The sequence below is a fragment of the Klebsiella sp. CB_Kp196 genome (assembly GCF_040061575.1).
Lineage (GTDB): Bacteria > Pseudomonadota > Gammaproteobacteria > Enterobacterales > Enterobacteriaceae > Klebsiella > Klebsiella michiganensis.
Genome location: NZ_JBEAFH010000053.1, coordinates 57,672 through 115,342, shown reverse-complemented (window position 1 = coordinate 115,342; position 57,671 = coordinate 57,672). Strand labels below are relative to the sequence as shown.

Genomic DNA, 57,671 nt, shown 5'->3' with positions numbered 1-57,671 from the left:
ATTACCCCCATCGTGACGCTCTACCACTTCGACCTGCCGTGGGCGCTGGAGCTAAAAGGCGGCTGGCTGAACCGCAAAACCGGGGAGGCATTCGTGCGCTATGCCAGGCTGCTGTTCAGCGAATTTGCCGCCAAAGTTCCGCTCTGGCTGACCATCAACGAACAGAACACCATGATCCTGCATCCCGGCGCGATTGGCGTGCCCGCCGATCGTGAACTGCCGGATAAGAAGGCGCTGTACCAGCAGAATCATCATATGATGCTGGCCCAGGCGCAGATCTTCGCCCTGTGCCACCGTGAGTTCCCCGGGCTGCGCATCGGCCCGGCGATAAACACCACGTCGATGTACGCCGAAAGCTGTAAACCGGAGGACGCCATCGCCGCGCATAACTGGGAGACGCTGCGCTGCTGGAGCTTTTTGGATGTTGCGGTGCATGGGCGCTACAACGCCCTGGCGTGGGCCTATATGCAGGATCGCGGCCTTGCGCCGGAGGTGCAGCCGGAAGATACGCTGATTTTGCAGCAGGGGAGGCCGGACTTTATCGCCATTAACTACTACTCGACCGCCACCATTGCCGCCAGCCGGGGCGACGGCGGAGACGTTGTGCCCCGCGCGGGCGATCAGCAAATTATGCTGGGCGAAGAGGGGGTTTATCGTCCGGCGGAAAACCCGTGGGTTGGCAAAACCCCCTACGGCTGGGTTGTTGACCCGGTGGGGCTGCGCCTGACGCTGCGTAAAGTGTGCGAGCGCTACGGTCTGCCGATTCTGATTAGCGAAAACGGGATGGGCGCGCCGGACAAGCTGGAGCATGACGGGACGGTAAATGATGACTATCGCATCGCCTTCTTACAGGCGCATATCGAGCAAATGCGGCTGGCGATAGCCGACGGCGTCGAGCTGATGGGCTACTGCCCGTGGGCGGCGATTGACGTGGTCAGCACTCACCAGGGATACGCCAAGCGCTACGGTTTTATTTATGTCGATCGCGGCGAGGATGACCTGAAGCACCTGCAAAGGATCCGCAAACGCAGCTTCTGGTGGTATAAGGATGTCATCGCGCAGAACGGCAACCACGACGAGTCGCAGAGATGATTGTTCAGAAGGTGCTCAATAATAGCCTCGTGCTCTCTACGGATGACGATAACAGGGAGGTTATCGTCATGGGGAAAGGCATTGGTTTCAATAGCAGACCCGGGGACGAGATCGCCCCGGAGAAGATAGAGAAGCTGTTCGTGACCCAGACGCTCGGCGCGCGCAGCGGCTATCTTGAGGCGCTCTCCGCCATTCCGGATGAGGTCATCGAAATGGCGGCGATGATTATTTCCCGCGCCAATCTGCAGCTCGCCGGCAAGGTTCGCGAGCAGATTTTCTTTACCCTCGCCGACCACCTGACCTTTGCCATCGAGCGCAGCCGTAAAGGGATCGCCATTCAAAATCGCCTGCTGCCGGAAGTCAGGCGTTTTTATCCGCAGCAGTTCCGCGTCGCCAGCGAGGCGGTGACGATTATTCGCCAGCAGTACGGGATTGAACTGCCGGAGGAGGAAGCCGGGAATATCGCCTTTCATCTGGTAAACGGCCAGAGCGAGGGCGACGACGTGGCGCAGACCATGCAGTCGGTGAAAATGCTGAAGGATATTTTTAATCTCGTGCAGTACCACTTTAAGCAGCAGATAGACACCGAATCGATAAACTACTCGCGCTTTCTGGTCCATATGCAGTTTTTCCTCCAGCGTTTACAGGAGGGGGAGCTGGACGGCGCGCGGGACAGTTTTCTGCTGGTACAGGTGATTAAGGCGTATCCGGACGCATACCGCTGCGCGCTGCTAATCCGCGATTACGTCAAAGCCCAGCTCGATATCACCCTCGGCGGCAACGAGCTGCTGTGGCTCATCGTTCATCTGGTGCGGATCGCGGGACTGGATGCGTGAATCACCGATGCCGAAACTGCAGCGTCGCCGGCAGGTAGCGCTGTAGCGGCTCAGGCGTATTGCCGTCAATCAGCTGGCTGATTAAATCGTAGCAGTGCCAGGCCAGCTGGCGGTTGTCCTGCTGGACGGTATCAATACGCAGCGACAGCGAATCATAGAGATAGTGATCGTCAAAACTTGCCAGGTGGATGTCTGAATCCAGCAAATGGTGCTGGCTCATATAGCGCAGCACCCCTTCCAGCAGACCACAGGCGGCGGTAAACAGCGCCTTTGGCGGCCGGCCCAGGCGCGCGCAGAGGGCGGCGAACATCTCATAGCCGGAGCTGGGGTGATAGTTGCCGTTGATCACCCACTCCGGGCGCAGCGCAATGCCCGCCTGAGTCAGACCCTGCGTAAACCCGGCCAGGCGATCGCGGGAGGGCGACAGACGCGGCTGGCCGCCTAAAAACCAGAACTCATCGTGATGCTGAGGCGCGATGCGGGAAATCAGCTCCGCCGTCGGGGTAATCGAATCGGTCATCACCAGCGGCAGCGCGCTTTCAGTAGGACAGCGGTCAAACAGCACCACCGGCAGCTGTTCGCTGAGCTTCAGGTAGTCGGCATCGCTGTGCATACAGGAGGCGACGATCAGGCCGTCAACCTGGCGGGCAATCATGTTATTGACCACCATGCTCTCCTGACCGGGGTTTTCATCGGTACAGGAGATCAGCAGCTGGACGCCCGCTTCGCGGCACAGCATCTCCAGCTCATGGGAAAAGACCGCAAAGCCGTAGTTGGTGATCTCCGGCACCACCAGGCCGATGGTGTGGCTGCGGTTATCGCGCAGCGAGCGGGCGTGAATGCTCGGCTGATAGTGCTGCTCGCGGGCAATCGCCAGCACGCGCTCGCGCGTTTCCTGCGCCACGCGCAGCTCCTTGCCACGACCGTTCAGCACCAGGCTGGCGGTCGCTTTGGAAACGCCCGCCAGTTCGGCGATATCTTTAATGGTTACGCGTTTGGTTTTCATTACGACGCCATGAGCCTGAAAGCAAAACGCTTATTCTATCATGCATGTTCGCAGCGGCCAGTAGCAGAATGCATCCGGCGCGCTGCCGGAGAAAATCAGCTGCGCCGGATAATCCGGGAAGCAGCGGCTGCTCATCACCCCCTCGCCGTCGTTGATGAAAATCTCCACGCTCGACCGATCGATGAAAATCCGCAGCGAGCGCACCTCGCCGCGCCAGTAGCGATAGTGCATTTCATCGCTGGCGAGGCTGCGTCGCGCCAGACGGATACCGCTGGCGTCGCGCTCCAGGGTTAACGCGCCGCCGAAATCAAGGCTTAGCGCGTCGTCGCCGGCGGTTTGCAGGGCGATTTCCATCGGCGACAGCGGCAGTGCGTTCCCCTGCCAGCCGTGCGCCTCCCCGCGCAGGGCGGTCAGCTCGCGCAGCGGACGCTGGTAGAGCCGGCCGTCGATAAATTCCAGCTCGCGCAGGCAGGTCATCTGGTGGATCCAGCCGCTGGCAAGCGTCGGCTGAAGCATCTCTTCACCGTCCGGGACGCCCATCCAGCCGACCAGCAGGCGGCGGCCATCGCTGGTGTGCATGGTTTGCGGGGCATAAAACTCAAACCCGGCGTCCAGCTCGTGCAGCTCGCCGTGTTTGAACGCGGCGCGGTCGTAGTCGACATCGCCGCTCATCCATACCGCCGGATAGGTATTGAGGAAGCGCTCTTCTTCGCGGGCAATCCCCTGTGGGCAGCAGATCAGAATATGCTGGTCGCCGAGCGGAAACAGATCCGGACACTCCCACATATAGCCCGCGTCGCTCAGGCCGTTAATGCCGTAGCCGGCGATTTCGCCCTCGCTGCGCCACTGATGAAGGTCCGGGGAGCTGAACAGCAGCACCTTACCGCGCTTTTGCCGATCCTGCGCTCCCAGCACCATGTACCAGCGGTCTTTATGCCGCCAGACCTTCGGGTCGCGCACGTGGCCGGTATAGCCCTCCGGCAGCGGCAGGACCGGACCGATTTTGCGGAAGGTACCGTCGGCGTTTTCCGTCGCCAGGCACTGCCACGCGGTTCGGCCGCCGTCGTCAAACTTCACGTTGCCGGTATAGCACAGGGTGAGCGTACCGTTGTTATCCACCGCGCTGCCGGAGTAGCAGCCGTTGCGGTCGTACTCTTCATCCGGCATCAGCGCAATAGGCTCATGCCGCCAGCGCAGCAGATCCTCTGAACTCCAGTGCGCCCAGCACTTGAACTTATGATCGCAGGCGAGCGGGTTCCACTGGTAGAACAGATGATAGCGCCCGGCAAACTCGACAAAGCCGTTGGGGTCGTTCATCAGCCCGGTCACCGGCGCATGGTGCCAGCGTGGATAATGGCTATCGGCCAGCGCGCGCGGCTGGCCCTGCATAACGGCCTGCAAAATCGCAGGCAGACGTGATGGTAGTGACATTATTCAGCGTCCGTTTTGTATTTCAGCAGCAGAGAGACGACGAAAGCGACGCCAAAGGCGATGACCATGCCGATAATGTAGTTCAGCAGCGAGCTGGCCTGCACGATGGCCATGCCGGGAATCGCCGTCAGGCCGACTGCGGTCATATAGACGTGCACTGACACGACCCACGCGCCGCCCGCCGCGCCGCCGATCAGCGCCGCGATAAACGGCTTCATGAAGCGTAAGTTGATACCAAAAATCGCCGCCTCGGTGATGCCCAGCATAGCGGAAAACGCCGAGGGCAGCGCAATGGCTTTGATTTTGACGTCTTTGGTTTTAAACCATACCGCCAGGCAGGCGCCGCCCTGGGCGACGTTGGCCATGGACCAGATCGGCAGCAGGAAGTTGACCCCGATGGACGGGTTGCCCAGCAGTCCGGCTTCGATGGCGTGGAAGCTGTGGTGAATACCGGTAATGACGATGACCGAATAGAGACCGCCAAACAGCAGCCCGGCGAGCCAGCCGGCGTGGCTAATCAGGGTGCTGAGGACAAACGAAATGCCGTCGCCGAGCGCGCGACCGGCCGGGCCGATAATCAGCAGGGCGATAAAACCGGAAATAATCACCGTCAGGAACGGCGTCAGGATCAGGTCCAGGGCATCGGGGATCGCGCGGCGCAGCTGCTTCTCAACGATGCTCATAAACCACACCGCCAGCAGCACCGGGAACACCGTCCCCTGATAGCCAATCATGGCGATTTCGAGGCCGAAGAAGTTCATGGTATGGAAACCGGCGGCCACGCCCCAGGCGTTAGTCAGCGCCGGGTGGGTCAGAATGCCGCCGAGCGTCGCGCCGAGATAGGGGTTACCGCCGAATTCGCGGGCCGCGGTAAAGCCAATCAGGATCGGCAGAATGATAAACGCCGCCGAACTGCACATATCCAGCATGATGTAGAGGGCGTTGCTCGGGTCAACCCAGCCGTAGGTTTTGACCATCCCCAGCAGGCCCATCAGCAGGCCGGAGGCGACGATAGCCGGGATAATCGGTACGAAGATGTTAGACAGCAGGCGCGCGATGCGCTGGAAAGGATTAAGCTTTTTCGCCGCGATGTCGGCGGCCTCCGATTTGCTGGATTCGCTTATACCTGCCGCCTGAATAAAGGCGGCGTAGACTTTATTCACCACCCCGGTGCCGAAAATAATCTGCATCTGCCCGGCATTGCGGAAACAGCCCTTAACCCCTTCAATTTTGCCGATAGCCTGCTGGTCGGCCAGCGCGTCATCGACCAGCACCAGGCGCAGGCGCGTGGCGCAGTGCGCGGCGCTGGCGATATTTTCCTTGCCTCCCAGAAGCGGAAGCAGCGAGCGGGAAATCTGTTCAAAATCCATAGTACCCTCTGAATGCGTAAAAAAATTCGTGTTGTCGTCCCGCGTTAACGGGGGCGCAGTCTCTGCGTCGTTATTGTGTCCGGGGCGATGAAAGGCGCGTCGTCGCCCCGGAGGGGCCTGTCGTCAGGCATTCACCGTCAGAACCAGGTTTCCATCTGCATACCGAACGACCATTCGCCGCCCGAGGTAAAACCATTGCTGCCCAGCGCGTCATCGCTGGCGTAATTATTCAGTTTTTTGCTCCAGTCCATCCACGAGGTGTAAAGGCGGATTTCAGGGCGGCTGAAGAAATCACCGATGCTTCCGACCTTAAATGTCGGGGCGAAGGTGAGCTTGTAGAAGCTACCGTTTACCGCATGACGATCGTTATAACCTTCGGGATTGAGATCCATATACTGGTAGCTGCCTTCGTAAGCGAGAGCGAAGTTCTGGTTGATCTCCTGGATCAGGCGCATGTTGAGCGTGGCCCACTGATAGCTGTCGCCATCGGCATAACGGCCTTTACTGCTTTGCGCCAGGATCGCCGGGGCGATAGACCAGTTTTCGTTGAGCGGGGTGGTGCCATAGCTGGCGAAGCGCCAGGTGTTGGCTCCCGGCCGTAGCGCGCCGTCAGAGCCGATACCTTTAACTTCCGCGCCCAGGCCGTGACCGTAGAGCAGGGCGGTTTTGCTGGTGCCTTCACGCAGACCGTAAAAACTGTCGTTGTGCAGGCCGAGCAGCGTATGTACCCCGGTATTTGCCGCATCGCCTTTGACCGGGTTACCGTTGGTATCCTGACGGTCGTCGTTGTCTTTTGCCCGCATCCCGCTGACCATCACCTGCACCGGACCGATGAAGTTGTTCATGCTGAGGATATAGTTCTGCACGCTGTTGCTCGAGTCAGCAATATCGCCGAAATTGCGCCCGTAAAGCGAGAGGTTGCTGCGGATGCTGTCGTTCCACCTGACGTCGTAAATACCGCCGCCGGTACCGGCGAGGAACACAACGTCAGAGTCAATCCAGTGAATATCAAAGTTGTCGCGGTCGAAGCGTTTCCCGGCCCACAGGGTGGAGCCTTTAAACGCCCCTGTGAAGGTGGGCAAGTTGCCCAGTTCGACAAAGGCCTGACGAACGTTCAAATCGCTGCTGCTTGCCGTCCAGTCGTTATAAGTGGTTTGTCCGTCGGCGACCATCACTTTGAAACGGGTCGTCGCGCCATTATCCAGAGTCTGCTTGTGTTCAAGGTTCATTTCAACATAGGTATCGGCCTGGTTTCCCAGACGACCGATAGCCCCGCCGGTTTCCCCCGCTGGCGTCATGTAGGCGCCGGATTTGGTGCTGGCGGCGGAATCATTCATTATCACGCCGGAGCGGGCGTAGCCGTGAAACTCAAATCCGCTTTTCTCATCGGCCTTCTTCTCGAGTTTGGCGGTACGTTGAACCACTTCCTGCGTCGTGTCCTGATTTTTCTGCTGCTGCGCGGTGAGCTGCTGGACCTGTTTCTCCGCCGACTCGGCGCGGTTTTCCGCAGTTTGCGCCCGGTTTTCCGCCTCCTGCAGGCGTTTTTCCAGGGCGATCAAACGGGCTTCGATCGTGCTGAGATCCGTTTGCGCGTGGGCTGAGGCGGCGCCGGTTAGCAAAGCGATAAGGACGGCGAGTGTGCTTTTTTTATACATGCTGGTTGCATCCCGAAAGGAAAATGTAAAATGTCATTTTTGCTAAACCGGTTTAGGCGCTATGTTAAGCATGACCCTTAACATTTTGAAATGGATTTTGCTAAACCGGTTTAATAAATGTGATGGATGCAACAAAGTGGGCCGCGCGCGGCGGCCTGAAGGATCAAAACTGGCGATTAAGATCGCGCTGGTATGGCAGGGCGGTCATGGCGCCTTTCGCCGTTGTCGCCAGGGCGCCGCAGGTTTGCGCCAGCGTGAGCGTCGGTTCCAGCGCAGCGATATCCGTCGGCATCCCGTTGGCAGCAAGGCTTGCGAGCAGTCCGGCGACAAATGCGTCGCCCGCGCCGGTGGTGTCCACGCTGACAACGGGCTTGGCGCTGAAATGGGTAAACTGCTGCTGAAAGGCGGCAAGTACGCCGGCTTTGCCCTGGGTCACCAGCAGCAGTTCAGGCTGATAGCGTTCGGTCACGCTGGCGATTCCGTAGGCTAAATCATCACTGCCGCTGATGAATACCAGCTCCTCTTCCGACAGCTTCACCACGTTGGCCATGCGCAGGGCGCGATCGAGGCAGGCGTGCAGCAGCTCCTGATCCTGCCAGAGGTCCGGGCGGATATTGGGGTCAAAGCTGACCCGGCCGCCGGCATGTTTGATGCTTTCCATCGCCGAGAAGGTGGTGCTGCGGCTGGGCTCGGCGCTGAGCGCGATGGAGCAGACGTGCAGCCACTGGTTGGCGGTAAACTGCGGCAGGTCTTCTTCCGCCAGAAACAGGTCCGCGCTGGGGCGCACCATAAAGGTAAAGGTACGTTCCCCCTGATCGTCCAGGTCGACCACCACGGTGGAGGTACGGTGCTGGCCGTCGAGGCGCATATGGCTGACGTCGACCTGCTCCTGTTGCAGGGTATGGCGCATAAAGCGGCCAAACGGATCGTCGCCGACGCGGCCGATAAATCCGCTGTCGCCGCCAAGGCGGGCGATACCGACCGCCACGTTAGCCGGGGCGCCGCCGGGGCAGCGCAGCAGGCGGCCTTCGCTCTCCGGCAGCAGGTCCACTACCGCGTCTCCCAGAACCCAAACTTTTGCATTCATGTTGAAAATTCTCCATAGCTAAACTTAATTAAACCGGTTTAGCACATTAAAGCATAGCGACAGAATGAGGGGAACGTCACGGGCGGAAAAGTGCCAATCAGGGCATAAAAACGTGAGCTGGTTAGCAAAAGAGTGATGATTCGGCCTGGCGGGAGGGGCTTCCGGTGGCGGCGGGCGAGATGGCGGCATAACGCGGTAGGCCGGAGAGGCGCAGCGCGCCGCCTCCGGCAAAGCCCAGGCAGAGAGGGGATCTCAGGGCTTGATGTTCAACGCCGCAGCCGCTTAAGCCCTAAGCCCCCGCCGCCAGACCGTCGATAATCACCTGCATCACCCCCTGAGAACAGGGCTCGATGCGCCCGCGCACGCCGTAAACCGCCGCCAGAGCCTGCGGGGTAATCACCTCGGCCGGCGCGCCGTCCCCCAGCAGTTGTCCCTCTTTCAACATCAGCACGTGATCCGCGTGGCGCAGGGCGATATTGATGTCGTGAACCACCACCAGCGTGATGATGTTGCGCCTCTGCGTCTCCTCACGCACCAGATCCATCACGTGGAACTGATAGTTTAAATCCAGCGCGCTAAGGGGCTCATCCAGCAGCAGCAGGGCTGGCTGACGGATAAGCGATTGCGCCAGGCCGACGAGCTGCTTCTGCCCGCCGGATAGCCGGTCGAGATAGCTCAGCGCCAGATGTTCAATGCCTAGCTGGCGCAGCAGCGACATCACCTGCACCTGATTTTCCGGGCTGTGCGCTCCTCCGGCGGCGCGTTGAGCGACAATAATCGACTCCAGCACCCGCAAGTGCACGCCGGCGGGCAGCGTCTGCGGCAGGTAGACCACTTTTTCCGCACGCCGGGCAAAGGGGAGGGCAAGCAGATTCTCACCGTCCAGCGACAGCTCGCCCGCGGACGGCCCCAGCCCGGCCATCGCCCGCATCAGGGTGGATTTTCCGCTGCCGTTGGGGCCGAGCAGCGCGGTGATTTTACCGCGCTGCAGCCGCGGTACCGTCAGGTCGCGAATCACCTGACGTCTGGGATAACCGGCGCTGAAATGGGTCAGCGCCAGTCCGGATACAACATGGCTCATACGTGCCCCCGATGGCGCAAAATAATGCTCAGGAAAAAAGGCACCCCCACCAGCGAGGTGACGATGCCCACCGGAATCACTGCGCCGGGAATCAGGTTTTTTGCCGCAACCGAAGCCAGCGACAGGACGAGGGCGCCGATTAACGCGCTGGCCGGCAGGTAAAAGCGGTGATCTTCGCCGAAAACCAGCCTGGCGATATGCGGCGCCACCAGGCCGATAAAACCGATTGGGCCAACGAACGCCACCGAAATCGCCGACAGAACGCTGATGCGCAGCAGGGTGGTCAGGCGCAGGCGGCGCACGTTGATGCCGAAGCTGACGGCCCGGTCCTCGCCGAGGCGCAGCGCGGTCAGCTTCCACGCGCTGCGCATTGATAGCGGCATGACGACCGCCAGTATCGCAAGCAGGATCCCCACCTTTTGCCATGAAGCGCGGTCAATGCTGCCCATCGTCCAGAACACCAGCCCCTGGAGGGTATCTTCGTTGGCGACAAACTGCAGCATCGATACCAGCGCATTGAAGGTAAACACCAGCGCGATCCCGAACAGAATGACGCCGGAGGTGGCGACCTGGGTCCAGCGCGTAATGCCGTCCAGAAGCAGCGCCGCCAGCAGGGCGAAGATAAAAGCGTTGGCCGAGACAAACCACTGGCCGGGAATGCCGGGAATCCCTATCCCCAGCACGATAGCCAGCGCCGCGCCGAATGCCGCCGCCGAGGAGACGCCGAGCGTAAACGGGCTCGCCAGCGGATTGTTAAGGATGGTCTGCATTTCCGCCCCGGCGAGGCCGAGAGCCAGGCCGACGACGATCGCCATCAGCGCATAGGGCATGCGGATATCCCAGACGATCGCCCGCGTCCCGGCGCTGGCGCTGGCCGGGTCGGTAAGGGTTTGCCAAAGCGCCTGCAGCGACAGGCCTGATGGCCCCATCACGAAGTCGAGCAGCAGCGAGGCGACAATCAACAGCGTCAGCAGCAGCAGCATGATGGCGCGGCGGCGCACAATGTGACGGTAGTTTGCCATTACGTCACGGCTATCGACGCCGAACGCGACGATATCGGATTCAGGAGAGAGACTCATGGCTAATTACTCACCTTGTTGCCAGGAAAAAACAAACGGCAGATCGGGAAGGGTGGTGAAATGACGGACAATGTAGTGCCAGCTATCGTCAGGGTTGAGGTCGCTGAAGGTCTGGGGATAGATATCCTTCGCCAGATACGCCATCCCGACGATATTCCACGGATGGTTGTAGAAGTGGTGGTAAATGCCGTAAGCGCGTTTTGCTTCAATCGTCGGGATGTTGCTCACGCCGGTGCGCGACAGCAGCCGCTCCGCCTGACGATTGACCTCCTGGGGATCGGCCTGTAAACCGAGCGGCAGCACCTGGCTATTCCCGCGTTTTGAACCGGTCATAATATAGGCATCCGGCTTCATGCTAATCACTTTTTCCAGCGACACAAAGCCGGAAGCGCCCGGCAGCAGCTGCGAGCCGATATTGTTCGCGCCGACGGCTTCGACCAGACCACCCCAGCCGTTGTGGCCGTGGGTAAAGCAGCAGGCATCGCTATTACCCGCCAGCGCCTCGACAAAAACGTTAGCCTTCGGCGTGATGTTCGCGGTTTTCTGGCGGATGGCGTCCAGCTGCTGACGGTAATAGTCGGTATAGGCTTTGGCGTTTTCTTCACGGTTAAGGACTTTCCCCAGCAGATCGATACTCGGGGCGGTGTCTTTGCCGGGGTTGATTTCATAATCGACGAACAGCACGGGAATATTCAGCGCGCTGAGCTTGCTGATGACACCGCTCTCCTCCAGCGCGGGCTTCGCGCGAAGCTGGGCGATCATCAGGTCCGGCTGGCGGGAAATGACGCTCTCAAGGTCAACGTTGCCCTTATCGCTAAAGCCCATATCGAGGATCTGAGCGGATTGCGGCCACTTCTCTTGCAACATTTTCCAGGTATTGATGTCCTGTTTTCTGGCCAGGTTATTCCATGCCACGACGCGCCTGAAGGGGTTGTCGCGGTCGAGCAGAGCCATGGCCATAATATCGCGACCATCCTGCAGGATAATGCGCTGTGGCTCATGCTGGAGCGTAATCGCGCGGCCGTCGAGATCGGTGACGGTGAGCGGATATTGCGCGGCAAAGCTACAGAGAGGAGTGGAAATCAGGGCAGTAAGGATGAACGAACCTACTGATTTTCTTGCCATAATATGCGTTCCGTTTGCTAATTTATAAATATAATGATTCTGAGAATTATTCTCGTGTAAACATAAACGGCAAGTATATCAACGGCAAATGACTTAAAATGTAACAAATTTGTTGGAATTTATTCGCGCAATCAGAAGCGGGACGCGGCAGACCAAAAGTCGATAGAAAAGTCCGAAATCAGTTTTAAGAACAATCCCTAAAGCCAGACGGTAAAATCTTGTGCCATGCTAAATGCGACTCATAACATTAAGTTCGTTAGCGAGAGAGGACATTATGAAAAAAGCAATGATTGCGTTATCTGCGATTCTGGTAGCAGCTCCTGTTTTTGCTGTAACAACGACACACGCAACCGACGATACCGTCGCGGCGGCCCATGAAGGGGCGAACACCGCGAAAGAAAAACTGCACGAGGCCCAGCACCAGGGTGAAGAGCAGCAGCTGAAAGCCAAACACGCGGCAGAAGGCAAAAGCGACAGCGTAGGCAGCGAAGTCAGCGAAGGCGCGCAGAAAACCTGGAATAAGACCAAAGAAGGGACTGAGAAGGGCTGGAACGCGACTAAAGAAGGCACCGAAAAAGGCTGGAATAAGACCAAAGAGGTCAGCAAAGAAGGCTGGGATAAAACCAAGCAGGGTGCCGAAGAGCTAAAAACCAAAGTCACTGAGTAATCTCTGGCTATTTTCTAAAAAAGGTCGCGAAAGCGGCCTTTTTTGTTATTTGGTGCGCTTTGTTCAGCGTCGGGATAATATTTTAAAAACGTTATCATGCTCTCTCCCTGGATTTTTAGCCGCACAGCGGCGGCGAATTTATAAGTCCCCGGGAGCACCGGTCGCCAGGTGAACGGGGGGAATGCATGCAGCCAGGACATGCGCCTTAAAAGATGAAAGGTATAAGCCAGGAATTATCCTGGTTATATTGTTACTCACTATTCCTCCACATTTTCCCGGTACAAAGGAAATATATCAGGAGGTGTATTATGAAAAAGATTCTTTCACTGGCGATTATTCTATCTTGTGCTTTGACTTCCGTCTCCTGGGCGGATGGTCCTGGCGGCAACAACCGCGGTCAGCAGCAGGTCTGGCAGCAAGACGCCGGCCGCGGTGGCCCGGACGGCAACCGTCAGCAGGGGCCGGGCAAGGGGCCGCAGGCCAACAATCATCAGGGTAACGACGATAACCGTGGCCCGTCGCGCGGTGACAAGGGGCCGCAGGGCAATCCTCATCAGGAGCGCCATGAGCGGGACCATTTCGCGTGGAACGGCCATGATTTTCGCAAAGGTCAGCCGGCTCCGGAACGTTATCGCGGCAATGATTACCGGATAAACGACTGGAACGATCGCGGATTACCGGCACCGCCGCACGGACAACACTGGTCCTATATTGACGGTAACTATGTGCTGATTGCCGCCGCGACCGGGATTATTACGTCGATCCTGATTAACGGCGCGCTGAGCCACTAACCTTTTCTGCTTTAACCTCGCAACCGCCTCCTCCGGAGGCGGTGCTGTGCACCTGTTCGCGCTACCGATTTCCGCGTCTGCGGGACGGTAGTCCGGCCAGCCTGGCGCTATCGGGCGATGCCCACCTGCCCCTGTTCTCACATCAAATCCGCTTAAAAACCGCAAAGTTGAAAATATCATCCTTGCGCCTCTTCTTTGATGTTTTATCTGCTTATTTAGGCTTTATAAATGAGTATTGTGCTTCATGATTAATAAAAGGCAGAGAATGTAAGACGTTTCCTGGTTCAGGTGATAGTAAAACTCGTACGCTTCGCCGTTAAATCGCTATGAATAAATCAGATGAAAACCCCGCGCGGAATAAGAAATCCTGCTTGCAATAAACCCTTAGCACGTTAAGTTATTAAAGCTTAGCACTTGATTCTATATCCCGGAGACCGGCATGACCGACTGTGTAATTCCTGAAATTAAAGCTACCGAAGATGAAATGATTGCGATCCGTCATTATTTGCACGCCCATCCGGAATTAAGCCTGGAAGAGTTTAATACCAGCGAGCTGGTGGCCGGAAAACTGACCGAGTGGGGCTATACGGTGACCCGCGGGCTGGCGAAAACCGGGGTGGTAGGAACGTTAAGCAAGGGCGATTCGCCGCGTACTATCGGCCTGCGCGCCGACATGGACGCGCTGCCGATTTTCGAAGCGACCGATCTCCCCTGGGCCAGCACCGTGGCCGGAAAAATGCACGCCTGCGGCCACGACGGCCACACCACCATTCTGCTGGCGGCGGCGAAATATATCGCCTCGCCGGCCTGCCAGTTCAACGGCACGGTACACCTGATTTTCCAGCCCGCGGAAGAAGCGATCGGCGGCGCGGATTTAATGATCAAAGACGGCCTGTTTGAGCGCTTTCCCTGCGAGCGCATCTTCGGCCTGCACAATATGCCGGGCCTGCCGGTGGGGAAAATCGGCTTTTACGCCGGGAATTTTATGGCCTCGGCGGATACGGTAAAAATCACCATTACCGGCTACGGCGGCCACGGCGCGCATCCCGAGCGCACCGTCGATCCCATTGTTACCGGCGCGGCGCTGGTGATGAATCTGCAAAGCATCGTTGCGCGTAACGTACCGCCGGGCGAAACCGCGGTGGTGAGCGTCGGCACCTTCCAGGCGGGTATCGCCTCCAACGTCATCCCTGAGAACGTGGTGATGGAGCTGAGCGTGCGGGCGATGAAGCCGGAAATTCGCGACCTGCTGATTAAGCGGATCAAGGAGCTCGCTGATTTTACCGCCAAAAGCTACGGCGCCAGCAGCGAGGTAGCGGTTTTTGACTCCTATCCGGTACTGACCAACAGCGTCGAAGAGACCGAATTCGCCAAAGCGCTGGCGCTGGACGTCTTTGGCGAGGAGGGCGTGCTGGAATCCATTTCGCCGATGAACGCCAGCGAAGATTTCGCCTTTATGCTCCAGCAGCGCCCCGGCTGCTACTTCCTGCTGGGCAATGGCGAGAAAGGCGGGAAGGGCAGCTGTATGGTGCACAACCCCGGCTATGACTTTAATGATGACATTATTTCTACCGGCGCGACGCTGTTCGCCCGGTTAGTTGAAACACACTGCCGTTGATCTCTGGAGTCCGTAAATAATGAAAAAATCTCTTCTGCTGTGGGTCGCGCTGATGGCCTCAACTTCAGCCCTGGCCGCAGAAAATAAGGAAATTCGCTTTGGCGTCGATCCGACTTTCGCGCCGTTTGAATGGAAAGATCCGCAGGGTAAGCTGGCGGGTTTTGATATTGACCTCGGCAACGCGATTTGCGCCCAGCTGCAGGCGAAGTGCGTGTGGGTGGAAAGCAACTTCGACGGCATTATTCCGGCGCTGAAGGCGCGTAAGTTCGACGCGATCCTCTCCGGCATGTATATGACCGAGAAGCGCAAAGAGCAGATCGGCTTTAGCGACAAGCTGTACAACGGCCCGGTGTTCCTCGTGGCGCGTAAAAACACCCTCGCCGGGAATACCGTCGAGCAACTGAAGGGCAAAACCATCGGCGTAGAGCAGGGCTCGGCGCAGGAGACTTACGTTAACCAGCACTGGCGCACGGCGGGGATCAATATCGTCGCCTATCAGGGGGCGGATCGCGTGGTTCAGGATCTGGAGTCCGGGCGTATTGACGGCGCGGTGCTTTCCGGGATGATGGCCGACTACAGCTTCCTGCAGCAGCCGCAGGGTAAAGATTTTGCCTTCGTTGGCGGCCACCTGAAGGACGACAAGCTGTTCGGCGCCGGCGCGGCGATTGGCCTGCGCAAAGAGGACGATGCTCTGCGCCAGGAGATTAACGGCGCGATTGCCACTATTCTCGCCGACGGCACCTATAAAAAGTTAGCCGGGAAATATTTTAGCTTTGACGTCTATTCCGGGACATAATGTTGTTATGCATTCAGCGGGCACGGATAGCCCGCTTCAAGCTTCCTTTTCTTACTATCCCGTAATTGTCCTTTTCTGGCCCTCACGGCGTTCCGAAGGATACTGAATATAAGCGATAAGGAGTGAACGGCATGATGACACGTCCCTTGGGCAAAACCGGATTTTCCATCGCCCCGCTGGTGTTTGGCGGTAACGTTGTTGGCTGGACCATCGATGAAAAAACCAGTTTTGCCATTCTTGATGCGTTTATAGACCACGGCTTCGATGCTATCGACACGGCGGATGTCTACTCCCGCTGGGCGGATGGCAACCAGGGCGGCGAGTCTGAAACCATTATCGGCCGCTGGCTACAGGCGCGGCCAGGCATGCGCGATAAGGTAAAGCTCTTCACCAAAGTGGGTTCCGATTTAGGCCTTCCCGGTCATAAAGGGTTGAAAAAAGCCTGGATCCAGCAGGCGGTGGACGACTCCCTGCGACGCCTGAATACCGATTATATTGACCTCTATTTCGCCCACTGGCCGGACCCGGAAACGCCGGTCGCCGAAACCCTCGACGCCTTCCACGCCCTACAGCAGGCGGGGAAAATCCGCGCCATGGGCGCCTCGAACCTCGATGCGCAGCAGCTTTCAGGCGCGCTGGAGGTGTCGCGTAAAAGCGGCCTGCCGGCCTGGCAGGTGCTGCAGCCGGAATACAATCTTTATCATCGCTCGGCTTTTGAGGGCGCGCTCTGCGACCTGTGCATCAGCCGCGATATCGGCGTGGTGACCTACTACAGCCTGGCGTCCGGCTTCCTGACCGGCAAATACCGCCAGCAGTCCGACCTGGCGCAAAGCCAGCGCGGGGGCGGTATCGGCAAATACCTCAATCCTCGCGGGCTGCGTATTGTCGATACCCTGGTTGAAGTGGCGGAGCAAAGCGGCGCTAAACCTGCCGAAGTCGCGCTGGCCTGGCTGATGAGCCGCGACGGCGTGACGGCGCCCATCGCCAGCGCCACCAGCCTCGCTCAGGTGGAGAGCTTTGCTCGCGCCGCCGCGCTGAGCCTGAGCGCCGGGCAGCTGGCGCGTCTGGATACCGCCAGCGCGTAGTGATTGAGGCCGGAGCCTGTCGGGTTCCGGCCTTTTGTCTCTCCGCGTTTTGTTGCGCATGCTTCCTCACCTTCCGCCCAAACCTCTGCGGCGCATCCCTTTCAGCGAAAAATGAAACGTTTTTCCAGACGGCAAAAGCCAGGCTTGATTACGATAAGATAATGCGTATAGTTCTCATTCTTCTTCTTGTTTGCAGTTTTATCAGGAGATAACCTGCGTACGTCGCGGGCTCACAGGGAAACGGCGAAGGCACTGGATGGGGCTCACAGGCGCAAGACCGGAAACGCGAATTTCGGCGGCGGAGTCACTATCGGATCGTTGATTTTGTTCAGGACTGATCTTATGAAACGCACTCTCCCGGCGCTGGCCGTCTCTGCCAACTTAAGCGGCTGCGCCGCACCGGCTTTCCCGCTGCGGAAAACGCTACTGGCGTTAACCATTGGCGCAATCTCCCATTCGGCAACGGCGGCGGAAAACGTCGCCGAACGCCAGAAAAGCGAAGAAACGATGGTCGTTCAGGCCGCATCCGCCAGCGATTTTAAAGCCGGCGGCGATTTGATAGTGCCCGCCTATCTCGATGGTCAAATAGCCAACGGCGGCCGTCTCGGGATGCTCGGCGAACAAAACGCGATGGACGTTCCGTTTAGCATCATCGGCTATACCTCGAAGCTTATCGAGGATCAGCAGGCGAAAACCATCGCCGATGTGGTCAGCAACGATGCCGGGGTTCAGCCGGTGCAGGGCTACGGTAACTACGCCGAGACCTACCGCATTCGCGGCCTTAAATTTGACGGCGATGATATGACCCTGAGCGGGCTGGCGGGCGTGGTGCCGCGTCAGGTGGTGGATACCGCCATGCTTGAGCGGGTCGAAATTTTTAAAGGCGCCAACGCTCTGCTTAACGGTGCGGCCAGCTCCGGCGTCGGCGGGATGATCAACCTGGAGCCCAAGCGCGCGGAAGATACCCCGACCGCCCGCGTGGGCGTCGACTATACCTCGGATTCTCAGGTCGGCGGCACGCTGGATTTGGGCCGCCGCTTTGGCGACGACAACCAGTTCGGCGCGCGGGTGAATCTGGTGCACCGCGAAGGCGAGGCGGCGGTGGAGAGTGATAAGCGCAGAACCACGCTGGCCTCCATAGGGCTCGATTATCGCGGCGAACGGATGCGCAGCTCGTTTGACTTTGGCTATCAGAAAAAAACCTTCCACGGTAGCCCGATGGGCATCAACATTTCGGGCGTCGATTTTATTCCGCGCCTGCCGGATAACACCCACAACTACACACAAAAATGGGCTTACAGCGATATCGAAAATGAGTTCGGTATGCTGAGAATGGAATACGACATTGTCGATAAATGGACCGCCTACGCCGCTCTGGGGGCGCAGCATGCCCATGAAATCGGTCTCTATAGCGCCTCGAAGCTGATTGACCGGGCGGGCAACGCCACGGCGGGGCGCCTGGACACCAACCGCTATATGGATACCGCCAGCGGCATGGCCGGGATACGCGGCGAATTCGCCACCGGTTTTGTGTCGCACAAGGTCAACGTCGGCTATTCGGCGAAAACCCAGAACGACAAAACCGCGTGGCGGATGTCGAAGGCGGCGGATAATCCGCTGGTGAATATCTACGATACCCGTCCGGTTGCGCCCCCGGCGAACGCATCATTCGGCGGCGACTATGGAGATCCGCTCACCAGCGGCCGCACCCGTTCCCAGGGCTGGCTGCTGAGCGACACCCTCGGCGTGCTGGACGATACGCTGCTGTTCACCGTCGGCGCCCGTCATCAAAAAGTGGTGGTGCGCAACTACGATAAAGTCACCGGCCTGCAAAGCGATGCGTATGACGACAGCCGCTGGATGCCGACCTATGGCGTGGTCTATAAGCCGTGGCAGGTTCTCTCTTTATACGCTAACCATACCGAAGCCCTGCAGCCGGGCAGCAATGCGCCAACCTCCGCCGCTAACTATGGGGAAAGCGTCGGAATTATTCACTCAAAACAAAACGAAGTCGGGATGAAGGCGGATTTTGGCCGCATTGGCGGCTCGCTGGCGCTGTTTGAAATTAAAATGCCTTCCGCCTACCTGGATAGCCAGAAACGCTATGGCCTTAACGGCGAGCAGCGCAATCGCGGCGTGGAATTTAACGTATTCGGCGAACCGCTGTACGGCCTGCGCCTTAACGCCAGCGCGACTTGGCTGAAAGCCGAACTGTCGAAAACCAAGGATGGCGTCAATGATGGTAAAACGGCCATCGGCGTACCGGGCTTCTACGCGGTGCTTGGCGCAGAGTATGACATCAAACCTATCGACGGCCTGACCGCCACCGCACGCCTCAATCACTCGGGTTCGCAGTATGCCGACCAGGCGAACAGCAAGAAGATTGATAGCTTCACGACCCTGGATCTCGGCGTGCGCTATCGTCTGGCGCTTAACGAGAACCAGAATCAGATGACGGTACGCGCGGGCGTCGATAACGTGACGGATGAGAACTACTGGTCCGGCGCGGACGACAGCGGAACCTATCTGTTCCGCGGCGAACCGCGCACGTTCAAGGTTTCGGTCGGCTACGAATTTTAAGGCAAAACCGCAGGAGCGGGCAGGGCGGCTCGCCGGTTGTAATAAATCAATGAATGTATAAAGCCAAGGCATCTGCGGCTTGAAGTATGACGATTTTATACCCTAAATAATTCGAGTTGCAGGAAGGCGGCGACGCAGGGAATCCCCAGGAGCTTACTCCAGTAAGTGACTGGGGTGAGCGAGAAAAGCCAACGCACATGCAGCTTGAAGTATGACGGGTATAAGTGTTAAAAGGTGCCCCTTCATATATACACACAGGGGATCGACGTGAAAGACGCGTCAACATCGTCGGATGCCGTAGAGGAAAGCGGCCCGACGCTTCATCGCGGTTTACAGAACCGACATATTCAACTTATCGCCCTTGGCGGCGCCATCGGTACTGGCCTGTTTCTCGGCATCGGGCCGGCGATTCAAATGGCGGGACCGGCCGTACTGCTCGGCTATGCCGTCGCCGGGATAGTTGCCTTTCTAATCATGCGCCAGCTGGGCGAAATGGTCGTCGAAGAACCGGTTTCAGGCTCCTTTGCCCACTTTGCTTATAAATACTGGGGCCCGTTCGCCGGTTTTCTTTCCGGCTGGAACTACTGGGTGATGTTCGTGCTGGTCGGGATGGCGGAGCTGACCGCCGCCGGGATATATATGCAGTACTGGCTGCCGGATGTGCCGACGTGGATCTGGGCCGCCGCGTTCTTCATCATTATCAACGCCGTAAACCTGGTGAACGTGCGCCTGTACGGCGAAGCGGAGTTCTGGTTCGCGCTGATTAAGGTGCTGGCGATTATCGGCATGATCGGCTTTGGCCTGTGGATGCTGTTCGGCGGCCACGGCGGCAGCAAGGCGGGAATCGATAACCTGTGGAAACACGGCGGTTTCTTCGCCACCGGCTGGCACGGCCTGATCGTGTCGCTGGCGGTGATCATGTTCTCCTTCGGCGGACTGGAGCTTATCGGCATTACCGCCGCGGAAGCGCAGAACCCGGAAAAGAGCATCCCGAAAGCGGTTAACCAGGTGGTATACCGTATTCTGCTGTTTTATATCGGTTCGCTGGTGGTTCTGCTGGCGCTCTATCCGTGGGTGGAAATCAAATCCGACAGCAGCCCGTTCGTGATGATCTTTCATAATCTCGACAGCAACGTGGTGGCTTCCGCGCTGAACTTCGTGATTCTGGTAGCGTCGCTGTCGGTTTATAACAGCGGCGTTTACTCAAATAGCCGGATGCTGTTCGGTCTGTCGGTGCAGGGCAATGCGCCGAAGTTTCTCGCCCGCGTCAGCAAGCGCGGCGTGCCGGTTAACTCCCTGCTGCTCTCGGGGATTATCACCTCGCTGGTGGTGCTGCTTAACTATCTGCTGCCGCAGAAAGCCCTCGGCCTGCTGATGGCGCTGGTGGTAGCAACGCTGCTGCTGAACTGGATTATGATCTGCCTGGCGCACCTCAAGTTTCGCGCCGCCCAGCGGCGCAAGGGGCGCGAGTCGAAGTTTAAAGCGCTGCTGTCGCCCGCCGGAAACTATATCTGTATCGCCTTTCTGGGGCTGATCCTGGTGCTGATGTGCACGATTGACGGGATGCGCCTGTCGGCGATTCTGCTGCCGGTGTGGATCCTGTTCCTGTTTGTGGCCTTTAAAACCCTGCGCCGTTCGGCGTAGCGCGATCGCCCCGTCGTCCGGCGGGGCATTATCTCTTTTTATTGTGATCTTCTTCGCGCTTAGCGTATTTTGCCCGCGATCTTCTTTTTGTAATCGATTACTTTTTATTTGAGCGTATTTGTAATCGATTACTTTTTGAGGGCGGTCGAAATGGTCACAACAACCGAAGGTCGTGAAAGTCCCCGCGTAGCCCACCGTTTTCTGGTGCCGCGGCTGTCGTTAATGATGTTTATGCAGTTCTTTATCTGGGGTAGCTGGTCGGTGACGCTGGGGCTGGTGATGACCCGCTATGAGATGTCGCTGCTGATCGGCGATGCTTTCTCCGCCGGGCCGATTGCCTCTATTCTCTCGCCGTTTGTGCTGGGAATGCTGGTCGATCGCTTTTTCGCTTCGCAGAAGGTGATGGCGGTGATGCATCTGGCCGGAGCGGTTATTCTGTGGTTTGTCCCGCAGGCGCTGGTGGCGCAAAACGGCGCGCTGCTGATTGGCCTGCTGTTCGGCTACACCCTGTGCTATATGCCGACGCTGGCGCTGACCAACAACATCGCTTTCCACAGCCTGGCGAACGTCGATAAAACCTTTCCGGTGGTGCGCGTCTTCGGCACCATCGGCTGGATCATCGCCGGTATCTTCATCGGCGTCACCGGTATCTCCGATACCACCGGCATTTTTACCCTGGCGGCGCTCTGCTCGGCGGCGTTGGCCGTTTATAGCCTGACGCTTCCGCACACGCCGGCGCCGGCGAAAGGGACGCCGGTCCAGTTTCGCGATCTGCTGTGCGCCGACGCTTTCGCGCTGCTGAAAACGCGCCACTTCCTGATTTTCTCCCTCTGCGCGACGCTGATTTCGATTCCGCTGGGGACCTACTACGCCTATACCGCCTCTTATCTGGCGGATGCCGGCATCGCGGACGTCAGCACCGCGATGTCGTTCGGTCAGATGTCAGAAATTTTCTTTATGCTGGTGATCCCGCTGCTGTTCCGCCGCCTCGGGGTGAAATACATGCTGCTGATCGGCATGGCGGCGTGGTTCGTACGCTACGCCTTCTTTGCGCTGGGGGTCAGCGAAGAGGGGCGCTTCCTGCTCTATCTCGGCATCCTGTTGCACGGCGTGTGCTATGACTTTTTCTTTGTTGTCGGCTTTATCTATACCGACCGCGTGGCCGGTGAAAAAGTGAAGGGCCAGGCGCAAAGCATGATCGTGATGTTCACCTACGGTATCGGCATGCTGCTGGGGTCGCAGATCTCCGGCGCGCTGTACAACCATCTGGTGGCAGGCCAGAGCGTACCGCAGGCGTGGGTGACCTTCTGGTGGATCCCGGCGGTGGCCGCTGCGGTTATCGCGCTGATTTTCCTTTTCTCTTTCCATTACAACGAGAAAGAGCCGCGTTAATTTTTCAGGAGGTGGTATGAAAACAATCAAAGGACCGGGCATTTTCCTGGCGCAGTTTATCGGCGCGCAGGCGCCGTTTAATACCCTGGAGGGCCTGGCGCAGTGGGCCGCCGGTTTGGGCTATCAGGCACTGCAGATCCCCTGTAACCATCCGGCGATTTTCGACGTTGAACGCGCCGCCGCGAGCCAGACCTACTGCGATGAGGTGAGCGGCATCCTGGCGGAACAGGGCCTGGCGATCGGCGAGCTGTCCACCCATCTTGAGGGGCAGCTGGTGGCCGTTCATCCGGCTTATGATACGGCCTTTGACGCGTTTGCGCCCGCCGCGCTGCGCGGTAACCCGCAGGCGCGCCAGCAGTGGGCGGTAGAGAAAGTGCGCCAGGCGGCGGTGGCCTCGGCGCGTCTGGGGCTGAAGGCGCATGCCACCTTTTCCGGGGCGCTGGCGTGGCCTTATTTTTATCCATGGCCGCCGCATAATCAGCCGCTTCTCGATGAGGCCTTTGATGAACTGGCCCGGCGCTGGCGACCGCTGCTGGACGTTTTTGACGAACAGGGCGTGGATATCTGCTACGAAATCCATCCCGGCGAAGATCTGCATGACGGCGTGACCTTCGAGCGTTTCTTGCAGCGGGTCGATAACCATCCGCGCTGTAATATGCTCTATGACCCCAGCCACCTCCATCTTCAGCAGATGGACTACCTGGCGTATATCGATATCTATCATTCGCGAATCAAAGCCTTTCACGTCAAAGATGCCGAATTCCGCCGCGACGGGCGCAGCGGGGTCTACGGCGGCTATCAGAACTGGCAGCAGCGGGCGGGGCGTTTTCGTTCGCTGGGCGATGGGCAGATCGATTTCAAAACGATTTTCAGCAAGCTCACCGAGTATGATTTTGACGGCTGGGCGGTGCTGGAGTGGGAGTGCTGCCTGAAGGACGCGGAGGTCGGCGCGCGCGAAGGCAGCGAGTTTATCCGCCGCCATATCATCCCGGTCTCCGGGCGGGCGTTTGACGATTTCGCCGCAGGCAAGGAGGGGGAATAATGATTCAGGTCGGCATTATTGGCTCCGGATTTATCGGGCCGGCGCATCTGGAAGCGCTGCGTCGGGTGGGCGACATCGAGGTGGTGGCGCTGTGCGACGGTTCGCTGGAGATGGCGCAGCAGAAGGCGCGCCAGCTCAACGTGGCGCACGCCTACGGTAGCGTTGAGGCGCTGCTGGCGCATCCCGGGCTACAGGTGGTGCATAACTGTACGCCGAACCATCTGCATGCGCGGATTAACCGACAGATCCTCTCCGCCGGGCTGCACGTCTTTTCGGAAAAGCCGCTCTGCATGACCGCGGAGGAGGCCCGTGAGCTGGTGGCGCTGGCGGAAAGCGCCGGGGTGATTCATGGCGTCAGCTTTGTTTATCGCCAGTTTGCCATGGTGCAGCAGGCGGCGGCGATGATGCGCAACGGCGATGTCGGGAGGCTGTTTGCGGTGCACGGCAGCTATTTGCAGGACTGGATGCTGCTGGAGACCGACTATAACTGGCGGGTGGATTCGGCGCAGGGCGGGGCCTCGCGGGCGATGGCCGACATTGGTTCCCACTGGTGCGATACGGTGCAGTTTATGACCGGCCGACGCATTGTGGAGGTGATGGCGGATCTCTCCATCGTCTGGCCGACGCGCCAGGCGCCCGTGGCCGGCGACGCGACGTTCAGCCAGCATCGCGATGATATCGCGTATGAAGCGCGGCCCGTCGATACCGAAGATTTGGGGTCGGTCCTGTTTCGCTTCGACGATGGCAGCAAGGGGAGCTTTATCGTTTCGCAGGTCAGCGCCGGGAGAAAAAACGGCCTGACGGTGGAGATCGGCGGCAGCCGCTGTTCGCTGGCCTGGGATCAGGAAGTGCCGCAGCGGCTGTGGATTGGCCATCGCCAGGGGCCAAACCAGCTGCTGAGCGACGATCCGAGCCTGATGCTCGGCGAGGCCGCCGCCAGCGCCCACTTCCCCGGCGGGCATAATGAAGGCTGGCCCGATGCGTTTAAAAATATGATGCTGAGCTTTTATCAGGCGGTGCGCGCCGGTGAGATGCCGCCGGCATCGTCACGGCGTTTCGCCTCGTTCTACGAGGGGGCGGACGTGATGTACATCATTGCGGCGATAGTGAAAAGCCATCAGCAGCAGCGCTGGGTGAAGGTGGAAAGGTAAGCCGAAGGCGCGGTGCGCATTTCGCGCACCCGCTGGGTTATTTCACGCCAAAATAGCCGTCGAGATACGTTCCGGCCAGTTCATTACCGAACAGCACGGCGTCTTTATTTTCCATTTCGTTATCCCATTTATCGCTGACGTTGCCGGTAAATGCGTGCTGGGTTTTTGTGCCCTCTGCCACCTGCTGCCTGATTGCGTCGGCGGTACGGCGGGCGTCGCTTTCGCTCATCCCCGACTTTCTGTCCTGCTGGCCGCGGGCATAGATGTCGGTAAAGTTCGGCAGATTTAAGCGGTAGTTTTCCTGACGGTTACTAACGAAGTTACCGCCGACGAAATCGCTGCGGTGTGAGACAAAATAGTAAGCGTGGCGTTCCGGGGAAGATTTTGAGGAGGTACAGCCGGAAAGGGCGGCAAGCGAACAGCCGAGCGCGATAAGCGCTATTTTTAGTTTCATTGATATCATCATCCATAATTATTAGAACAGGTACACCGATCATTCGGCTACAGAACAAAACGGCTAATTATGTCTGTACGGTAGCACCTGAAGACCCATGAATCCAAGGGTCTTCAGGCAGCATTTTTTAGATCTGCGCCAGCCCGCCATCAACGTAGATTTCAGCGGCGTTAATAAAGCTCGCGTCGTCTGAGGCCAGGAAAGCTACCGTTTTAGCCACTTCTTCCGGCTCGCCAATGCGGCCCAGCGGGACGTCAGCGGCCAGCATATCGAAGAGCTCCTGACGCTGCTCTTCCGTGACAAGTCCCCCCAGACCGGGCGTACGGACGGGGCCCGGGCTGACCACATTCACGCGGATACCGCGCGCCTTCAGGTCCAGCGCCCATGAGCGGGCCAGGTTACGCACGGCGGCCTTACTGGCGCTGTAAACGCTGAAGTTCGCGGTGCCTTTCACCGCCGCAGTCGAGCCGGTAAGGATGATGGAAGCTCCCTGGGTTAACAGCGGCAAGGCCTTCTGGACGGTGAACAGTACGCCGCGCACGTTGGTAGCGAAAATGCGATCGAAGTGCTCTTCCGTTATGGCGCCCAGCGGCATCATATCGCCGCCGCCCGCATTGGCAAAAAGCACATCCAGTCGCCCTGATTCGCTGGCAATGGTCGAAAACACCCTATCGAGGTCGCTTAATATCGAGGCATCGGCGCGGATCCCGCTGGCGGCGGGACCGATTAACGTGACCGCCGCATCAAGCTCTTCCTGACGGCGACCGGTGATATAGACCGTCGCCCCCTGCGAGGCCAGCTCCCGGGCTGATGCCAGGCCGATGCCCGAGGTGCCGCCGGTGACCAACGCGATTTTTGCCGAAAGTGTTTTACTCATGATGCACTTCCTTAACTAAAGTATGAATATGCCAATTGAGTCATCCACTTACCGTGACCACCTGGCGACTGAGTACGGGAGTCACTCTATCGTCAGCCACGGATGCAAAAAACGGAGTAATGTGAAAAACACTCTTCACACCGGTGAATAATCAGCGGCTATTATCAGGAAAAATGAATAATGGATCGGTTTTCAGCCCTTAAAGTTTTTACGCGCGTTGTCGAAGCCAACAGTTTTACCCGGGCCGCAGACTCCCTGAATATGCCCAACGCCACCCTCAGTAAAGCCATTCAACAGCTTGAATCGCATCTGGGCGTGTGCCTGCTGCAGCGCACGACCCGACGCATTACCGTCACGCCGGAAGGGCGTGAATACTATGAAAAAGCGGTGCGGATTCTGAAAGAGCTGGACGAGATTGATACCTCATTTCGCGCTTCCCGCAATAAGCCAAAGGGCCACCTGCGCGTCGCGGTAGGCGGTTCCACCGCTCGCGACGTGCTGATCCCGCTGCTGGCTGATTTTATGACGACCTATCCGGATATCCGCATCGATCTGGCGGTCGCTGACAGCCCCTCGGACCTTATCAGCGGCAATATCGACTGCGCGATTAGAGGAGGGCCGCTGGACGACTCGACGCTGATCGCGCGCAAAATCGGCGAAGCAACGATTGTGACCTGCGCTACGCCGGGCTATTTCAGGCTTTATGGTGTTCCCGCGTATCCCGATGAGCTGAAGAACGGACATCGGCTGGTCAGCTATTTATCTCCCGCCAGCGGAAGAGCCTTCCCGTTCCGCTTTCTGGATAACGGCATCAGTCAGGAGATCAAAACGGAACATCACCTTGGCGTAAATGAGAGTAACGCGCATATCGCGGCTGCGGAGGCTGGGCTGGGTATTGTGCAGACCTTCTCATATTCGTTGAGAAATGCGCTGGCGAACGGAACACTGGTGGAAATACTCAGCAAATGGCGCCCGGCCCCTTATCCCTTTCACGTGGTTTATGCGCAAAATCGCCACGTCACATCCCGGCTACGCGTATTTATCGACTGGCTGGCGGAGGCATTTCCGGCGGCGGCGAGTGGGCCACTGCCCACCGGAGCCAGAGAATGACGATTGCCTGCGAATATTATGCATCGCGTGATGATAAATTAAGTCACAAAATTGTATGCTCGCTTCGAGTAAGGGAATCAGGCAGCGATGTTTTGCTATATATGATATAGTTAAATTATATGATGGTTCTATTAAAATATTTAATGAAAGGTGTTAACGTTATTTTTCCGAAGGTCTGGAATTATAAATTAGTCTTTTGTTTTCTATGGTTATAGTAAATATAATAGCGGCAATAATTTTTGTTTATAGTATGTTTGATATTCCATATGTATCTTTTTGAAAATATTTTTTAGCCACTCAAGAGGTAAGCGTAATGCCGGCAGGTAACCATGAGATTAAATGTATGGCGTGTGGTTTAAACTGCCCTATTGAAGCGGAAGATAAAATGGAGCGATCCCTTTGCGGAGAGAGGAAGTTTTCTGTATGGCCAGATAAAAACTATTTTTTTAAGCGAGCGGTTAATGATTTGGTTTTTCGTGAAATTACCTGTTTTCTGCCTGAGGGAATGGTGGTAGTGGATTTCTCCCTCGACAATATTTTGTATTTTCTGCATGAGGAGTGGGCTGAAAAACTGCAGGAGACCGGGCTGAAAGTTATTTTACTCGCGGATAAGAGCATGCTGCCCATGGCTAATTTTTGGATGCTGCGCTCCGGATTATTATGGTCGGTGGTGGAAGTCAACGATAGCTTAAGCAGCTTAATCAAGAAAATAAAACGCATCATGCTGGGGCGAAATCTTCGCTGCCGGCGCACACCGTCGCTGACGGAGCATGAAATGAAGACGCTGCGCCTGCTGGCGGACGGGCATTCCAGCCAGGATATCGCCCGCATCATGGCGTGCGATACCCGCAGCGTCTACCGCTTTCAATACTCTTTATGCAAGAAGTTCGGCGGACTCAATCGCCTGCGCGAGCTGCGCTTCAGGCATAACATACCCGCTCTGGATCGGCAGTGATTAGTCAGAGGCATCGGTAAAGCAGCTGCTTCCTAAGCGATGGTATTTACCCAGTGCGACAATAAATTTTTTATTACCGTATTGAGCCTTAGGATCTTTCCAGCTTTCCCCTGGCAGCATGTAAAATTGCGTTGAACTTTCATCATCACCATTGCATCCTTTCTGGATAACAACTCTAAAAAAGGTGTTACCGGTATTTTTAATAGTGCCTGTTTCTTCGTTTATCTCATACTTGAACTGCGTTTTACGCGGGCGCACGATGAGAATGGTGCTCATAGACACTGAGGGAACGACATCCATTTGTTTCTGATCCTGACGCCAGGGGAAAATCGTAACCGGGGTTTCCTTAAAAATTACCCGATAATATCTCTCAACGGCATCTTTAGGCCCACGGTAATAGAGTTTAAAATATTCCTGGCCATTCGCCTGTACCGTGAACTTCAGCGGCGACCAGACCAGATCTTTATCCTGGCCGGGAACGGGTCTTTCATCTCCGCTGCCCGGTCGGGAGATTTTATAAGCCGATATGGTATACAAATTGTTGTTTTTTGTATCATTGACTATTGGCCGGGAGATAAAATCTTTACTGGCATCCATATCATAGATAATAGAGTCAAAGTACACCGCAGACGCGGGCGGCATCCACAGCCCGCATAATCCGATGACAAGGATTTTTTTCATCATACCCCCCGATCGACGCCAATCCAGGTGGCGGTCACTTTCACATCTCCGGTAGCGTTGACGACACCCATCCAGTCATGGCCATTGGTGGTGAACTGTGAATGCGGGTCATCCATCGGAAACAGCAGTTTCAGCGTGGTGGTAAAAAAGAAACCATCGTTAACGTTGGCGTTCCAGGCCGTCTGAACCCAGGCGGCATTGGTCATATCGACAGGATCTTCGCCGCAGCTGTTGCGGACTTTTACCGCTTTACCGGTAGCGGACGTCCATTCGAGGTAGGCCGGGACGGGCACTTTTAGCGTCTCGTCCGCTGAGGTAAACAGGCAGTACGGCAGACCATACATGTTGATGGAGTCGCCGATGACCTGGGCGGTGATGCTATCGGCCTGACGCGATGCGGAGGTGGTGACTTTATACTCAAAGGTGATGGGCTCTTCGCTACCGATCTTGCCGGATGCTTGTGGATGCGAACGCCCGTCGCTGGCGACAATGCTGATGCCGTATTCCCGCGGGATGAGGTTAATTAATGTTGATGGCGTGAACTGATAATAACCCGATTGGGTGGTGACGGCGTTATCAAAATAGAAGGTAAACAGAGAATCCTTGTTGGTTAAATCCGTTCCCGCCTTGAGGACTTTTTGGAAAAAGGCGTTGGACAGGAACACGTAGACATAGTTACCTGACGGTGTGAAAACCTGGTTATAGTCGACGGTAGTGCTACTGTAGTTGTACCAGGTTGCCCCATCACCGCTGAACCTTACTTCCGATGCCGAAGGAGAGAATCCCAACATTGCCGTATCAATGAGCATCCGGATATCCAGGCTGGAGGTGAGTACTTTGGTCTCCTGTAAATTGTAAGACACCATTTTACAGATGATTCCCGAAGCTCTCGACGAACCGCTTCCGGCCTCGCCCATCTGGCATAATTCAGAGCCGAGGTTAACGCTTGGCGTGCCATCGCTGGCAATCCACACTTCAGCCATAGCACCGGTACTGTTTAACTTCAGATGCGAGACCTTTTCGAGGTTGAACGTGTAGTAGCGCCATGTTCCCCCGCTGGGGAGATCTTTACAGCGAACGCCGGAGGCAAAGTCATAATCGGTATTGGAATTCATGTAGCAAAGATTAAGCTGCAAAGAATCGATGGTCCCCACCGGCCGATCGCGAAAATACTCATAGGCCGACTGGCTCAGCGCTCCGGCGCCGTAATAACCGTTTGCTACGGTGTTGCCGGACATCGCGTGATAGTAGCCGTCTTTATCGATGACATCGGGAGAAATATAGCCAGACGCCGGGCAGCTTGAGCCCGTAGACATGCAGCGGATTCCGAGAAACGGCTGGTTAATGGGCGAATTCTCGATCCACAGGTCGAAGTAGCGGTTGGCGTAAGCCCAGCCTACGTAGGTTATATACCCCAGGCTACGCTGGTTAGTCGGATATTTTGTCCAGACGTTGGCTCCGGTGAAGCGCGGGTCGAGAGAGCTGGTGGTGATGAAATATTCGTCATCGACATCATTGTCGATAAACATATAGGAGTTGCTGCCGCTTCCGCTGTTGCTGGGGGTGAGCGCCATAGCCGGCGCGGCCAGCAGCCAGCCGGCCAGCAGCATGATGCTCTGGGGTTTAATAGACATTCTTAACATCTCCAGTCACTGATGCCGTTTGTTGTTGGATCTCACAAGGAATCTCCCCGACCCACACGGCGCCTTTCGCTTCATTCAGATCCAGATCCACTTCGCAAATGCCGCCGAATTTATCCACCAGGGTAATCACTGGATAACGCTTATCGACGTCCATGGCGAACTCACCGAGTTCGTCGGTTCGGGTTTTACCAATGTGGTTATGAATATCGGCGTTGGCGTAGTAACCGCCGCGACGGTCTTTCACCCGGCCAAATACGGTGACCAGCTGTTTGACTTCCGGATTAATCACGCTGACGTTGCCCGGATAGAGCACGACTTTGCTGCGGCGGTCGGTAACGATGTCGACGCTGTCTTCTGAGTTTTTGTCGTTCATCAGCTCCACCTTATATTCCGCGTAAGGCGGAAGGCTGATGAAGTTGCTTTTGCCGGTGAGGGGATAGCTTTGACCGTTGATCTGCGCCATCATCCGACCCTTGCCGCTGAAATTGGTGTTGACCACCAGGCCTGCGGTTTGGGTACCTTTTCCGGCATAGATATTTTTTTGCGTCCAGGCCACGCTGCCCTGTGAGCTCAGGCTGTAGTTTGAGCTGTGCTGCGATGAGCGGCTGACGGAGACGGTGCCGGCGTTATATTTGGTGTCATAGCTGACGTAACCATTGGTTGCGTAATCGTCGGCGCGATAGCTGCTATCGTCATTTTTATTCTGTTTAATTTGTTTCGAAACCGACGCCCCCACCTGGGTAATAGCGCTGTTGTCAAAGCTTTTGCGCAGCGTGGCGTTCGCCAGCATATTACCGTTCTGGCTGGACACTCCGGTGCTGAGCCAGGTGGAGAAGGGGATAGAGACATCAATATTGACGTACTTATCGCGCAGATTTTCATGGTTGTTGTACTGATAATTCTGAATACCGGCGCGCAGAGAAATCGTCGCATAGCGATTGGCTAACAGCGATTGATCGTAATCGACGTTGGTATAGGTGCTTCCGGTATATTTATTATTGGTTCGGCTGACGCTCAGCGTACCGAGGAACGGCGCGATTTTGCGCAGGTTAGCGTTGGCGCCGATGGTGACGTAGTCGTTTTTCTGCATCGGTAGCGCGTTACCGATAGAACCATACTGGCGCGACCCCCACAGGCTGCCGTACCCATCTGGTAAACTCATATTGAAGGTGGAGGTACTCTGCCAGCTGCCGTCGGTAGCGAGCAGACCCTGCTGGTTAAAGCTGAACGAGTTGTTGAAAATAACGTTCGCTTCCGTTTCATTGACGCCGTTATTGTCAAAACCGTAGAGCGTGGTTTTCAGATTCACGCCGGAAAGCCAGGCTTGGTTGGTTGCAGCGGCGACCCCGGCAATCCACGTATTCCGTGTGCCATAATTGATGTTGTAGTTGTGGCGATAGTCCATCTTGTTGTATTCGAGGCTGCCCGCGAAGGTTTGCCATGAGAGATCGCCGGTGACGCTCGATTTTCGGGCGAACGTTTTATTGATGTTCGCCGTCCTGCTGCTGACCACGCGCCCGTTAACGACCACCTGTATATCAACGTTGTAGATGCCAAACGGCAGGCGCGACGTATCCAGTTCGTAGCTGCCCATGGAGAAGTTTTGAATGCTGAGCAGTTTACCGTCACGGTAAACGTGCACTTCACCGGCGGCCGGCAGGAACACCGTTACGGGCACCAGCGCAAGCGTGTTATCTTGCGTTTGTGAACTGCTTTTATTGCCATAGCTGATGCCGTAAATGCGGCTGGAGTTCAGGGCGCTCATGCTGGCGATCGATTGCAGATTCCAGGTATCCACCATCCCCATCGCCAGGCGGCGCCCCTGATAGTCGCGTTCGTACATCGAGCGATACAGTTTGCTCTGCTGGTTGCTGGTACCAATACCGTACAGGGAACCATTGAAGTTCAGATGGTGCTCGCGCAGCGACCAGGTATTGTCCAGCGTCAGGTAGCTACTTGCGCTATCGGTATTCTCATATTTGTTGTAATAGCTTCCCATGGAGTAATTCAGTACGCTGGAGAGGTCCTGCGCAGTGGATTCTCCAAGTACGTTGGTACGCGGCAAAATAGCGGCCTGCATGGCCTCCCGGTTAACCGTTAATTCAAGATAAAATGAACGCGTATCGAGTGATAGCGAGGCGTCTTTGTTGATATAAACGCGCTGACCGTCGCCGATGCTTTTGTCCTGCATCTCGTTAATAAGCGATTTTATTTGCGGCGATAATTCAGTTCGCTCAGGGAGATCGCTGAGGGTGATCTGGTTCAGGCGAAACTCATTATCCTTGATGGTAAGGATGGCATCAGCGATTTTTTGCTGGCTGCGTTGGGTACTATTATCGCCTTCATAACGAATAAAAACAGGGACCGACATGCCCTGATATAACGCGTTAGCAAATACCGAAGGAATAACATAGTTACTGACTTTAACTGGCGCTGTAGCATTAGCTGCCCAACCCTGGTTTACCGTAATCAATAACCCAGCGAACAACGTCCCTTTGACATAACCAAGATTATCCATAATGTTACTCAGTTTACATTTATATATTGCTCACCGTGCCATATTCCAATTCGCGTTTTTTTGTTGGTGAGATCGGTATGCTTTATTTTTACGCTGACACCAGGCATGACATAATAGCGTTCACGGCAGCCTTGACCCTCATCCTTCGCTTTATCACGACAGGGTCCGTAGGAGATAACGCGGAATGAAGCGTTGCCGGTATTGGTCACCGTGTCATTATCGCGACGATAGTCAAATCTTTCTTCACGCGGCGCGACCACCAGAATGGTACCAATAATGGCAGAGGTGGTTGCCTCACCCTGTTTTTTCTTTTTACTGGCTTCGAACTCGGTCACCGGCTCATCGGTCCAGGATATGCGGTAATAACGTTCCTGGTTGTCCTGAGGTCCTTTGTAAAAAAACGAAAATTCTCTTTTGCATTTCCGGGTAATATCAGGCTGGCTGGCGTTGATAATAATTCCGATCTGCTCGCCATCGGGATAACCGTGCCGCCGGCCATCGGCGATGAAATACGCTCCACGCTGACGCTAACGTAACGCGCCGTATCGGTGGTATTAATGATTTCTTTTGCCAGAGTCGAGGCATCCGGCCCCATTATTGAGGTGACGTCTCCGACATTAATTGCATGGGAGGAGGGCGTCACGGTGAATAAGAAGAGAGAGAGTAATAATGGATTCAGTTTCATGGCGCATCCTTATAAGGAGGCCGAAGCCTCCTTGTCATACCGGACAGGTGTTGGCTACACCTGATTAGATAGTCCAGACCGCGTTGAACTGAACGCGAACGTCGCCGCTCCAGTAACCGTCGGTTAAATCTTTGAACTTAGCGGCGGTGCTGCCGTCAGAAGTCGCGGAGTCGACAGTGAAATCGAAGGAACCCTGAGTGCTGACGCGCTCGGCGCCTGCGAAGGCGGTAGCGACAGCCAGCGCATCCAGACCCGCGGAGATGTTGTTGGCGGTATCAATCATCGTTACCGGGGTGGTTTTGTTCAGCGCGTTGCCGTTCCAGCTCACACCGACGGCCAGAGTAGAGGCATCAGTGGTACGGCTCAGGGTGTTGCTGACGATCTGAGAGGTCAGCGTGAAGTCGGTCGCGCCAGACTGGCCCTGGATGGTGATGTCGAAAGCGCCTTTCTGGGCGTTAAACGCTTCAATCCCTTCAGCGTACTGGAAGTTCAGGGATTTCAGCGGAGTGACAACCAGCGCGCTGGTGGTGTCTTTAGTTGCGCTTGCATCCCAGCTTGCAGTGGCGGAAGTGGTCACGTCAGCCATTGCGTTGGTAGAGATAAGAGCCGCAGCCACAACACCCGCTAATACGATTTTTTTCATTTTAAATTTCCTGAGAATAATTAAGTTAGTTCCATTTATGGAGTTATTGCTACAAATACTGATAATGACTTTATCCAGATAGAATAATGTTTAACTTCCCTCTGCCTCCCATCTTATTCTGCAAGCTGAGCTTGATTGCGTAGATCCTCTTTTCTGCCATCTGCAATTCGTTGGCTATTTGCTTAACCGACTTTTCTGCGAGTAAAAGATCGAGAACCAGCACTTCCTGGTCGCTGAGTTTTTGGCGGTAACCTCGACCATCTCTTTGACCGAGAAACGAAAGCTGTATTTTCTTTTCAATCTCGTCTCGGGTATCGCTGGTGTTGATAATCGAAACTATCTGCTGACAGCGGTGTTTCCAGAACAGCGCCAGCGGCTGCGCTAACCTGTCGGCAATCAACACTATCCGCAACCCTGTTTTGATCAAATATTCAATCCATTTATCATTGGTGAATAATCTGATGTTGTAGCGAGAAAAATCAACAAATATAAAGCCGGAATTAGAGAAGTTGTAGTGCTTGTTAATTAAAAAACAATGCACACCATTTTTTAAATAGATGTTTTTATCGGGCCATACGCAATAGCGGGTTTCAATGCAGTTAATCGATTTTATCGTAGGTCGTGGATAGATTTCGCATTGATACTGACAGCTTATGCAGTATACCTTCTCATATTTCTGCGGAGCCATATGTCGATTTATTTCCCTATATTGTATTACCCTATCGTTCAATGATGTGGCTATATTATGGCTAGTTAATAAATGTGACAACTTTAATTTCTGGAGAGTTATATAGATGAAAAATGTGTAAATTCTTAAGGGCTGAAATTGACTGGATTGATACTAACCTACTATTCTGAATAAGAAAAATCTTAAGGTGCAGAATTTTATGTCGATAGCCCTTTAAGAATTATCCATGGTGACCAGGAATTTTCTCGCTGAATGGGGGAGAATTGGTTAAAAAAAAACAGCACAATAAGTCAAAAAAAATGCTATCTCATCGCTGTTTGTTAATTTTGTGTTTTTGTTTTGTTTGATTTTGTGGTGTTTATTCTGTAATCACCTGTTTTTTGTAAGGGAAAGTTGCGATATTTTGGATTATGGGGGAAAGGACTGTCTGGCGAAATATGATCTGGCGTACAAAACAGGGCGTTTTTAAGAACTAAAACGCGTCGGCGCTTGAAAAGGAGCGAATCAGAAGGATGTGCTAAATCTTAACCGGAAGAAGCGGACAAATGCTTCTCGGGGAGACGGGGCGCTGCAGCCTGAACGGTCTCTGCCTGCAGGCCGCCGTAGCGCCACCGGGACGATGGCAGCGTGAATGTGCAGACAAATGAGCCAATACTTTCGATGCGCCCCGGGCGCTTACGCCCCTTTCAGCAGAGGAAGCAGGTGATTCTCGGTAAGAGGAGCAAGCTTAATATGCCGATCCTGGCCCGGCGTATACCAGATAACTTCTTCTATTTCTGCCGTCGGTGTAAAGCTCGCTCTGTTGGTGGCTATCCGAAAGATATCCGCCGAGACCGTATGGCCCGGCTCGTTTGCCGCCGTATCGGTGAAGCGGCCTACCGGGACCAGTTCTTCAGGTGAGACGATGAAGTTGAGCTCCTCTTCGAGCTCGCGGATCAGCGCCGCTTCCGGGGCTTCCCCGATTTCAGGTTTTCCACCGGGCTGCATAAAGTACTCAGTCCCTCGTTTGCGTACTAAAAGACAGCGTCCTTGGCCGTCGGCGATCACTGCCGCCGCGATATGAATATTTTTTATTGTGTTCAAGAGATACCCCAGTTATATGCCGATGATGTTCAACGGCCGGCGTACGTTTCATCTCTCGCGAAACAACGCCGGCGCTATCATGATAGCGACCTTAGCGTGCTAATCAATCCCGTCGATTATCGCAAAACCTGCTGACGGCGCAGGCGGGGCTCATTTATGATAGCCTGCGAAATATAACGTCTATGCGGGAAGTGCAGCCTCTATGTCAATTCAGAAAATCGCTCGCCTGGCGGGCGTCTCGGTGGCGACGGTATCGCGGGTATTGAATAACAGCGATACCGTTAAAGCGAAGAATCGCGAACGTGTGCTGCAGGCGATCAAAGAGAGTAACTACCAGCCTAATCTGCTGGCCCGCCAGCTGCGAACGGCCCGCAGCAATATGATTCTGGTGATGGTTTCTAATATCGCCAACCCCTTTTGCGCCGAGGTGGTCAAGGGCATTGAAGAAGAGGCGGAAAAGAACGGCTACCGGATCCTGCTGTGTAATTCAGGTTCGGATTTAGCCCGTTCAACCTCGGGGCTGCAGCTGCTCTCCGGCAAAATGGTCGACGGCATCATCACCATGAACGCGCTCTCCAGCCTGCCGGAACTCACCACCATGATCGGCGACGCGCCCTGGGTTCAGTGCGCGGAATATGCCGATAACGGCAGCATCTCCTGCGTCGGCATCAACGACGTCGACGCGGCGCAGGGCGCCGTTTCCCGGCTGGTTGACGGCGGGCGTAAACGCATTGCTTTAATCAACCACGATCTCAGCTATCGCTACTCGCGCCTGCGCGAGCGCGGCTATAAAAGCGTTCTGCACGTTCGCGAACTGGCGTATCAACAGGTGATCTACGCCAGCGATCTGAGCGCCGCGGCCGGTAAACAGGCGATGGAGACGCTGCTGGCGCAGGAAGAGCAGCCGGACGCGGTGTTTGCCGTCTCTGATTCGCTGGCGGCGGGCGCGCTGCGGGCTATCGCTCAGGCCGGAATGCGGGTGCCGGAAGATATTGCGGTGGTCGGTTTTGATGGCACCGAACTGGCTGAAGTGGTATCGCCGCAGCTGACCACCGTGGAACAGCCTTCGCGCGAGATTGGCCGTACGGCGGTCACGCTGCTGATGAAAAGAATCGACAATCCCGACGCCGCGGTCGAGCGGGTGATGATGGACTGGCGCGTCATTTCCCGCGCCAGTGCCTGAGGATATTACTGAGACACCGCGCCCGCCAGCGAACGAATGTCATTACCGGTAGGGGACTGATGGATCCGCAGGCCGAATTCGTCAACCACGGCATAAACGTGATCGAATATATCCGCCTGAATGCTTTCATATTCCGCCCACACCACGGTGTTGGTGAAGCAGTAAATCTCAATCGGCAGGCCGCTGGCGTCCGGCGCCAGCTGGCGCACCATCAGCGTCATATCTTTGCGGATGCGCGGATGATTACGCAAATACTCCTGCAAATAGGCGCGGAAGGTACCGATATTGGTCATCCTGCGCTGATTCAATATCGATTGATCGGCGGCGTTCTGCTGGTTCCACAGGCTGATTTCCTGATGACGTGAATCCATATACGGCTTCAGCAGCCTGGCCTGAATTAAGCGCTGCTGCTCCTGTTCATCAAGAAAATGAATGCTGGTGGTATCGATATTCAGGCTGCGCTTAATGCGGCGACCGCCGGATGCCGACATACCGCTCCAGTTTTTAAACGAGTCGGAAACCAGCGACCAGGTTGGAATGGTGGTGATGGTGTTATCCCAGTTGCGCACCTTCACCGTGGTCAGGCCGATGTCAATCACCGCGCCGTCGGCGCCATATTTGGGCATCTCCAGCCAGTCGCCGAGCTTGAGCATATCGTTGGCGGAGAGCTGAATTCCCGCCACCAGGCCAAGAATAGGATCTTTGAATACCAGCATCAGTACCGCGGCCATCGCGCCGAGTCCGCTAATCAGAATCGCCGGCGACTGGCCAATCAGTAAGGAGATAACCAGAATGCCGACAATAATCGCGCAGACCAGCTTAATACCCTGAAATATCCCTTTAAGCGGCAGCTGAGAAGCGGTGGCGAATTTCTGCGATAAATTGAACACCACGTCCAGCAGCGAAAAGAAGGACAGCATCGCGTAGATCATCACCCACAGCTGCGCGCAGGTGGTGAGTATTTCCGCAGCCTCGCTGCCTTTTTGCAGCCACAACACCGCCTGCACGTTGACGATAATCCCCTGCAGGGTGAAGGCCAGACGATGAAACAGTTTGTTCTGGGTAATAATTTGCAGCCACAGGTGGCTGCTGGCTTTCGCCCGCTTTTCGAAGGTGCGCAGCACCACTTTGTGCAGAATAAGATGAACGACAATCGCCGTCAGAAAAATAATGCCGAAGATAATAATGAGTGAGGTGGTGGGGGTAATTTTGATGCCTAATGCGGCGATTTGCGATATGAATTCCTGCATAACGTCTCCTTTACATCCAGCGGTTATGATGACCGCTGGATGTCTATTATGCAAATCGCAGGTTACGCTGTTGTGAATTATGGGGTCGCTACCGCCGGACGGACGTTAAGGTGATGGCGTAGCCACAGCGCGATGGCGCCCAGTACCAGCATCATCACCACTTCCACCGCCAGGAAATCGATCAGCGCCCGGGGATAGTCGCCGCCGCTGCGCTGGGCAAGGGTTAAGAATAGCGACCCGAGAATTGCCGGGCCCAGACCCAGCGTCGCCTGCTGCAGAGTGCTGAGAATCGCGCTCCCGGCCCCGGCGTCGCAGGCGCTGATATCGCGCATCCCGATACGGTAAAAGCTGTTGACGATCAGCGCCTGCCCGTAGCCGATAAGCGCCGTGGAGGGGACCAGCGCCAGGGTGGTGGTGTGGATACCAAGGCGATAAAAGGTCGCGCTCAGCAGCAGCAGGCCGACAATCTGCACCGACAGGCCGGTCAGCAAAATGCGCCCCATGCTGTAGCGGGCAATCAGCTTCGGCGCGTACAGCGCGGAGATGAAGTAGGCCACGCCGAGCGCGATAAAGCTGTTGCCGGACTGCCACGGCGCCATCCCCAGACCGGCCTGCATGGTCAGCGCCATGCAGAACATAAACCCGGACCAGGCGCTGAAAAAGAGCAGGGCGATGGCCATGCCAAAGCGAATGCTGGTGAGCTTCAGCAGGCGAGGCGGCAATAGCGGCTGCTCGCCGCGCTGCTGTTTGCTCAGCGCGCTGGCCCGCATCCAGACCAGCAGCGGCAGCACCGCAGCTAACATCAGCTGCAGCGTCCACGGCCAGTGCAGCTCCGGCCCCAGCGCCATCGGAAACAGCAGGCAGCAGAGGATCAGCGCAAGGCTGAAGGTGCCCTGCCAGTCGATGCGCGAATGCGCTTCGCGCCGGGTCTCCGGGACGTATCGCGGGCTGAAGGCCAGCACCAGCAGGCAGATCGGCACGTTAATAAAGAAGGCATTTCGCCAGCCTAAACCGGCGATATCCGCCGAGACCAGCCAGCCGCCGCCCATCTGACCGACGATAAAGGCGATTCCGCCAATGCCGCCGTAGAGGCTGATGGCCCGGGCGTGGGCGGTGCCTTTAAGGGTGATATGCAGCGTAGCGAGAATCTGCGGCACGATCAGGGCCGCGCCGGCGCCCTGGACCGCGCGCGCCGCCAGCAGCGTGGAGATGGAGTTCGCCATCCCGCACAGCAGGGAGGCGACGCCAAAAATCGCCACGCCCCACATAAACAGACGGCGGCGGCCATAGTTATCGCCAAGCTTGCTGCCCATCGCCAGGCAAACGGCAAAGGCGACGCCGTACAGCGCGACGATCAGCTCCAGCTGGGTGGCGCTGGCGTTCAGCGACTGGGTGATGGAGTCCAGCGCGACGTTGGCGATCGAGGTGTCGATCAGCGGCAGCATCTGGCCGGTCAACAGAAGGAATAAACCGGCGCGGCCGGGTGAAACAGCAGACGAATTCATCGGATCTCTCCATTGCGTCATTCAGCGGATGGCCGTAGCATCACCGATAAATTAAACGGGTACCAGTTCCTGCTTATACTGGTATTGGTACTACCATGCTGGAGGTTTTATGACGACCATGCCGCAACGTGAATCGACGATCGCCGCGCCCGATGACGGCCGTAAACAGCTGGGGGCGTTTCTGCGCGCCCGGCGTGAGAGCCTCGATCCGCAGCGCCTGGGGTTACCTCGCGTCGGCCGGCGGCGCACGCCGGGCCTGCGGCGGGAAGAGGTGGCGATGCTGGCGGAGGTCGGCGTCACCTGGTACACCTGGCTGGAGCAGGGGCGGGAAGTGAATCCGTCCGAGGCCGTGCTGGTGTCGGTGGCGAACGCGCTGCAGTGCAGCCCGCTGGAGACCCGACATCTGTTTGTCCTGGCCGGACTGACGCCGCCGGAAGCCGCGCAGGTCACGGTATGCGAAGGCATCAGCCCGGGCACCCGGCGGATGCTCGATAGCCTGATGCCGCAGCCCGCCAGTATTCAGAAGCCGAGCTTCGATATTGTGGCCTGGAACGACAGCTTCTGCCGCCTGATGGGCATCGATTTCGCCACCATTCCGGAAGAGGATCGCAACTGCATTTATCTGTATCTGACCAATGAAACCTGGCGCAGCCGCATCGAGAATCGCGACGTGCTGGCGACGTTTGTCTCCTATTTCCGCGCGGCGATGGCGGAGCACCGCGGCGATCCGCTGTGGGAGAATAAGCTGGCGCGTTTTTTCGCCGCCTCGGCGGAGTTCGAGGCGCTATGGCATCAGCGCTATGAGGTGCGCGGGGTGGAAAATCAGGTGAAACACTTTAACCATCCGCAGCTCGGACGCTTCAGCCTGCAGCAGATGTACTGGTACTCGGCCCCGCGCAACGGTTCGCGCCTGCTGGTCTATTTGCCGATGGATGAAACGGGCGAGCGGGCGCTGGCGTGGCTGCACACACACTAACGGAATGCTTATGAACGTGACCCGAAAAGAGCAGCGCATTATTCAGCGTACGCTCAACGCCTGGCGGTCATTGGCCGCTATGCGGAGCGCATCTGGCACGTGGAGGTATCCTGGCTGCAAAATACTGCGGGCTATCCCCGGGGGCGGCGCTTGACGCGCCTTACCCGGGCTACGGGTTCCCACAGTGTGTAATTTTGTAGCCCGGATAAGGCGACGGCCGCAATCCGGGGATCATCCTGACGTAAAAGAAAAGCAGAGAATTAAATCTCGGTAATGGTCGTCGCCTGCGGCAGGCGTGATTTCGGCAGGGAGGCGTTAAAGTCTTCAACGCTATGATGGCCGACCGGCACCACGACCAGGCTGGTGTAGCCCTTGGCCTTCAGGTCAAATTCGGCATCGAGAATTGCGAAATCGACGCCTTCAATCGGCACGGCGTCCAGGCCCATTGCCGCCACGCCCAGCAGGAAGTTGCCGACGTTCAGATACACCTGCTTCGCCATCCACTGGTCGTCGTCATGCAGCTCTTTGCGGTGCATATCGGCAAAGAAGGTGCGGCCTTTATGGTTTGCCGCTTTGGCTTCGGCGTTAGCGAAGCGGCCATCGGCCTCTTCCTGATCGACCACGCGCTCAAGCCAGGCGTCGTCCATCGCGGTTTTGGCGCAGAACACCACCACGTGGGAGGCATCGAGAATTTTACGTTCGTTAAACACGTAGGTGCCGCTCGCCGCTTTGGCAACGCGCGCTTTGCCTTCATCGCTGCTGGCAACGATAAAGTGCCACGGCTGGGAGTTGGTGCTTGACGGGCTGTACTGCAGCAGCGTTTTCAGGTTTTCCGCCTGCTCGGCAGTTAGCTTTTTGGTGGCGTCAAATGCCTTGGTGGAGTAGCGCTTTAAGGCAACCGATACGATATCCATACTCTTCCTCACTGTTTACAACCCCTTGCGGGTGCGTTTCGTGAAGGAAGAGTACAGCGATGGCGGGCAAATGATAAGGGGCAAAAATGCGATAACACTTATCGCGCAGCGCTGAAAATCACCCCGGACGTAGGCGCTGCTGCTCTTTTTTGCTGAGTTTATCGACGATCAGATTCCACGAATCATCGATCAGCTCCGCTAGTAACTCGACGCTGATGTCCTCGCCGGGAACCACGGTGATCCAGTGCTTTTTGTTCATGTGATAGCCGGGCTCGATGCTGCGGTAAATGGCCTGATGAAGCAGCGATTTTTGCGGATCGCACTTCAGGTTGACCAGCGCGCGGCCGCGTACGGTCGCGGTGAGCATAAAAATCTTCCCGCCGACTTTAAACACATCGTACTCCGGGCCAAACGGCCAGCAGTGCTCGGTAAAGGGAAGCTCCAGCGCGATACGATGCGCGTTGTCATGCAGCGAGCGGTGATCCATCAGCTATTGTCCTCGGCAAGGGCCTGCCACATGGCTTCAAAGCCCAGCTCGACAAAACGGACGGCGCGCTCCGGCTCGTGGCTGGCGTATTCAATGGTGGTTTCGGCCAGCGAAAGAAACAACGCATCGCCGAAGGTACGGTACTCGTCGGATTGAAAAACGGGTTTGATTGAGCGCTGGCACAGTTCATTGAGCTCGGGAAACATCTCCTGGACGCGATTGCGGGTTTCGTCGGTGATCCGTTCACTCAGCGCCATCCGGCGAATCGCTTTATGCTCCATGGGGTTACGCACGCCCCAGCCGATATAGCTATTCCAGATATTGCGCGTGTTCTCTTTTGGCCGGGTCTCGTTCGGGTTGAGACCCGCTATCATTGTCTGAACCAGGTCTGCTTTTATGGTCAGATAAAGCTCGTTGAGCAAATCGTCCTTGGTGGCAAAGTAGCGAAACAGCGTACCCTCGGCAACCCCGGCGCTGCGGGCGATGGCGGAGGTTGAGGCGGCGATTCCCGATTGGGCAAAGGCGGCGGTTGCGGCCTCCAGTAACGCTTGCTTTTTATCTTCACTCTTAGGACGAGCCACTACACTTTACCTCACTCATAATAAAACCACGATCTAAGCACGCCCGGCATGGGCGCTGCAACGCTGTCTGTCAAAATTTGAAAATCGTCTTGACGACTTTCAGCTTCTTCCTAATAATGAGTGCTTACTCACTCATAATCAAGCCTTATAACAAAAACCTCCAGGAAGGGGGATTTCGCCAGGTCAGGATATGAACCGTGTCACTTTCAGCGTGGTCGCCATCATGTTATTAGCGTCAGCAACAACTTTGCCGTTTGTGTTAAATGCCGGATTTGGTCAGGCGCCGCAGGGCGCGCAGCTCAGCCTGGTGGAGCAGTCGCCGCACTATCACGACGGTCAGTTTCACAATCAGCTTCCGACGCCGGGGTTTACCGGGCAAAAAAATATGCTGGCCGCATGGTGGGAGTTTCTGGTCGCCAAACGTGAAAATGCCAGACCGGCGCAGCCGCTGCCGCTGGTGAACACCGATCTGGCCAGCCTGCCGTCAGGGCAGGACGTGATGGTCTGGCTCGGTCACTCCTCCTGGTACCTGCAGCTGGCGGGCAAACGCATCCTGATCGATCCCGTATTTAGCAACTATGCCGCGCCGTTCTCGTTTATCAATAAAGCCTTTGCCGGGGATTACCCGTGGCACGCAGAGGGCATGCCGGATATCGACCTGCTGATTATCTCGCACGATCATTACGACCACCTCGATTACGCCACCATCAAAGCTCTGATGCCGAAGGTCAAGCGCGTGGTGACGCCGCTGGGCGTGGGGTCGCACCTGCGCTACTGGGGAATGGAGAGCGCGATCATCAGCGAGGCGGACTGGAATCAGTCGGTGCAGGTGAGCGATGAGCTGACGGTACACGTCCTGCCCGCGCGCCACTTTTCCGGCCGCGGCCTCAAGCGCAACCAGACCCTGTGGGCCAGCTTTATGTTCGTTACCCCGCAGCAGAAAATTTACTACAGCGGCGACAGCGGCTACGGCCCGCACTTTAAAGCCATCGGCGAACAGTTTGGCGAAGTGGATTTGGCGATCATGGAAAACGGTCAGTATGACCAGGACTGGAAGTACATCCACATGATGCCGGAAGAGACGGCGCAAGCCGCTGACGATGTTCATGCACGCGCGGTGCTGCCGGGTCACGCCGGGCGCTTCGTGCTGGCAAAACACACATGGGACGATCCGTACAAAAGGCTGGCGGAGGCCAGCACAGGGCGACCGTGGCGACTGCTGACGCCAATGTTGGGTGAGCCGGTTTGGGTCGCCGATAAAACGCAATCATTTAACGCCTGGTGGCGCTAACGATGAGAGTGGTTCAGGAGGAGAGAGGACATATGACTATTTCCGCTCAGGTCATTGATACTATCGTCGAGTGGATTGATGATAATTTGCATCAGCCGCTACGTATTGACGATATTGCGCGCCACGCCGGTTATTCGAAGTGGCATTTGCAACGACTGTTTTTACAGTATAAAGGGGAGAGTCTTGGGCGCTATATCCGCGAGCGTAAGCTGCTGCTGGCGGCCCGCGATCTGCGCGATACCGATCAGCGGGTCTACGATATTTGCCTGAAATACGGTTTTGACTCGCAGCAAACTTTTACCCGCATCTTCACCCGCACGTTTAATCAGCCGCCGGGTGCCTACCGTAAACAAAATCACCGCCGCGCGCACTGAAACGCGTCCGCCGGGGGAACACCGGCGGACGCTTTTTTACCAGGCGTAGTTGACCGTCGCCGTCACCGTCCGACCAATGCCGTAGAAGCAGGCGCTATCGCTGGCGCAGGAGGCCACGTATTTGGTATTGGCGAGGTTGTTGACGTTGAACTGCACTTTCGCCCCTTTCAGGCTCGAATTCAGCTCGCCTAACTCATAGCTGACCATGGCGTCGTACAGATCCACTGCCGGTACCTTAAACGTGTTTTTCGCATCGCCGTAGCTGGTGCCGATATAGCGTACGCCAACGCCCGCGGTCAGGCTTTTTAACGCGCCGTCCGGCAGGGTATAGCTGGTGAACGCCGAAGCCATATGGGTCGGAATGCGTGCCGGCGTTTTCCCTTCGGTACCGACGACGGTGGTATTGACGGTTTCCGCGTCGGTATAGGTGTAAGACGCGATCAGATTGAGGTTATCGAAGACCGTCGCGTGCGCTTCGGCTTCAACGCCTTTCGAGCGCACTTTACCGCTGTTTTCAAACCACCCGGCCGCGCTGTTGTAGGTCGCGACGTTGCTCTGCGTCAGATCGTACAGCGCGAGGGTCATTAACGCGTTTGGGTCAGGCTGGTATTTCAGACCCACCTCTACCTGTTTGCCTTCGCTGGGATCGAATGGTCCGACACCCGGCGCGCGGTTGGTTTGCAGGTTAGGTTCGAAGGAGGTGCTGTAGCTGATATAGGGGGAAAGACCGGAATCAAAGGCGTACAGCAGGCCGGTGCGCCAGGTGAGCTTATTATCATTCTGCTGGGTGCTGCTGGCGTCGGTAAAATCGGTGGTGCGTACCTCTGCCCAGTCGTAGCGCCCGGAAACTAACAGTTCCCAGTTTCGCCAGCTCAGCTGATCCTGAACATACACCCCAGCCTGGTCGAGATTTTGCTGTTCATTAGTGGCGGGACTGAAGGCGCTTTCATCGACGCTAACCCCGTAGGTCGGGCTGCGCCAGTCGATATCGTACTGCGAGCCGCCGGCCCGACCAAGGTACTGCTTATCCTTACTGGTTTTGTAATCCACACCGCCAATCACCGTATGCGCCACCTGACCGCTGGCGAACTGCGCTTCAAGCTGGTTATCGATGCCAAACTCATCGGTCTGACGCTGTTCATGCTGGGCGCGGCGGGAGAGTACCGAGCTGTTGGCGGCGCTGGTGGAATAAACCAGGTAGCGATACTTCTGTTTGATGGTGGCGTAGCGGGCGTTCTGGCGCAGAGTAAAGGTATCGTTGAGCTGGTGCTCAAATTCATAGCCAATCATCGTTTGTTCACGCCACGACTGGTTGTAGCTGGGATCGCTGACGTTAAAATCGCGAGGAATATAGCTGCCGTCGACGCTTTCCACGGTACCGTAACGCGGCAGGAAGTTACGATAGCCGGCGTCCGGGTCTTTCTGATAGCTGGTTAACAGGGTAAAGCGCGTGGCGTCACCAGGATACCAGGTGAGGGCAGGGGCGATAGCCATCCGCGTCTCTTTATAGTCATCGATCTGGTTATTCTGGGTGCGGGCGATCCCGCTCAGGCGATAGAGCAGGTGGCCGTCATCGCTCAGCGGGCCGCCAACGTCGAAAGCCCCTTCGGCGAGGTGGTTATTGCCGGTACGGAACTGTACCTCATGAATCGGCTGGCTGGTCGGGCGTTTGCTGGTCATGCTAATCAGCCCGCCGGGGTTGACCTGACCAAACAGCACCGAGGCCGGGCCGCGCACCAGCTCGACGCGTTCCAGCAGCCACGGGTCGAAAGTGCCGGTTTGTGACGAGGCGGTGGCACCGTAGCTCAGGCCATCGAGGAATTTGGGCACGTAGCTGAAGCCGCGCACGAATACTTCGTCGTTGCGGTTAGATGAACCTCGGTATTCGGTAAAAACGCCCGCGCTATAGCGCAGCGCCTGGGAAACCGAGGTGACGTCCAGCGCCCGCATTTGATCGCGGGTGACCACCGATACCGACTGCGGCGTTTTGACGATCTCCGCAGCGGTCTTTGTTGCCGACAGGGTTTTTGTCGCCACTATTCCCTTCAGCGGCGCTGTAGGATCCTCGCCGCTGCCGGCGGTGACGACGATCGTTTCCTCCGCTGCCAGCGCCGGCCCGCCAAACAGAGATGCCGCCACGCCCGCGGTCCAGAAAGCTGTTATCTTATTATATTTAAACATGTTTATTTTTTATCCTTGGTTGAATCGCCATCAAAAAACGTCCGCGTCGAGGGGAATCGACCGGCGGTTATCATTAACGGCGTTAATGTTATTGCAAATAGTTATTATTTGCATTAGCGTTATTAACAAATTCTTACAAGGAAATATTGGCTAATGAAGACGGCGTGGAGCGGCCTGCTGATTGGCATGAGTACCCTACCGGCGGCGGCGATGAACTGCGAATCTCCTTCGTTACAGGGGGAACTGGAGGGGAAGTTCGACGCCAGCGGTGAGGTCTGTTTTGACCTGCCGACATTGGGCGAGAACTACGTCACGGCGACCCTCTCCGGCGTCACCGATGCCCGACTGCTGGATGACAATAACCGCCGTCTGCGCACGCTGCTGACGGGCGGTCCGGCGGACGGCGAGCAAACCCTGCTGTTTTCTCTGCCGGTAAATCGCGCCTCCTCGCTGGTGCTGCACGGCGAAGAGGGGGCGCGCTGGCGCTTTCAGTGGCAGATGCGGGAAACCACCGCTCTGGCCAAAGTTCAGCCGCTGGATCCGGTCAGCCCGCGCCTGCTGCGGCTGAAGCGTGAACTGGCGGCGGGAGGTTCAACGGCGCATTTCTGGCAGGAGCGCGAGCGGGAAGGGACGCCAATGGTGGAACCGGTGGACGCCGGCCATAAGCGGGTAACTTTCCTGTGGCGCGGGGCGAGCCGCAACGTGTTTATTCTGGGTTCGCCGGCGGGGGATCACGATCCGCTGTTTCGCCTCGGGGATTCTGACGTCTGGTTTCGCAGCTACGTGGTGCCCGCCGATACCCTCATGCAGTATAAGCTGGCCCCGGACGTGCCGCAGGTAACCGGCAGCGCGCGGGAGCAGCGGCGGGCGATTCTGGTCAGCGCCCAGGCTGACCCGCTCAACCCGAACAGCATCAATGCCGCCCACGACCGCTGGAATCGCCACTCTCTGCTGGCCCTCAACGCCGCGCGTTTTTGCACCGCCCAGCGTATGGCGCAGCCGCTACGCTACGGAACCTTAACCCGCCATCAGCTGCGCAGCGACTTTCTGCAAAATACGCGGGAAGTGCTGATTTATCGCCCGCGGTTGCCGCAGCCCGCGCGCTGGACCCTGTTGCTCTTTGACGGTAAAACTTACCAGCACGAATACCGCCTCGCCAACGTGCTGAACGCCCTGATCGCCAGTCACCGGCTGCCGCCGATTAACGTGGTGTTTATCGATAGTCTCGATCATTCGCGACGGGCGAAGGAGCTGCCGCCAAATCCGCACTTTGCCGATTTTATGGCCCATGAGTTGCTGCCCTGGCTGAACCGCCAGGGGATCAGCCTGACCCGGCAAAAAACCGTGGTTGCCGGGTCCAGCTACGGCGGGCTGGCCGCGTCCTGGGTAGCGCTGCGCTACCCCCGGCAGTTTGGCAACGTATTGAGCCTGTCCGGGTCATACTGGTGGGCGCCGCAAGGGGAGGAGGCCGGCTGGCTGACCCGCCAGTACCAGCAGTCGCCGCGCTATCCGGTGCGCTTCTGGCTGCAGGCGGGGAAATTCGAAACCAGCGGGCCGGACGGCGGCATTTATGCCAATACGCTTGAATTTGAGCGGGTGCTAAAAGAGAAGGGTTATACGGTGAGCTTTCATCCCTCCTCCAGCGGCCACGATTACGCCGCCTGGTGCGAAGCGCTGGTCAACGGCATGCGCGACCTGACCGGCTTAGCGCTCAAGGGAAAACCAGCGACGCCAGACCCAGCGCAGCAGCAGATACTCTATGGCGCCCAGCGCTAAAAACCACAGGCAAAAGATCAGGGTATAAAGCTGGTTGAGATCCATCAGATGGAATGTCGCAACCAGCTTCTGCGCCAGCGTCAGGCCCAGCGAGGGCGCCGGCAGCAGCAGGCAGGAGAGTAAAGCCAGCAGCAAAATGCCGGCGGCGCTGAGGAGCGTTTCTAGCGGATGTTTCATTATTTGTTAATCATCAGTTAAAAACATATTGTCCGGTAAAAAGAGAATCAATGCAATATCGTTTCGTACGTAATTATAATACGCATTAGATATTATATTTAAACGTCCTCGTTTATTCCCATGTTAATTATTTTGGTAATATTTGTGATTAAGTTAATTACATTGCAATGTAAATTAACGTCATTATTAAGCCAGCGCTTTTACAAAAGTATAGGTGCTATATCCTACAAGTGTAGCGATAATAATGGCCAGCAGGATGTACAGCACCAGACGGCGTCCGCGATAGATTCCAAACATAGTAGACCTCGTTTAGTTTTGGTTTATTAATATTCTGCAATAGTTGTTTTATAGAATTAACTTACCATAAATTTTGTATTGGCGAGAGAGTAAATATTGCGCAAGCTCAAATTATCTCCCGCCTGTTTGAAATTTTTCTCATTGGCCCGGAATGATTCCAGGCTTTCCGCCTCACGGAATTTTAAGGGAGATATATTTTGACCAAAACGATCAAAACTAATAATACCACCCCCTCAGGGGATGTCGCGCCACGCCGCGCATATCAGCAGACGGTTGATGCGGTGCTGGCGCAGAATAAAAGCCATGCCAACGGCCTAAGCGCCGCCGAGGCCGCCGAGCGTTTGAAGACATTCGGCCCCAACGCCTTGCCGGAGAAAAAAGGCAAGCCGGCCTGGCTGCGCTTCCTTGCCCACTTTAACGACGTCCTGATTTTTGTCCTGCTGGCCGCCGCCGCGCTCACCGCGGTCATGGGCCACTGGGTCGATACGCTCGTCATCCTGGGCGTCACGGTGATCAACGCCCTGATCGGCCATATCCAGGAGAGCAACGCAGAAAAATCGCTGCAGGGCATCCGCAATATGCTCTCCAGCGACGCGCGCGTGCAGCGCAGCGGCAAGCATGAAACCATCCCGACCCGCGACCTGGTGCCGGGCGATATCGTGATACTGCGCGCGGGTGACCGCGTGCCTGCCGATATGCGCCTGATTGAGAGCCATAATCTGCGGGTCGAAGAGGCGATTCTCACCGGCGAGTCGACGGTAGTGGATAAAACCACCGACGCGCTGGAAGGCGAACTGCCGCTGGGCGACCGTACCAATATGCTCTTCTCCGGCACCACCATCAGCGCCGGCGGCGGCGTTGGCGTGGTGACCGCAACCGGTCAGGAGACCGAGCTCGGCCACATCAACCAGATGATGGCGGGCATTGAGAAGCACCGTACGCCGCTGCTGGTGCAGATGGATAAGCTCGGTAAAGCGATTTTCGTTATCATCCTGGCGATGATGGCCGCGCTGTTCGTCTTCAGCCTCGCGCTGCGCGACATTCCTCTCGGCGAGCTGCTGCTCTCCCTGATTAGCCTGGCGGTGGCCGCCGTGCCGGAAGGCTTACCGGCGATTATCTCGATTATTCTCTCTCTGGGCGTACAGGCGATGGCGCGTCAGCGGGCGATTATCCGCAAGCTGCCGACGGTGGAAACCCTGGGCGCCATGACCGTGGTGTGCTCGGATAAAACCGGCACCCTGACGATGAACGAGATGACCGTCAAAGCGATCATCACCGCCGACTGCTGCTACCGCGTCGAAGGCGACAGCTACGAGCCACAGGGTAACATCTGCCTGGAAGGCAGCAACGAGCCGGTGCAGATTAAACCGGGCAGCGTGCTGGAAACCTATCTGCGCACCATCGATCTGTGTAACGACAGCCAGATGATTCAGGACGAGCGCGGCCTGTGGGGTATTACCGGCGGGCCGACCGAAGGCGCGCTGAAGGTGCTGGCGGCGAAAGCGCAGCTTGCGCCAGTCGATGCCCGCCTGGTCGCGAAAATCCCGTTCGACTCGCAGTACAAGTACATGGCGACCCACCAGAAAATGGGCGACGTCGAGCAGGTGCTGATTACCGGCGCGCCGGACGTGATTTTTGCCCTGTGCTGCCATCAGTTGAGCAAGCAGGGGGCGGTGCCGTTCGAGCCGCAGTACTGGGAAGAGGAGATGGCGCGCTTTGCCCGCCAGGGCCTGCGTATGGTCGCCGCCGCCTACAAACCGGCCACCGTTGGCAGCACCACGCTGACCCACGACGATCTGCGCGAAGGACTGGTCTTCCTCGGCATTGCCGGAATGATGGACCCGCCGCGTCCGGAAGCGATTGACGCTATCCACGCCTGCCAGAACGCGGGGATCCGCGTGAAGATGATTACCGGCGACCACCCGCAGACGGCGATGAGCATTGGCCAGATGCTGGGGATCACCAACAGCAGCCAGGCGATGACCGGCTATCAGCTGGAGCACATGGACGACGCCGAGCTGGCGAAAGCCGCCGTTGAGTACGATATCTTTGCCCGTACCAGCCCGGAGCACAAGCTGCGCCTGGTGAAAGCGCTGCAGGATAACGGCGAAGTGGTTGGCATGACCGGCGACGGCGTCAACGACGCCCCGGCGCTGCGCCAGGCCGACGTCGGGATCGCCATGGGGATTAAAGGCACCGAGGTGACCAAAGAGGCCGCCGACATGGTCCTGACCGACGACAACTTTGCCACCATCGCCAGTTCGGTCAAAGAGGGGCGTCGGGTCTACGACAACCTGAAGAAGACCATTCTGTTCATCATGCCGACCAACCTGGCGCAGGGGCTGCTGATTATCATCGCCCTGCTGGCGGGGAACATCATTCCGCTGACGCCGGTGCTGATTCTGTGGATGAACATGGCCACCTCCGCGACGCTCTCCTTCGGCCTCGCGTTTGAAGCCGCCGAGCGCAACGCCATGAACCGGCCGCCGCGTAAAACCGGCCAGCACGTTATGGACGCCTTCGCCGTCTGGCGCGTCGCTTTCGTCGGCACCATGATCGCCGTCGCCGCCTTTATGCTTGAAGCCTGGCTGGCGCCGCGCGGCCACAGTCCGGAGTTTATCCGCACCGTCCTGCTGCAGATGCTGGTCACCGCGCAGTGGGTCTATATGATTAACTGCCGCAGCAGCGACAGCTTCTCGCTGAGCATGGGACTGCTGCGCAACAAAGGCATCTGGCTGGTGAGCGGCGTGCTGCTGCTGATGCAGCTGGTCATCATCTACGTACCGGTGATGCAGACGATGTTTGGCACCGAAGGGCTGCCGCTGCGCTACTGGTTCATCACGCTGGTCATCGGTATCGCGATGTTCCTGGTGGTGGAGGTTGAGAAGCGCCTGACCCGTCGTTTCCGCAAAGCCGCATAGCGTGTCTGACCCGCCCGGCGTCCCTTCTCCTGAGGGGGGAGGGACGCCGCATCGTCGTAAGGAATTCCCCATGAACAAGATTATCCGCTCCGCCCTGCTGGCCTGCGGCCTGGCAGGCTACGCGCTCACCGCCGCCGCCGCGCCGGCCGTTCCGGTGCGCGTTGCCACCGTGGAACACGCGCCGCATGCCGATGAACGGCAAATCTCCGGCCGCGTTGAGGCCATTCACTCCGTCGATATTCGCGCCCGCACCGAAGGAAAGATTGTGCAGCGCCACTTCCAGGATGGGCAGTACGTCAACCAGGGCGATCCGCTGTTTACGCTGGATGACGCCCAGCCGAAAGCCGCGCTGGCGCTGGCCCAGGCTGAACTGAAAAGCGCGCAGGCTTCGCTACGCCAGGCCCAGCAGCAGCTGAGCCGCTACCAGCAGCTGAAAAATAACCACGCAATCAGCCGCAACGACGTAGACACCGCGCAGATGCAGCGCGATGTCGCCGCCGCCGCCGTCGAGCAGACCCGGGCGCGCATTGCCGCCCAGCAGATTACGCTCGGCTACACCCGCATTACCTCGCCGGTCACCGGGCGCGTCGGCCATAGTCCTTTTCACGTCGGCGGGCTGGTGAATCCCGCCAGCGGCGTGCTGGTCGATGTGGTCCAGCTTGATCCCATTCGCGTGGCGTTCTCGCTGGATGAAACCGCCTTTTTCGCGAAAGCGGGACAGCACACGGATATCGCCGCGCTGAAGCAGGCGTGGCTGGCGCAGGTGGATGTCGATGGGCGGCGTGAAGACGGCGCCCTGACCTCCGTCGATAACCGTATTGATAGCCGCACCGCCAGCGTGGCGCTGCGCGCTGAGTTTGCCAACCCGCAGCACCGTCTGCTGCCGGGCGGCAACGTCACGGTTTTCTTCCGGCCGCAGCAGCTTAAGGAGAGCCCGATGATCCCGGCCTCTGCGCTACAGCAGGATGCGCTGGGCTTTTACTGCTGGGTACTGACGGCGGACAACACCGTGACGATGCGCCGTTTAGCGCCCGCCGGTCAGCATGGCCAGAGCTTCGTGGTGGCCGATGGTCTGAAAGCGGGGGAGCGCGTAGTGACGGAAGGCGCCCAGCGCCTGCGTGACGGCGCGGCCGTTCAGCTGCTGAGTGAATAAGGGAGAGGCGATGCTCACATTTTTTATCCGTCGCCCGCGCTTTGCGATGGTGATTGCCCTGCTGATGACCTTTGTCGGCGCGGTCTCGCTGAAGCTGATCCCGGTCGAGCAGTATCCGCAGATTACGCCGCCGGTCATCAACGTTAGCGCCAGCTGGCCGGGCGCCAGCGCGGCGGACGTGGCGGAAGCCATTGCCGCGCCGCTGGAGACCCAGCTCAACGGCGTCGATCATATGCTCTATATGGAGTCCACCAGTTCCGATGAGGGGACCTACAGCCTGAGCCTGACTTTTGCCGCCGGGACCGATGCCGATTTAGCCGCGATCGACGTGCAGAACCGCGTGTCGCAGGCGGTGGCGCAGCTGCCTGCCGACGTGCAGCAGAACGGCGTGCAGGTGCGTAAGCGGGCGACGAACCTGCTGATGGGCGTGAGTCTCTATTCGCCGCTCGGCACGCTATCGCCGCTGTTTGTCAGCAACTACGCCAGCACTCAGGTGCGCGAGGCGCTGGCGCGTCTACCCGGCGTCGGGGAAGTGCAGATGTTCGGCGCGCGCGACTACAGCATGCGCATCTGGCTGCGCCCCGACCGCATGAACGCGCTGAATATCACAACCGACGATATTGCCCAGGCGCTGCGCGAGCAGAACGTACAGGGCGCGGCGGGGCAGGTGGGGACGCCGCCGGTATTTAATGGCCAGCAGCAGACGCTGACCATCAACGGTATCGGGCGACTCAGCGACGCCGCCGGCTTCGGGCAAATTGTGGTTCGCAGCGGCGAACGCGGCCAGCTGGTACGCCTGTCTGACGTGGCGACCATTGAGCTGGGCGCGCGCAGCTACAGCTCCGGCGCGCAGCTCAACGGCAAAGATTCCGCCTATCTCGGTATCTATCCGACGCCCACCGCCAACGCCCTGCAGGTCGCCACCGCGGTGCGCGCTGAGCTGACCCGGCTGCACGCGCGTTTCCCGGCGGATCTCACCTGGGAAGTGAAGTTTGATACCACCCGCTTTGTGGCGGCGACGATCAAAGAGATCGGCGTGTCTCTGGCGCTGACCCTTATGGCGGTGGTGGTGGTGGTTTCGCTGTTCCTCCAGAGCTGGCGGGCGACGCTGATTGTCGCGCTGGCGATCCCGGTGTCGCTTATCGGCACCTTTGCCGTGCTTTATGCGCTGGGCTACAGCGCCAATACCCTGAGCCTGTTCGCGATTATTCTCGCCCTGACGATGGTGGTGGATGACGCCATCGTGGTGGTGGAGAGCGTGGAAACGAAAATGGCGGAGGGGCTGGATCGCGGCGCCGCGACCGCCGAGGCGCTGCGGCAAATCGCCGGGCCGGTGATCGCCACAACTCTGGTGCTGCTGGCGGTGTTTGTGCCGGTAGCGATGCTGCCGGGGATCGTCGGCGAGCTGTATCGCCAGTTTGCGGTGACCTTATCGACGGCGGTGACGCTGTCGAGCGTGGTGGCGCTGACCCTGACGCCCGCGCTGTGCGCGCTGCTGCTGCGTCCGCGGCCGCAGCAGCCAGCCGCCATCTGGCGCGGTTTTAACCGCGGTCTGGATACGGTGCGCGATGGTTACGGGCGTCTGGTCGGGAGGATGAATCGTCGCCCCTGGCTGGCGCTGGCGGCGACGATGGCGGCGGCCGGGGTGGTGGTGTTTAGCTTTATCACCATGCCAAAGGGTTTTCTGCCGCAGGAAGATCAGGGCTACTTCTTTGCCAGCGTGCAACTGCCTGAAGCCGCCTCGCTGGAGCGTACCGAAGCGGTGATGGCCCAGGCGCGCGAGCTGCTGTTGTTGAATCCGGCGGTTGAGGATGTGATTCAGGTCTCCGGTTTTAATATTCTCAACGGTACCAGCGCTTCAAACGGCGGATTTATCTCGGTGATGCTGAAGGACTGGCACCAGCGGCCGCCGCTGGAGGCGGTGATGGAAAAGGTGCAGGGCCAGCTGATGGGGCTACCGGAGGCGACGATCATGACTTTTGCGCCGCCGACGCTGCCGGGGCTGGGCAACGCTTCCGGGTTTAATTTACGCATTCTGGCCCAGGCCGGACAATCGCCGGCGGAGCTGGAGCAGGTGACGCATCAGGTGCTGCGGACGGCTAATCAGTACCCGCAGCTGAGCCGGGTATTTACCACCTGGAGCAGCAACGTGCCGCAGCTGACGCTCACCGTCGACCGCGACCAGGCGGCCCGGCTGAACGTACCGGTGGCGAGGATTTTCAGCAGCCTGCAAACCGCGTTTGGCGGCACCCGCGCCGGCGATTTCAGCATCAACAATCGTGTCTACCACGTGGTGATGCAAAACGAGATGCAGTGGCGCGAGCGGGCAGAGCAGATAAGCGAGCTGTACGTGCGCAGCGACAGCGGCGAGCGGGTTCGCCTGAGTAATCTGGTGACGATTACGCCGACGGTGGGCGCGCCGTTTATTCAGCAGTATAACCAGTTCCCGTCGGTATCGGTGAGCGGGTCGGCGGCCGAAGGCGTCAGCAGCCGGACGGCAATGGCGGTGATGGAGCAGATTTTACAAGCGAACCTGCCGCACGGTTATGATTACGCCTGGAGCGGCATCTCCTGGCAGGAGCAGCAGACCGGTAACCAGGCGGTGTGGATTGTGCTGGCGGCGGTAGCGATGGCGTGGCTGTTCCTCGTCGCCCAGTATGAGAGCTGGACGCTGCCGGCGAGCGTGATGCTGTCGGTGCTGTTCGCTATCGGTGGGTCCCTGCTGTGGCTATGGTGGGCCGGTTACGCCAACGATGTGTACGTGCAGATAGGCTTGGTGCTGCTGATCGCGCTGGCGGCGAAAAACGCGATTTTGATCGTCGAGTTTGCCCGCGCGAAGCGCGAAGAGGGGATGTCGATCGTCGATGCCGCCCGCGAAGGGGCGACCCGCCGCTTCCGCGCGGTAATGATGACGGCGGTCTCTTTTATCATCGGGATTGTGCCGATGATGCTCGCCACCGGCGCCGGGGCGCAGAGCCGGCGGATTATCGGTACCACGGTGTTCAGCGGCATGCTGGTGGCGACGGTAATCGGCATTTTGTTTATTCCTTCGCTGTACGTGCTGTTCCAGCGGCTGCGCGAGTGGGCCCACCGCCGGATGTAGGTGGCCCGCGCCTGTCCGGGCTACAGTACTGCATATTGCCGATAACCCGTAGCCCGGGTAAGGCGTTTACGCCGCAACCCGGGGAATATGCCGCGACGTGGTATTGCTGTGGCTTCTTCCCGGCTTGCGCTGCGCTTAGCCGGGCTACCGGGCCGCAGATTGCCGGTAATCCGTAGCCAGGACAGGCGCGGCAGCGCCGCCTCCGGGAGATTTTCATGCCGCTGCGGATATGTTTCTGAAACAACGTGTCATGCAGCAATGCCCTGGCCCCCGCTGAAATCGGCGAACCGGAGGACCGAAGACAAGGGCTGGCCGCCAGGGATGGCGGACAGAGGCGAATCGAGACACGACAAAATTGCCTGGAGCAATTTTGAACAGCGCTTGCGCTGGCCCCGTAGGGGCGAGTCCCAGGGATGGGACGAGTAAGGTCGAGTTGAGCCGACCGCAGGCTGAGGTCCGGGAGGTGAGCGCAGTGCGCAGCACCGATTTCTTTGCGGGACCGCGGGGATTGTAAAGGGGGAGACGGTTTTCTCCCCCTTTACCCGTTCACGTACCACGGTGAGATATTTTCTGTGGGATAATAGTGAACGGAATCCCTCAACACCGTCCCGGAGGCGGCGCTGCCACGCCTGTCCGGGTACCCAATCTCCCTCCCTCAGGCACCGGGCCCGGAAATCCCGGGTCGCGGCGTAAACGCCTTACCCGGGCTACTCCCCGCAGACGATGTTTTGCCGACTACCTGCTCTCCACCGCGATCATGGTGACGAACGGATGGTACTGCCACGGCACGCTGCCGCCTTTCTGGTACATCTTCGAAATGGTACCGTCGAGATAGAGCATCTGGCGCACGTTGAGCCTGGACTGCGCGTAGCAGGCAAAATCATAGAAATTGGTTTCGCGCGCGCTGAGCATAAAGACCACTTTGCCATCGCCGGTGATGCCCACGCCGTTACGCAGCTTGCGCGAGCTGGCGGACGGCTTCAGCCGCCAGTTGATCTTGCCGTTTTCAATCAGCATCGGCCCGGACTGCACGGCGTAGCGGATGGCCGGCGACGGCCTGAATTTATCGATGCTGACAATCGCCGCGTTTTGCCCGCGCAGATAAAACACCCCGCCGGGACGAATAAAAAAGTTGCCGCCGCCGGAAGTGCGGTTAAGCGGGGTCAGCTGCCTGCCTTTCTCGATATACAGCCCCAGCGGCGCGTAGGCTTTATCATAAATTCCGCCGTTCATCGCCATCTGCACCTGTCCGTTGTGGTCGATATCCGCCAGCAGGGCGCGCAGCGATCCCCAGGCTTTACCGTCCTCTTTTTGCCAGTACATCACGATGCGTTCGCGCTGCGGATCAACGGTATAGCTTTGCAGCGTCAGCGACGGGTCGGTCAGCGAGCACTTCCCGCTGGCGAAAGCGGGCAGGGATAACAGCAGCAGCGGCAGAAGAGAGAAAAAGCGCACGACAGGTTCCAGACAGACGACGAAAGCGTGCAGTATAGCGTTTTATCGCCGCTACGCCGTCCAGATTTCGCAGTGCTTTTGTACCAGCCCGATCAATGAACCGCCGTTGGCGACAAACTCGCGCATCTGCTGCGGCTCGCTGCGATCCTGCTTCGCCTGGCGCACAATCGCCTCCAGCGCGC

General features: G+C 57.5%; 47 protein-coding genes and 1 pseudogene (2 of these 48 cut by a window edge). 22 read left to right on the top strand and 26 right to left on the bottom strand.

Annotated features, from left to right (window positions below):
• Both ABLU87_RS18570 and ABLU87_RS18565 read left to right on the top strand, forming a co-directional pair.
• Positions 1 to 1,092: the 3' portion of a glycoside hydrolase family 1 protein gene (locus ABLU87_RS18570; protein ID WP_122117275.1), read on the top strand. The gene continues 333 nt to the left of window position 1, outside the view; the window shows 1,092 of its 1,425 coding nt (coding positions 334–1,425); the start codon falls outside the window, past its left edge; its stop codon occupies positions 1,090 to 1,092.
• On the top strand, positions 1,089 to 1,928 hold the full coding sequence (locus ABLU87_RS18565; protein WP_122117274.1) for a PRD domain-containing protein: 840 nt from the start codon (positions 1,089 to 1,091) through the stop codon (positions 1,926 to 1,928). Before ABLU87_RS18570 ends, ABLU87_RS18565 begins: the two co-directional genes overlap by 4 nt.
• A gap of 1 nt (position 1,929) precedes the next feature.
• On the opposite strand, the gene ABLU87_RS18560 is transcribed toward ABLU87_RS18565, so the two are convergent.
• The 8 genes from ABLU87_RS18560 to ABLU87_RS18525 all read right to left on the bottom strand — a co-directional run bounded on the left by ABLU87_RS18560 (position 1,930) and on the right by ABLU87_RS18525 (position 11,762).
• Positions 1,930 to 2,934 carry a LacI family DNA-binding transcriptional regulator gene (locus tag ABLU87_RS18560; RefSeq protein WP_032694592.1) on the bottom strand — a complete coding sequence of 335 codons (1,005 nt, stop codon included), beginning with the start codon at positions 2,932 to 2,934 and terminating at the stop codon, positions 1,930 to 1,932.
• Positions 2,935 to 2,964: 30 nt separating this feature from the next.
• A complete protein-coding gene (locus ABLU87_RS18555; RefSeq protein ID WP_122117273.1) occupies positions 2,965 to 4,365 on the bottom strand; it encodes a sucrose-6-phosphate hydrolase in 1,401 nt (466 codons plus the stop codon).
• Complete coding sequence (locus tag ABLU87_RS18550; protein WP_014837718.1) at positions 4,365 to 5,735, bottom strand: sucrose-specific PTS transporter subunit IIBC; 1,371 nt, start codon at positions 5,733 to 5,735, stop codon at positions 4,365 to 4,367. The genes ABLU87_RS18555 and ABLU87_RS18550 overlap by 1 nt, the downstream gene beginning before the upstream one ends.
• Positions 5,736 to 5,872: 137 nt before the next feature.
• Entirely contained in the window at positions 5,873 to 7,390 is a 1,518-nt protein-coding gene (locus ABLU87_RS18545) for a carbohydrate porin (protein WP_122117272.1), read from the bottom strand.
• Positions 7,391 to 7,553: 163 nt separating this feature from the next.
• Positions 7,554 to 8,477, bottom strand: a complete 924-nt coding sequence (locus ABLU87_RS18540; RefSeq protein ID WP_025107095.1) for an aminoimidazole riboside kinase — start codon at positions 8,475 to 8,477, stop codon at positions 7,554 to 7,556.
• Positions 8,478 to 8,766: 289 nt separating this feature from the next.
• Complete coding sequence (locus tag ABLU87_RS18535) at positions 8,767 to 9,558, bottom strand: ABC transporter ATP-binding protein (protein WP_064374592.1); 792 nt, start codon at positions 9,556 to 9,558, stop codon at positions 8,767 to 8,769.
• Positions 9,555 to 10,637 (bottom strand): iron ABC transporter permease, encoded by a 1,083-nt coding sequence (locus ABLU87_RS18530; RefSeq protein WP_032748538.1) that lies wholly within the window; start codon positions 10,635 to 10,637, stop codon positions 9,555 to 9,557. The genes ABLU87_RS18535 and ABLU87_RS18530 overlap by 4 nt, the downstream gene beginning before the upstream one ends.
• Before the next feature lie 6 nt (positions 10,638 to 10,643).
• Positions 10,644 to 11,762: an ABC transporter substrate-binding protein gene (locus ABLU87_RS18525; protein ID WP_009654147.1), complete on the bottom strand. Its 1,119-nt coding sequence runs from the start codon at positions 11,760 to 11,762 to the stop codon at positions 10,644 to 10,646.
• Between the two features lie 274 nt (positions 11,763 to 12,036).
• On the opposite strand from ABLU87_RS18525, the gene ABLU87_RS18520 reads away from it, so the two are divergent.
• From ABLU87_RS18520 to ABLU87_RS18475, 10 genes are all read left to right on the top strand, one after another.
• The gene (locus ABLU87_RS18520; RefSeq protein ID WP_122117271.1) at positions 12,037 to 12,429 is read left to right on the top strand and encodes a hypothetical protein; all 393 of its coding nucleotides are present in this window, start codon (positions 12,037 to 12,039) and stop codon (positions 12,427 to 12,429) included.
• Positions 12,430 to 12,737: 308 nt separating this feature from the next.
• The gene (locus ABLU87_RS18515; protein WP_025107092.1) at positions 12,738 to 13,220 is read left to right on the top strand and encodes an RcnB family protein; all 483 of its coding nucleotides are present in this window, start codon (positions 12,738 to 12,740) and stop codon (positions 13,218 to 13,220) included.
• 439 nt (positions 13,221 to 13,659) lie between these two features.
• Complete coding sequence (locus ABLU87_RS18510) at positions 13,660 to 14,838, top strand: M20 aminoacylase family protein (RefSeq protein ID WP_004848538.1); 1,179 nt, start codon at positions 13,660 to 13,662, stop codon at positions 14,836 to 14,838.
• A 19-nt stretch (positions 14,839 to 14,857) separates the two neighbouring features.
• Complete coding sequence (locus tag ABLU87_RS18505; protein WP_004848539.1) at positions 14,858 to 15,634, top strand: ABC transporter substrate-binding protein; 777 nt, start codon at positions 14,858 to 14,860, stop codon at positions 15,632 to 15,634.
• 131 nt (positions 15,635 to 15,765) lie between these two features.
• Positions 15,766 to 16,719, top strand: coding sequence for an aldo/keto reductase (locus ABLU87_RS18500; protein ID WP_122117269.1), 954 nt, complete (start codon positions 15,766 to 15,768; stop codon positions 16,717 to 16,719).
• Positions 16,720 to 17,061: 342 nt separating this feature from the next.
• Positions 17,062 to 19,299 carry a TonB-dependent siderophore receptor gene (locus ABLU87_RS18495; RefSeq protein WP_183129332.1) on the top strand — a complete coding sequence of 746 codons (2,238 nt, stop codon included), beginning with the start codon at positions 17,062 to 17,064 and terminating at the stop codon, positions 19,297 to 19,299.
• A 267-nt stretch (positions 19,300 to 19,566) separates the two neighbouring features.
• Positions 19,567 to 20,943, top strand: a complete 1,377-nt coding sequence (gene pheP / locus ABLU87_RS18490) for a phenylalanine transporter (protein WP_048261542.1) — start codon at positions 19,567 to 19,569, stop codon at positions 20,941 to 20,943.
• 150 nt (positions 20,944 to 21,093) lie between these two features.
• Positions 21,094 to 22,335: an MFS transporter gene (locus ABLU87_RS18485; RefSeq protein ID WP_122117268.1), complete on the top strand. Its 1,242-nt coding sequence runs from the start codon at positions 21,094 to 21,096 to the stop codon at positions 22,333 to 22,335.
• 16 nt (positions 22,336 to 22,351) lie between these two features.
• Positions 22,352 to 23,377, top strand: a complete 1,026-nt coding sequence (locus ABLU87_RS18480; RefSeq protein WP_122117267.1) for a sugar phosphate isomerase/epimerase — start codon at positions 22,352 to 22,354, stop codon at positions 23,375 to 23,377.
• Complete coding sequence (locus ABLU87_RS18475) at positions 23,377 to 24,528, top strand: Gfo/Idh/MocA family oxidoreductase (protein ID WP_032748554.1); 1,152 nt, start codon at positions 23,377 to 23,379, stop codon at positions 24,526 to 24,528. The genes ABLU87_RS18480 and ABLU87_RS18475 overlap by 1 nt, the downstream gene beginning before the upstream one ends.
• 37 nt (positions 24,529 to 24,565) lie before the next feature.
• Here ABLU87_RS18475 and ABLU87_RS18470 read toward each other — a convergent pair whose 3' ends face one another.
• Both ABLU87_RS18470 and ABLU87_RS18465 read right to left on the bottom strand, forming a co-directional pair.
• A complete protein-coding gene (locus ABLU87_RS18470) occupies positions 24,566 to 24,982 on the bottom strand; it encodes an Exc2 family lipoprotein (protein WP_032748557.1) in 417 nt (138 codons plus the stop codon).
• A gap of 127 nt (positions 24,983 to 25,109) precedes the next feature.
• Positions 25,110 to 25,859, bottom strand: coding sequence for an SDR family oxidoreductase (locus ABLU87_RS18465; protein ID WP_122117266.1), 750 nt, complete (start codon positions 25,857 to 25,859; stop codon positions 25,110 to 25,112).
• A 180-nt stretch (positions 25,860 to 26,039) separates the two neighbouring features.
• Between ABLU87_RS18465 and ABLU87_RS18460 the strand changes: the two genes are divergently transcribed.
• Both ABLU87_RS18460 and ABLU87_RS18455 read left to right on the top strand, forming a co-directional pair.
• Complete coding sequence (locus ABLU87_RS18460) at positions 26,040 to 26,969, top strand: LysR family transcriptional regulator (RefSeq protein ID WP_122117265.1); 930 nt, start codon at positions 26,040 to 26,042, stop codon at positions 26,967 to 26,969.
• A 313-nt stretch (positions 26,970 to 27,282) separates the two neighbouring features.
• Complete coding sequence (locus tag ABLU87_RS18455) at positions 27,283 to 27,924, top strand: LuxR C-terminal-related transcriptional regulator (RefSeq protein WP_025107086.1); 642 nt, start codon at positions 27,283 to 27,285, stop codon at positions 27,922 to 27,924.
• Here ABLU87_RS18455 and ABLU87_RS18450 read toward each other — a convergent pair whose 3' ends face one another.
• From ABLU87_RS18450 to ABLU87_RS18420, 7 genes and pseudogenes are all read right to left on the bottom strand, one after another.
• The gene (locus tag ABLU87_RS18450; protein ID WP_025107085.1) at positions 27,925 to 28,608 is read right to left on the bottom strand and encodes a fimbria/pilus periplasmic chaperone; all 684 of its coding nucleotides are present in this window, start codon (positions 28,606 to 28,608) and stop codon (positions 27,925 to 27,927) included.
• Positions 28,605 to 30,239: a fimbrial protein gene (locus tag ABLU87_RS18445; RefSeq protein WP_109241139.1), complete on the bottom strand. Its 1,635-nt coding sequence runs from the start codon at positions 30,237 to 30,239 to the stop codon at positions 28,605 to 28,607. The genes ABLU87_RS18450 and ABLU87_RS18445 overlap by 4 nt, the downstream gene beginning before the upstream one ends.
• Complete coding sequence (locus tag ABLU87_RS18440; RefSeq protein ID WP_122117556.1) at positions 30,229 to 32,766, bottom strand: TcfC E-set like domain-containing protein; 2,538 nt, start codon at positions 32,764 to 32,766, stop codon at positions 30,229 to 30,231. The genes ABLU87_RS18445 and ABLU87_RS18440 overlap by 11 nt, the downstream gene beginning before the upstream one ends.
• A gap of 8 nt (positions 32,767 to 32,774) precedes the next feature.
• Positions 32,775 to 33,451, bottom strand: a pseudogene (locus tag ABLU87_RS18435) (hypothetical protein).
• Positions 33,452 to 33,515: 64 nt separating this feature from the next.
• Complete coding sequence (locus tag ABLU87_RS18430) at positions 33,516 to 34,094, bottom strand: common pilus major fimbrillin subunit EcpA (RefSeq protein WP_122117557.1); 579 nt, start codon at positions 34,092 to 34,094, stop codon at positions 33,516 to 33,518.
• A 70-nt stretch (positions 34,095 to 34,164) separates the two neighbouring features.
• Entirely contained in the window at positions 34,165 to 34,782 is a 618-nt protein-coding gene (locus ABLU87_RS18425; RefSeq protein WP_025107081.1) for a LuxR C-terminal-related transcriptional regulator, read from the bottom strand.
• A gap of 675 nt (positions 34,783 to 35,457) precedes the next feature.
• On the bottom strand, positions 35,458 to 35,856 hold the full coding sequence (locus ABLU87_RS18420; RefSeq protein WP_122117558.1) for an NUDIX domain-containing protein: 399 nt from the start codon (positions 35,854 to 35,856) through the stop codon (positions 35,458 to 35,460).
• Between the two features lie 211 nt (positions 35,857 to 36,067).
• Here ABLU87_RS18420 and ABLU87_RS18415 point away from each other — a divergent pair, with 211 nt between their 5' ends.
• On the top strand, positions 36,068 to 37,048 hold the full coding sequence (locus tag ABLU87_RS18415; RefSeq protein WP_014228283.1) for a LacI family DNA-binding transcriptional regulator: 981 nt from the start codon (positions 36,068 to 36,070) through the stop codon (positions 37,046 to 37,048).
• Between the two features lie 5 nt (positions 37,049 to 37,053).
• Here ABLU87_RS18415 and ABLU87_RS18410 read toward each other — a convergent pair whose 3' ends face one another.
• Together ABLU87_RS18410 and ABLU87_RS18405 are read right to left on the bottom strand one after the other, a co-directional pair.
• Positions 37,054 to 38,298: a mechanosensitive ion channel family protein gene (locus ABLU87_RS18410; RefSeq protein ID WP_014837733.1), complete on the bottom strand. Its 1,245-nt coding sequence runs from the start codon at positions 38,296 to 38,298 to the stop codon at positions 37,054 to 37,056.
• A 77-nt stretch (positions 38,299 to 38,375) separates the two neighbouring features.
• Positions 38,376 to 39,803: an MFS transporter gene (locus ABLU87_RS18405; protein WP_014228284.1), complete on the bottom strand. Its 1,428-nt coding sequence runs from the start codon at positions 39,801 to 39,803 to the stop codon at positions 38,376 to 38,378.
• Positions 39,804 to 39,912: 109 nt separating this feature from the next.
• Here ABLU87_RS18405 and ABLU87_RS18400 point away from each other — a divergent pair, with 109 nt between their 5' ends.
• Positions 39,913 to 40,779 (top strand): helix-turn-helix transcriptional regulator, encoded by an 867-nt coding sequence (locus ABLU87_RS18400; protein WP_109241138.1) that lies wholly within the window; start codon positions 39,913 to 39,915, stop codon positions 40,777 to 40,779.
• Between the two features lie 260 nt (positions 40,780 to 41,039).
• Here ABLU87_RS18400 and nfsB read toward each other — a convergent pair whose 3' ends face one another.
• From nfsB to ABLU87_RS18385, 3 genes are all read right to left on the bottom strand, one after another.
• Positions 41,040 to 41,693 (bottom strand): oxygen-insensitive NAD(P)H nitroreductase, encoded by a 654-nt coding sequence (gene nfsB / locus ABLU87_RS18395; RefSeq protein ID WP_103814627.1) that lies wholly within the window; start codon positions 41,691 to 41,693, stop codon positions 41,040 to 41,042.
• Between the two features lie 118 nt (positions 41,694 to 41,811).
• Complete coding sequence (locus tag ABLU87_RS18390) at positions 41,812 to 42,180, bottom strand: MmcQ/YjbR family DNA-binding protein (RefSeq protein WP_032694574.1); 369 nt, start codon at positions 42,178 to 42,180, stop codon at positions 41,812 to 41,814.
• Positions 42,180 to 42,761: a TetR/AcrR family transcriptional regulator gene (locus ABLU87_RS18385; protein WP_004848568.1), complete on the bottom strand. Its 582-nt coding sequence runs from the start codon at positions 42,759 to 42,761 to the stop codon at positions 42,180 to 42,182. Before ABLU87_RS18385 ends, ABLU87_RS18390 begins: the two co-directional genes overlap by 1 nt.
• 190 nt (positions 42,762 to 42,951) lie before the next feature.
• Here ABLU87_RS18385 and ABLU87_RS18380 point away from each other — a divergent pair, with 190 nt between their 5' ends.
• Together ABLU87_RS18380 and ABLU87_RS18375 are read left to right on the top strand one after the other, a co-directional pair.
• Positions 42,952 to 44,052: an MBL fold metallo-hydrolase gene (locus tag ABLU87_RS18380; protein WP_109241137.1), complete on the top strand. Its 1,101-nt coding sequence runs from the start codon at positions 42,952 to 42,954 to the stop codon at positions 44,050 to 44,052.
• A 32-nt stretch (positions 44,053 to 44,084) separates the two neighbouring features.
• A complete protein-coding gene (locus tag ABLU87_RS18375; RefSeq protein ID WP_348870727.1) occupies positions 44,085 to 44,426 on the top strand; it encodes a RamA family antibiotic efflux transcriptional regulator in 342 nt (113 codons plus the stop codon).
• A 36-nt stretch (positions 44,427 to 44,462) separates the two neighbouring features.
• On the opposite strand, the gene ABLU87_RS18370 is transcribed toward ABLU87_RS18375, so the two are convergent.
• Positions 44,463 to 46,607: a TonB-dependent siderophore receptor gene (locus tag ABLU87_RS18370; RefSeq protein WP_119834445.1), complete on the bottom strand. Its 2,145-nt coding sequence runs from the start codon at positions 46,605 to 46,607 to the stop codon at positions 44,463 to 44,465.
• Positions 46,608 to 46,760: 153 nt separating this feature from the next.
• On the opposite strand from ABLU87_RS18370, the gene ABLU87_RS18365 reads away from it, so the two are divergent.
• Complete coding sequence (locus tag ABLU87_RS18365) at positions 46,761 to 48,383, top strand: alpha/beta hydrolase-fold protein (protein ID WP_085521905.1); 1,623 nt, start codon at positions 46,761 to 46,763, stop codon at positions 48,381 to 48,383.
• Here the strand turns inward: ABLU87_RS18365 and ABLU87_RS18360 are convergent.
• On the bottom strand, positions 48,312 to 48,560 hold the full coding sequence (locus tag ABLU87_RS18360) for a DUF1158 domain-containing protein (RefSeq protein ID WP_014228312.1): 249 nt from the start codon (positions 48,558 to 48,560) through the stop codon (positions 48,312 to 48,314). The genes ABLU87_RS18365 and ABLU87_RS18360 overlap by 72 nt on opposite strands.
• 494 nt (positions 48,561 to 49,054) lie before the next feature.
• On the opposite strand from ABLU87_RS18360, the gene ABLU87_RS18355 reads away from it, so the two are divergent.
• From ABLU87_RS18355 to ABLU87_RS18345, 3 genes are all read left to right on the top strand, one after another.
• Entirely contained in the window at positions 49,055 to 51,778 is a 2,724-nt protein-coding gene (locus ABLU87_RS18355; protein WP_183129362.1) for a cation-transporting P-type ATPase, read from the top strand.
• 70 nt (positions 51,779 to 51,848) lie between these two features.
• Positions 51,849 to 52,931 (top strand): efflux RND transporter periplasmic adaptor subunit, encoded by a 1,083-nt coding sequence (locus tag ABLU87_RS18350; protein ID WP_057173923.1) that lies wholly within the window; start codon positions 51,849 to 51,851, stop codon positions 52,929 to 52,931.
• Between the two features lie 10 nt (positions 52,932 to 52,941).
• Positions 52,942 to 56,034 (top strand): efflux RND transporter permease subunit, encoded by a 3,093-nt coding sequence (locus tag ABLU87_RS18345; RefSeq protein WP_049069478.1) that lies wholly within the window; start codon positions 52,942 to 52,944, stop codon positions 56,032 to 56,034.
• A gap of 735 nt (positions 56,035 to 56,769) precedes the next feature.
• On the opposite strand, the gene ABLU87_RS18340 is transcribed toward ABLU87_RS18345, so the two are convergent.
• Entirely contained in the window at positions 56,770 to 57,489 is a 720-nt protein-coding gene (locus tag ABLU87_RS18340) for a phosphodiester glycosidase family protein (protein WP_122117670.1), read from the bottom strand.
• 51 nt (positions 57,490 to 57,540) lie between these two features.
• On the bottom strand, positions 57,541 to 57,671 hold the end of the coding sequence (locus ABLU87_RS18335; protein ID WP_025107066.1) for a YbdK family carboxylate-amine ligase. 985 nt of this gene lie beyond the right edge of the window; the window shows 131 of its 1,116 coding nt (coding positions 986–1,116); its start codon lies off the right edge, out of view; its stop codon occupies positions 57,541 to 57,543.

Excerpts from the sequence above, each read along its gene's own strand:
- ABLU87_RS18470 (WP_032748557.1), bottom strand. The coding sequence starts at position 24,982 with ATGAAACTAAAAATAGCGCTTATCGCGCTCGGCTGTTCGCTTGCCGCC.
- ABLU87_RS18345 (WP_049069478.1), top strand. The coding sequence starts at position 52,942 with ATGCTCACATTTTTTATCCGTCGCCCGCGCTTTGCGATGGTGATTGCC.
- ABLU87_RS18485 (WP_122117268.1), top strand. The coding sequence starts at position 21,094 with ATGGTCACAACAACCGAAGGTCGTGAAAGTCCCCGCGTAGCCCACCGT.
- nfsB (WP_103814627.1), bottom strand. The coding sequence starts at position 41,693 with ATGGATATCGTATCGGTTGCCTTAAAGCGCTACTCCACCAAGGCATTT.
- ABLU87_RS18505 (WP_004848539.1), top strand. The coding sequence starts at position 14,858 with ATGAAAAAATCTCTTCTGCTGTGGGTCGCGCTGATGGCCTCAACTTCA.
- ABLU87_RS18540 (WP_025107095.1), bottom strand. The coding sequence starts at position 8,477 with ATGAATGCAAAAGTTTGGGTTCTGGGAGACGCGGTAGTGGACCTGCTG.
- ABLU87_RS18460 (WP_122117265.1), top strand. The coding sequence starts at position 26,040 with ATGGATCGGTTTTCAGCCCTTAAAGTTTTTACGCGCGTTGTCGAAGCC.
- ABLU87_RS18545 (WP_122117272.1), bottom strand. The coding sequence starts at position 7,390 with ATGTATAAAAAAAGCACACTCGCCGTCCTTATCGCTTTGCTAACCGGC.
- ABLU87_RS18565 (WP_122117274.1), top strand. The coding sequence starts at position 1,089 with ATGATTGTTCAGAAGGTGCTCAATAATAGCCTCGTGCTCTCTACGGAT.
- ABLU87_RS18380 (WP_109241137.1), top strand. The coding sequence starts at position 42,952 with ATGAACCGTGTCACTTTCAGCGTGGTCGCCATCATGTTATTAGCGTCA.
- ABLU87_RS18445 (WP_109241139.1), bottom strand. The coding sequence starts at position 30,239 with ATGTCTATTAAACCCCAGAGCATCATGCTGCTGGCCGGCTGGCTGCTG.
- ABLU87_RS18495 (WP_183129332.1), top strand. The coding sequence starts at position 17,062 with ATGAAACGCACTCTCCCGGCGCTGGCCGTCTCTGCCAACTTAAGCGGC.
- ABLU87_RS18370 (WP_119834445.1), bottom strand. The coding sequence starts at position 46,607 with ATGTTTAAATATAATAAGATAACAGCTTTCTGGACCGCGGGCGTGGCG.
- ABLU87_RS18360 (WP_014228312.1), bottom strand. The coding sequence starts at position 48,560 with ATGAAACATCCGCTAGAAACGCTCCTCAGCGCCGCCGGCATTTTGCTG.
- ABLU87_RS18400 (WP_109241138.1), top strand. The coding sequence starts at position 39,913 with ATGACGACCATGCCGCAACGTGAATCGACGATCGCCGCGCCCGATGAC.
- ABLU87_RS18510 (WP_004848538.1), top strand. The coding sequence starts at position 13,660 with ATGACCGACTGTGTAATTCCTGAAATTAAAGCTACCGAAGATGAAATG.
- ABLU87_RS18550 (WP_014837718.1), bottom strand. The coding sequence starts at position 5,735 with ATGGATTTTGAACAGATTTCCCGCTCGCTGCTTCCGCTTCTGGGAGGC.
- ABLU87_RS18415 (WP_014228283.1), top strand. The coding sequence starts at position 36,068 with ATGTCAATTCAGAAAATCGCTCGCCTGGCGGGCGTCTCGGTGGCGACG.
- ABLU87_RS18515 (WP_025107092.1), top strand. The coding sequence starts at position 12,738 with ATGAAAAAGATTCTTTCACTGGCGATTATTCTATCTTGTGCTTTGACT.
- ABLU87_RS18410 (WP_014837733.1), bottom strand. The coding sequence starts at position 38,298 with ATGCAGGAATTCATATCGCAAATCGCCGCATTAGGCATCAAAATTACC.
- ABLU87_RS18390 (WP_032694574.1), bottom strand. The coding sequence starts at position 42,180 with ATGGATCACCGCTCGCTGCATGACAACGCGCATCGTATCGCGCTGGAG.
- ABLU87_RS18520 (WP_122117271.1), top strand. The coding sequence starts at position 12,037 with ATGAAAAAAGCAATGATTGCGTTATCTGCGATTCTGGTAGCAGCTCCT.
- ABLU87_RS18365 (WP_085521905.1), top strand. The coding sequence starts at position 46,761 with ATGAAGACGGCGTGGAGCGGCCTGCTGATTGGCATGAGTACCCTACCG.
- ABLU87_RS18535 (WP_064374592.1), bottom strand. The coding sequence starts at position 9,558 with ATGAGCCATGTTGTATCCGGACTGGCGCTGACCCATTTCAGCGCCGGT.
- ABLU87_RS18450 (WP_025107085.1), bottom strand. The coding sequence starts at position 28,608 with ATGATGAAAAAAATCCTTGTCATCGGATTATGCGGGCTGTGGATGCCG.
- ABLU87_RS18555 (WP_122117273.1), bottom strand. The coding sequence starts at position 4,365 with ATGTCACTACCATCACGTCTGCCTGCGATTTTGCAGGCCGTTATGCAG.
- ABLU87_RS18350 (WP_057173923.1), top strand. The coding sequence starts at position 51,849 with ATGAACAAGATTATCCGCTCCGCCCTGCTGGCCTGCGGCCTGGCAGGC.
- ABLU87_RS18430 (WP_122117557.1), bottom strand. The coding sequence starts at position 34,094 with ATGAAAAAAATCGTATTAGCGGGTGTTGTGGCTGCGGCTCTTATCTCT.
- ABLU87_RS18560 (WP_032694592.1), bottom strand. The coding sequence starts at position 2,934 with ATGAAAACCAAACGCGTAACCATTAAAGATATCGCCGAACTGGCGGGC.
- ABLU87_RS18465 (WP_122117266.1), bottom strand. The coding sequence starts at position 25,859 with ATGAGTAAAACACTTTCGGCAAAAATCGCGTTGGTCACCGGCGGCACC.
- ABLU87_RS18405 (WP_014228284.1), bottom strand. The coding sequence starts at position 39,803 with ATGAATTCGTCTGCTGTTTCACCCGGCCGCGCCGGTTTATTCCTTCTG.
- ABLU87_RS18425 (WP_025107081.1), bottom strand. The coding sequence starts at position 34,782 with ATGGCTCCGCAGAAATATGAGAAGGTATACTGCATAAGCTGTCAGTAT.
- ABLU87_RS18440 (WP_122117556.1), bottom strand. The coding sequence starts at position 32,766 with ATGGATAATCTTGGTTATGTCAAAGGGACGTTGTTCGCTGGGTTATTG.
- ABLU87_RS18375 (WP_348870727.1), top strand. The coding sequence starts at position 44,085 with ATGACTATTTCCGCTCAGGTCATTGATACTATCGTCGAGTGGATTGAT.
- ABLU87_RS18525 (WP_009654147.1), bottom strand. The coding sequence starts at position 11,762 with ATGGCAAGAAAATCAGTAGGTTCGTTCATCCTTACTGCCCTGATTTCC.
- ABLU87_RS18455 (WP_025107086.1), top strand. The coding sequence starts at position 27,283 with ATGCCGGCAGGTAACCATGAGATTAAATGTATGGCGTGTGGTTTAAAC.
- ABLU87_RS18530 (WP_032748538.1), bottom strand. The coding sequence starts at position 10,637 with ATGAGTCTCTCTCCTGAATCCGATATCGTCGCGTTCGGCGTCGATAGC.
- ABLU87_RS18475 (WP_032748554.1), top strand. The coding sequence starts at position 23,377 with ATGATTCAGGTCGGCATTATTGGCTCCGGATTTATCGGGCCGGCGCAT.
- ABLU87_RS18480 (WP_122117267.1), top strand. The coding sequence starts at position 22,352 with ATGAAAACAATCAAAGGACCGGGCATTTTCCTGGCGCAGTTTATCGGC.
- ABLU87_RS18500 (WP_122117269.1), top strand. The coding sequence starts at position 15,766 with ATGATGACACGTCCCTTGGGCAAAACCGGATTTTCCATCGCCCCGCTG.